This is a genomic window from Burkholderia arboris, from assembly GCF_038723655.1.
Taxonomy (GTDB): Bacteria; Pseudomonadota; Gammaproteobacteria; order Burkholderiales; family Burkholderiaceae; genus Burkholderia; species Burkholderia arboris.
In genome coordinates this window covers 2,165,748-2,220,621 of record NZ_CP109822.1, presented here as the reverse complement: position 1 = coordinate 2,220,621, position 54,874 = coordinate 2,165,748, and the positions used below count along the sequence as shown (strand labels likewise).

Sequence of the window (54,874 nt, the reverse complement as noted above, 5' to 3'; positions counted from 1 at the left end):
AGTGGATCGTGTCGCGCATGATCAGCGGCGGCTCGGCCGGGTTGATCACGATGATCGCCTTGCCCTTGCGAGCGCCGCCGACCTGTTCGATCGCGCCGGACGTCGTGCGCGTGAACTCGTCGATGTTCTTGCGCGTGCCGGGGCCGACCGAGCGCGACGACACGGTCGCGACGATCTCGCCGTACGCGACCGGCTGCACGCGCGATACCGCGTACACCATCGGGATCGTCGCCTGGCCGCCGCAGGTCACCATGTTGACGTTCATCTGCGCGCTGTCGAGATGGGCGTCGAGGTTCACCGGCGGCACGCAGTACGGCCCGATCGCGGCGGGCGTCAGGTCGATCATCTTCACGCCGAGCGCGGTGAGCTTGTCGGAGTTGTCGCGGTGCACGTACGCCGACGTCGCGTCGAAAGCGATGCGGATGTCGTCGGCGGCCACGTGCGGCAGCAGCCCGTCGACGCCCTTGTCGGTGGTCTTCAGGCCGAACTCGCGCGCGCGGGCGAGGCCGTCGGATGCCGGATCGACGCCGACCATCCACACCGGTTCGAGCACCGTCGAGCGGCGCAGCTTGTACAGCAGGTCGGTGCCGATGTTGCCGGGCCCGATCAGTGCGCATTTGATTTTCTTCATCAGGATTCTTCCTTTAGATAAAGCGGACATCGCAGCTGCCGATGCCCGAGATGTGCATCGACAGCGTGTCGCCGGCCGTGACCGGAATCAGTTTCGCGAGCGAGCCGGACAGCACGATCTCGCCGGCCAGCAGCGGCACGTCGTACGCGGCGAGCGTGTTCGCGAGCCACGCGACCGCGTCGGCGGGGTGGCCGAGCGCCGCATCCCCGCGTCCTTGCGCGACGGGCTCGCCGTTCTTGTCGATCGTCATCTCGCACGCGGCGAGATCGAGCGTGCGCGGGTCGACGCGCGCATCGCCGAGCACGTACACGCCGCACGACGCGTTGTCGGCGACGGTGTCCTCGATGCGGATCGCCCAGTCGCGGATGCGCGAATCGACGATCTCGAAGCAGGGTGCGACGGCGGCCGTCGCGGCGATCACGTCGGTGCGGTCGATGCCGGGGCCGCGCAGGTCGTGCGCGAGGATGAACGCGATCTCGCCCTCGGCGCGCGGCGCGATCAGCGAGTCGGCGGCAATCGCCTCGCCGGCCGCGTAATGCATGCCGGACAGCAGGATGCCGAAATCGGGCTGGCGCACGTTCAGCATGTCCTGCACGGCCTGGCTCGTCACGCCGATCTTCTTGCCGACGACCGCTTCGCCCTGTTCGATGCGACGCTCGATGAAGCGTTGCTGGATGCGGTAGGCGTCGTCGAGCGACAGCCGGCGCGGACGGTTCGACAGCGGCGCGACCGGTGCGCGCGCGTGCCACGCGGCGTACAGTTCGTCGCCGAGCGTCGTATGCAGGCGGGAAGACATGAAAGGGCCCTCGAATGGAAAAGGCCGCCGTCGCGGGCGGCGTCGTGCGCCGGAGCACGGGCTCCGGCGCGGGGGCGCGGGCGTGCCGCGTCAGTCGATACGTCAGTTACCCGAACTGCGGATCGCGTCGGGCGAGAAGTACGCCTCGTTGAACTGCGGGCTGTTGTCGAGCTTCGGCATCGGGCCTTCGTTCGTCAGGCGGTCGGCCATGTATGCGCCGGAGACGAGATCGTGATAGAACACGACGCCCGGGTAGAACGTCTTCGCATCGAACGCATACAGCGACGTCGCGACGTTGGTACGCCACAGCAGGCCGCGCGCATCGTAGTTGTCGGCGAGCGGCGTCATCCACGTATCCTCGTCGAGATACAGCACGCGCTTCGCGTACTGGTGGCGATAGCCGCTCTTCAGCGTCGCCTGCAGCACCCACACGCGATGCAGTTCATAGCGGATATACGCCGGGTTCTCGTGGTTCTTGCCCAGCAGGTCGCTGTACTTCACCGAACTGTCCATCGCCTTGTAGTCGTTGTACGGCACGTAGATCTCGCGCTTGCCGAGGATCTTCCAGTCGTAGCGGTCGCCGGAGCCGTTGAAGAGACGGTCGTCATCCACGGTGCGGAACCCGCCCGGGCCCATCGGCTGGTCGTAGCCGTACTCGGGCGCCTGCCGCACGCGCCGCGTGCCCGGGTTGTACATCCACGTGCGCGACGAGTTGTCCGCGCCGGCCTTGTCCCAGTTCGTGAAGGAGAGGGTGATCGAGCCGCGGTCGGACAGCGGCAGCTCCGTGGCGACGCGCGCGTAGGTCCGGTTGTTCAGGTCGCTCTTCACGTCGTACTTGCCGACATTGCGCGGCGAGTAGATGTCGTAGCGCACCTTGCCCCACGCGATGTTGCCGTCGGAGTAGACGACCGCCTGGTCATAGATCGCCTGCTCGGTGCCGATTGCCGATGACATCCGCTGGTTCCACAGCAGTTCGGCCGCGGTCTTCGGGATCGGGTACGGCGCCTGCGGCGGCGCGTTCGTGAGGCCGTTCGCGTCGGACGTCATCGTCGAATCGGGCGCGTACGTGCGGATGTCCTTGTAGACGGCGTCCGTATACCGGAAGTCGCGGTGGCTCGGATAGACGATGATCTTGAACGTCGCCGGATAGCGCTTGAACATCGCCTTCTGGCCGTCGGTCAGGTGCTCCGCGTACTGCGCCATGTTTTCCGCGGTGATCGTCGCGACCGGCTTCTCGTTCGCGTACGGATCGGGGTAGCGGCCGCCGCGCTTGTACTGCACGTCGGGCGGCGTGCCGAGCCACTTGCCCGACCAGTCGGGCACGCTGTTGTCCTTGCTCGCGGCACGCACCGCGCCCATCGGCGTCAGCGTGCCGTCGAGCGCCTTCAGGTCGTCCGGCGTGACCTTCGGGAACGATGCCGTCGCAGCGAGCGCGCACGCGGCCATCACCGACGCGCGCAGGAGGGGGAGACGAATTCTCTTCATGACAATCCTCTTGCTGAGTGACGAGCGGCCGGGCCGCTCAGAAGTGGTAGGTCGCCGTGGCCAGCACGTAGTCGCGATCCGCGAGCGGGCGCGTGACCGGGTTCGGCGATCCGAGGAACTTTGCGTAGACGAGCGACAGTTGCAGGTTGCTCAGGCGCGTGAAGGTCACGCCGGCCGTCACTCGGTGGTCGCCCTGGCCCGTCAGCGAGCCGAGCGCGCCGGCGAGCGGCGACGTGCCCGTCAGGTCGTGCGCGTAGGTCAGCGGCACGTCGAGATCCCAGCCGTTGAACACGTTCTTGTAGCTGAGCGTCCACGCGATCTCCATGGCGAGCGCGTTGCGCGAATTCGCGAGCGTCGTCGAGCCGTCGAGCTCGGAGATGCCGCCCGCATGCACGTACGTGATTTCGCCTGTCAGCGACTGCGAATTCGCGAGGAAGCTCGGCCCGATCGAGTAGATGCCGGACAGGTTGGTCTGCAGCACGTTCGCGCGCGTCGACTGCACACCCGTCGGTGTATTGACGAGCACGGCCGCGCCCTGGCGGTACGACACTTCGCCCGCGACGTTCACCGGGCCGACCTGCGTGGAGAAGCTCGCGCCGGTCAGCTTGATGTTGCTGAAGTAGGTCTGCTGGTACTGGAGCGTCGGGAAGTACGTGGTGACGACGCTCGGGTTCATGTCGTTGTAGTGCAGGTAGTACAGGCCGAGCTCGGTGTCGCCGAGCACGCGGAAGCGCGCGCCGATCCCCCACTGGTTGCTCGCGCTCGGCTTGTCGTCGGGGCCGCGCGGAATGATCATTCCGCCCGGGCCGATGATGTACTGCGCGCCGGGGCCCGTGACGTCGGAGTAGCTCCAGTACGTGCCGGGCGCGGTCAGCCGGTTCTGCTGGAACGAGAACTGGTAGTAGCCGAGCAGGCTGAAGTTCGGCGTGACCTGCCACTGCGTCGAGATCTGCGGCACCGGCAGCAGGATGTCCTTCACTTGCGCGCCCGCCATGTACGACTTGGTCGCGTCGGAGGGGCCCTGTGCGCCCGCGATGTTCGGGAAGAACAGGCTCTCGCCCCATGCGACGACCTGGTCGCCGACCTTCACGTTCAGGCTCGTCGAGCCGATATGGAACGTGTTGTACGCATACGCGGCGAGCAGCGTCGTGTGACCGCCCGACCAGTAGCGCGCATCGCTCGTGAAGTTGTTGTACTGGCCCGACTGGTTCACGGTGCCCGGCGCATCGTTGTAGTTCGGGCGGTGATAGGCCTGGTCGTAGAACGTGCTCGCGCGCACGAACACGCCCCAGTCGTCGTGCTTCAGGTTCACTTCGCCGAGCAGGCTGACCTGGTTCTCGATCAGCTTGTTCTTCGCGAAGTTGCGGTCGCCGTCGTCGCCGTTGATGTTCGCCGGCGTCAGCAGATTGCCGCTCGGTGCGCGGGTGCGCATGCCGAGGCCGTAACTGAGCGTGAACGTGTAGTCCAGCGTCGTGTCGGCGCCCAGCCCGATCGTGCTGCCTGCATGCGCGTCGGGAATGGCGCATGTCAGCAGTGCGGCGGCCAGCGTCGACAGCGTGGCGGTTGCCCGCTTGTCGGTACGGCGCGAAATCCGTTGATGCATGGTGTCTCCTCTTGGGGGTATCGACGACGGTCGTCTGTGCGTTGTCGTGAGAGGCAGAGTAGGGAGATCGCGGTAGCAGGGAATCGTCAAAATGAACTAGATGACTTCCCTAGGACTGGAAACGAATGCCCCGCACCGCTTGCATGGCGTGGTTCAGCGTGCGTCGGCCTGCGCGGCCGACAGGAACGCGGGCCGTTCGCCGCCGCCGTCGAGCCGCAGGTTCGCGCCCGACGTGTACGACGCATGGGGCGACGCGAGGAACAGGCAGGCGGATGCAACGTCGTCGGGCGTCGCGAGCCGTCCGGCGGGAATCGTCGCGCGGATCGCATCGAGCGCATCGTCGTCGCCGTAGTGGCCTTCGGTGGCCGATTCCGTCTGCACGAGGCTCGGGCTGATCGCGCAGACGCGCACGCGTGGCGCCCACTCGACCGCGAGCGAGGTGACCGCGTTGACGAGGCCCGCTTTCGCGGCGCCGTATGCGGCCGTGCCGGGCGACGGCCGCGACGCGCTGATGCTCCCGATGAACAGCATCACGCCGCCTTCGGGCTGCGGCTGCATGATCGCGTTCACGCGCTGCGCGAGCTGCAGCGGTGCGATCAGGTTCAGCCGCACGATCGATTCGGTGAAGCGCGGCGATGCATCGGCCGCGAGCGCGAACGGCGAGCCGCCCGCGTTGTTGACGAGCACGTCGAGGCCGCCGGCCGTCGCGCGGATCGTCGCGAGCATCGCGTCGACCTGCTCGATGTCGCGCAGGTCGGCCGCGACGAAGGCCGCCGTGCGGCCATTGGCCGATGGCGGCGTGTCGGGCGCGCTGCGCCCGCACACGAACACGCGTGCGCCTGCCGCGAGAAACCCCTCGGCGATACGCCGCCCGATACCCTTGGTGCCGCCCGTCACGAGCACCGTCTTGCCGCTGTAGTCGAATCCGTTCATCGTTGCCTCCGTTTCGGTGGGCCGATGATAGGAAGAAGCGCGCGCGGCTTCGTAGTCTGAAAGGATGATGCCGGCCGGGGCTGGCGGCGCAATCATCGTGGCAGGCATCCATCGAACGACGAAGGAGACAACCCGCGATGACGACCCTCACGACGCCGCCGGCCGGCATCTTCACCGACGTACCGGGCGGCATGCGCCTGCACCATTTCGAGGCGGGCGAGGGCCGGCCCGTGGTGTTCATCCACGGCAGCGGCCCGGGCGCCAGCGGCTTCAGCAACTTCAAGCACAACGTCCCGGCGTTCGCGGCGGCCGGCTATCGCGCGATCGTCGTCGACCTGCCGGGCTACGGGCAATCGTCGAAGCCGTCCGACGTCGCCTACACGCTCGATTTCTTCGTCGACGCGCTGCATGCGCAACTGGCCGCGCTCGGGATCGGACCGGCCGTGCTGCTCGGCAACTCGCTCGGCGGCGCGATCGCGCTCAAGTACGCGCTCGACTATCCGGACGAAATCGACGGGCTGATCATGATGGCGCCGGGCGGCGTCGAGGATCGCGAAACCTATTTCCGGATGGAAGGGATCCAGCGGATGGTGAAGCTGTTCACCAATCGCCAGATGAATGACGACACGATGCGCGAACTGCTGACGCTGCTCGTGCACGACCCGGCGATCGTCACCGACGCGCTCGTCGCCGAGCGGATGAAGGTGTGCGTCGAGCAGCCGACCGAAGTGCTGTCGACGATGAGCGTGCCGAACCTGACCGGTGCGCTCGGCGACCTGCGCTGCCCGATACTCGGATTCTGGGGTACGGACGATCGCTTCAATCCGGTTGGCGGCGCACTGACCTTCCTCGAACGCTGCCGCGATGCGCGCTTCGTGCTGATGAACCGGTGCGGCCACTGGGTGATGGTGGAACACGCCGATTATTTCAATCGGGAATGCCTCGATTTTCTGGCGACGCGGAATACGCGATAACGCCGGATGCCCCTCAAGGCCGCCGCACAGGCGAGCGGCCCCTCTGAACCTACGGAGACACCATGAAACTCATCGAAGAACTGTTCGACCTGCGCGGCAAGGTCGCCGCGATCACCGGCGGCGCCCGCGGCATCGGCGCGGAGACGGCGCGCACGCTGGCCGCCGCCGGCGCGAGCGTGGCCATTCTCGACGTGCTGTCGCAGCCGGCGGAAGCGCTGGTCGAGGAAATCCGCGCGCAGGGCGGCGAGGCTGCGTTCTGGTCGCTCGACGTGACGCACGAGGCCGACGTGGCGCGCGTGTTCGGCGAGATCGTCGCGCGCTTCGGGCGCCTCGACGTGCTCGTGAACAACGCGGGCATCGAAGGGCACAACGTGCCGACGCACGAGCTCACGCTCGCGCAGTGGCAGCGCGTGCTGGACGTGAACGTGAACGGCGTGTTCCTGTGCACGCGCGCGGCGATTCCGCATATCGACGCGGCCGGCGGCGGGTCGATCGTGAACCTGTCGTCGATGTACGGGATCGTCGGCGGCCCCGACGTGCCCGCGTATCACGCATCGAAGGCCGCGGTGCGGATGATGGCGAAGGTCGACGCGATGCTGTACGCGGCGAAGAACATCCGCGCGAACTCGGTGCATCCGGGCTATATCCGCACGCCGATGCTCGAGGACGCGTTCCGCCAGATGGGGCAGGACCCCGACAACGTGTTCGGTTATCTGCAGACGCATGTGCCGATGGCGAAGATCGGCAGCCCGCGCGACATCGCGGCCGGCATCCTGTATCTCGTGTCGCCGGCCGGTCGTTACGTGACGGGCGCGGAGCTCGTGATCGACGGCGGGTACACCGCGCGCTAACGCGAGTCGGTACGCGCAACGGAACAGGAGACAGGCAGTTGAAAGTGCTCGTGGCAGTGAAACGCGTGGTCGACGCGAACGTGAAAGTCGGCGTGAAATCCGACCGGACGGGCGTCGACATCGCGAACGTGAAGATGTCGATGAACCCGTTCGACGAGATCGCGGTGGAAGAGGCCGTGCGGTTGAAGGAAGCCGGTGTCGTGACCGAAGTGGTCGCCGTATCGGTCGGCGTGGCGCAGGCGCAGGAAACGCTGCGCACGGCGCTCGCGATCGGCGCGGACCGCGCGATCCTCGTCGAATCGAATGACGGGGTCGAGCCGCTCGGCGTCGCGAAGGTGCTGAAGGCGCTGGCCGACAAGGAGCAGCCGCAACTGGTGATCCTCGGCAAGCAGGCGATCGACGACGATTCGAACCAGACGGGCCAGATGCTGGCCGCGCTCGCCGGCTTGCCGCAGGCGACGTTCGCGTCGAAGGTGGCGATCGCCGACGGCCGTGCGACGGTCGCGCGCGAAATCGATGGCGGTGCGGAAACGCTGTCGCTTCAATTGCCCGCAGTCGTGACGACCGACCTGCGCCTGAACGAGCCGCGCTACGTGACGCTGCCGAACATCATGAAGGCGAAGAAGAAGCCGCTGGAAATCGTGAAGCCCGGCGACCTTGGCGTGGACGTGACGCCGCGTTTGAAGGTGCTCAACGTGAACGAGCCGCCGAAGCGCGCGGCCGGCGTGAAGGTGCCGGATGTGCACACGCTGGTCGAGAAGCTGAAGACCGAAGCCAAGGTGCTGTAACAGGGAACGCAACGAAATGACGATTCTGGTAATTGCCGAGCATGACAATGCATCGATCAGGGCCGCGACGCTGAATGCCGTGGCGGCAGCCCAGGCACTCGGCGCAGCGGGCGGCGGCGACGTGCATGTTCTGGTCGCTGGCCACGATGCGCAAGCGGCGGCAGACGCAGCGGCGAAGATCGCCGGTGTGTCGAAGGTGCTGCTGGCCGATGCGCCGCACCTGGCAGACGGTCTGGCCGAGAACGTCGAAGCGACGGTGATGAACGTCGCGAACGCGTACTCGCATGTCGTCGCGCCCGCGACCGCCTGCGGCAAGAACATCGCACCGCGTATCGCCGCGAAGCTGGATGTCGCACAGATCTCCGAGATCACGGCCGTCGTGTCGGCCGATACATTCGAACGCCCGATCTACGCGGGCAATGCGATTGCGACGGTGCAGTCGAGCGATCCGGTCAAGGTCATCACGGTGCGTGCGACGGGTTTCGATCCGGTGGCGGCCGAAGGCGGCAATGCGACGGTCGAGAAGATCGCGGCAGCGCCCGACGCAGGCCAGTCGCAGTTCGTGAGCCGTGAAGTGACGAAGCTGGACCGGCCGGAACTGACCAGTGCGAGCATCGTCGTGTCGGGCGGGCGCGGCCTCGGTAGCGGCGACAACTACACGAAGGTGCTCGAACCGCTGGCCGACAAGCTGCAGGCCGCACTCGGCGCATCGCGCGCGGCGGTCGACGCCGGCTACGTGCCGAACGACTACCAGGTCGGCCAGACCGGCAAGATCGTCGCGCCGCAACTGTACGTTGCGGTCGGCATCTCGGGCGCGATCCAGCATCTGGCAGGCATGAAGGATTCGAAGGTGATCGTCGCGATCAACAAGGATCCGGACGCGCCGATCTTCAGCGTGGCCGACTACGGCGTGGTCGGCGACCTGTTCACGCTCGTGCCGGAAGCGGTCGCGGCGCTCTGACGATGCCGCTGTTCGAATTCAACGGGATGCGGCCGCGCGTCGATCCGTCCGCGTATGTCGATCCGAGCGCGGTCGTGATCGGCGACGTGACGATCGGCGCGCGCTGCTACATCGGCCCGCATGCAAGCCTGCGCGGCGACTTCGGCGCGATCGTCGTCGAGGACGGCAGCAACGTGCAGGACGGCTGCGTGCTGCATGTCGGGATCGGCGAGACGTGCCGGCTCGGCGTGAACAGCCACATCGGCCACGGCGCGATCGTGCATGGCGCGACGCTCGAACCCGACACGATGATCGGGATGAACGCGGTGGTGATGGACGGTGCGACGATCGGCGCGACGACGATCGTCGCGGCCTGCGCGTTCGTGAAGGCCGGTTACGACGTGCCGCGCGGCGTGCTGCTCGCCGGCATGCCGGGGCGCGTCGTGCGGCGGCTGAGCGATGCGGAGATCGAAGCGAAGGCGAACGGTACGCGGATTTATCAGCAACTGGCGGCGGATTGCCTGAGGACGATCAGGTCGGTCGACGGTTGACCAAGACCGCACATCATTCGCGCGGGGCGGTCAATCGGGTCGATAACCGATCGATTGCATCGTGCATCGTCATTGGCTTAAGATCGGCGTGAGTCCATCCACGCGTTCAGCGCCCATGAAGAAGAGCATCAGCCTGCGGGTCGCCGTCATCGCGTCAGCCGTGGCCGTGTACAGCATCTACATGCACATTCAGCAACTGATCAGCGGCTGCATGTGGGTCAGGGGCTATCAGCGTTGCAGTTTCGAGAACAGCACGAACTTCGAAGGCTTGATGGATCTGGACCTGATGATCACCTGTTGCTGGGTCGCCGCGGCGGTGGTCGGCTGGATTTCCGTTGCGCAGGCCGCGAAGAAGCCGGGTTAGCCGCCGCGGAGCGAGTCGAACGCGATCGCTGTCAATCCGTGACAACGCGGATCGGCGCGGTGCAATCACGTGCTGCGCCGGCGGCGCCGTGCCACCGGAACCGTCAGAACCGCGTGCGGATCCCCGCGCCGTAGGTGCAACCGGCCGACAGGTTCGACACGCGATCGTACAGATACCCCGCATACACATCGGTGCGTTTCGACAGCGGATAGTCGTAGCTGACTGACGCCGTGCTGCGTGCCTGGTCGAGCGCACTGTTGTCGCGCGAATACGCATACGACGCCAGGATCCGGCCGATGCCGACCGGGATCGTGACGCCGCCCTGCAGCAGGTTCACGTGAAAGTTTCCGCCTGCCAGCGTGTTGCCGAGATACGTGTATTCGCCGAACAGCTTCACGACACGCAGGTCGTACGATGCGCCGATCTGTGCGGCCGTCTGGCTTCGCAAGCCCTTCAGCAGCTTGCCGAGATCGCCCGGTGCGGAACTGAAGTTCAGGTACTGGTAGACGGCGCCGATGGCCAGCGCGCCGCGCGTGAATTGCGCCTGCGCCGCGAATTTCTTCGCGCCGTTCTCGCCCGGCTGGTTGCCGGGCGCGTACATGGCCGCGCCGCTCAGCCCGCCGAAGTCAGGCGTCGAATACTGGACGGCGTTGCTCCACGACGTGCCGCCCGGTATGCCCTGGTCGGTCGGGAAGCCGGGGTAGGTGCCGAGGCTGGAATAGAGCTGCACGATCGTCGGCGAGAACGTGAACGACGCGTAGAACGGATTGAACTTCGCCGATTGCAGGTAGAGCAGGCTGCTCTGCCGCCCGAGCGCGAGCGCGCCATATGGCGAACCGATGCCGACATACGCGTTGCGGGAAAACGTCGGGTCGCCGTCGAACGAGCCGAACCGGCCATTCTGCGGGCGGAAGAAGCCTTCGATCGCGAAGACGGCCTTGTAGCCGCCGCCGAGATCCTCCTGGCCGCCGAATCCCCAGAACGACGTCGACAGCCCGCCGCCGCCCTGTTGCACGGCGCCCGGGTTGCCGGGCACGCGCTGGTAGCCGGCCCACGCGTCGACGATGCCGTACAGCTGCACGGTCGATTGCGCGTGCGCGTGTGTGCAGATCGCCAATGCGGCGACGGGGGCGGCCAGGCGAACCATCCGGTTCAGCGTGGCGATGCAAATGCGTTTGATCGGCATGATGGGTTCTCTTCACTCTTTCTGACGGCGAGCGGAAGCCGGCGCCGCGAACGAAGCGTCGGTGCCGGGATGCAAGGCGGGGAGCGGCGCGCAAGCCGCGCAGGAACCGGTGTGCGGCTGCGCCGCGGCACCGGGCGAAGCGAAGGGCGCTAGTGGGCGCGGTGCTCCAGCGAGCGGCGTTGCAGCGACGCCGTCATGCCCCTGGCCTTCCGGAACAGGAAGAAATAGAGCTTGATGTATTGCCCGACCAGGATCGCGTTCATGAACGTGCCTTCCCGGATGAATTCGGGCTTGCCGAGGAAGGCCAGACCGATCGCCGCGCTGACGAGCAGCAGTGTGCAGTCGAAGCTCGTCTTGATGTCGCCCCAGCGCCAGCCGGTGCGCTCGAAGATCGCGTTGACGAACATGTCGATCGGCATCAGCACGAGGTTCGCGCGGATCATCAGGAACAAGCCGAACGCCAGCAGCGCATCCGCGAACGCGAGCAGGCCCAGTTTCGGCAGGTAGTCCTGGAAGCCGATCGAGCGCGTCAGCATCAGGTTCAGGTCAAGGCAGCTGGCGAGCACGAAGGCCGGGATCAGCGACGCCAGGTGCCTGGCGCGGAAATCCTTGCGCAGCACCAGGAACGTGAGGAACAGCATGAACAGCTCGAGCATGAAGTTGTACGTGCCCTGGCTCAGCGGCCGGTAGACGAGCGTCATCGTCCGCGTCAGGCTGCTTTGCGGCGAGATCCCGATGCCGGCACGGATCGCGAAGCTGATGCCGAGCGTGAGGATGTAGATGCCGACGACATAGGTGATCCAGCGCCGGGTGAGGCTGCCGGTATCGATGACTTCCGCTTCCCTTGCATGGTGCGCCATGGTGGTCCCTTGGTGGTCTTCGTGTTGCCGCGCGTGTCGGGGCGCCGGGTGGCCGGCGGCGCGATGCGCTGTCGTGGGCGGGCACGCACGAAGGTAACCGGGCGAAAGTGCCGGTGCCATCCGCGCTTCCCATAGCCGGCGGGGCCCGTGGGCGCCCGCCGGTCGTCTCCTCCTGCAGGCCGGCGTCAGGCCATGAAGCCGAAGCGGTCGAGCGAGATGAACAGCGTCAGCAGCTTGTTCACCACGGGTTCGCCCTCATTGCGGTTGCCGAGCGCTTCGAGTGCCTGGTCGATCGAACGCGTCGCGCCGAGCAGGTCGGCGAGGTTCATGTTCGCCATCACGCCGTAGATGTCGAGCGGCAGCACGGCTTTCACCGCGCGGTCGTCGGTCACCACGCAGCCGCCCACGTACGAATCGACCTGCCGCAGGCAATGGCACATCTCGTCGCTGTCGCGGCCGACCGCGACGAAGTACGCCTTCGGCGCCGGCCAGAACGTCGCCACCGCGCCGCGCTCGATCGACACGCCCTTGAACAGCCCGTTGACCACGTGACGCTTGCCGTTCGCATAGCGCTGCACGACTGCGATGCGGTTGAGCGTGACGCCCGCCACCTCCGGCACGACCTTGCCGTCGCGGAACGGCACCCACACTTCCTGGAAGAACTTCTCGTGGCCGCGCCCGTACACGTCGAACAGGTAGACCTTCGCTTGCGTGCCGTCTTCGGAGACCTCGAGCGGCACGAGATCCAGTTGTGCGGGCGTCAGGTCGCCGAGGCCCGGCACCGGTTGCTTCACCATGCCCGAGTAGTCGACGTCGGCCTGCTTCAGCAGCTTGCGGTCGCGGGCGACCAGTTCACCGTCCTTGAACACGTAGCGCGGGTTGATCTGCGACAGGCTGTCGGTCAGCACGATATCGGCGAAGCGGCCCGGCGTCAGCGATCCGAAGCGGTTGTCCATCCGGAATGCGCGCGCCGTGTAGAGCGTCGCCATCTTGATCGCCTGGATCGGATCGATGCCCATCTCGGCGCACAGCGACACGATCCAGTCCATGTGGCCCTTGGTCAGCAGCCGGTCCACCGAGATGTTGTCCGCGCACAGCTGGAAGTTCTCGGATGGCCATTTCCGCTTCACGATCGCGCGCAGCATGATCTTGATCACCTCGGGGCTGCCGACGCCGAACTTGATCTGCGTCTGCAGCCCGTAGCGCACGCTTTTCTCGATGTCGTCTTCCTTCCACACGTCGTGGTTCGCGAACGCGCCGATCGCGGGCATGTAGTTCAGCATCATGTCCGACAGCGCGGTCACGCCCCAGTGCGTGTTCATGAAACCGCCTTTCGCGCGGCCCAGCGCCGATTTGCGGAAGTCGTCGTCGTTGCCCACGCTGTAGGTCAGATGCGCGAGTTCGCCGAGGCCGATCACCGGGTCCATCTTCAGCAGTGCGTCGGTCACGTCGACCGACGTCTTCTTGCCGGGCGCGAACGCGAACACGCGATACGGCAGGCGGTCGTGATCGCGGAACAACTGCTCGGTGGCCGGCACGGCCTCGGCACCGGCGGCGCTGACGAAATCGAGGCATTCGGAGAAGATCGTCGTCGTGCCGCACGGCACGATCGCCTCGGCGAACGCGGCCGGATGCGCGAGCTGCGCATCGAAGTGGATGTGCGCGTCGATCAGCCCGGGAATCGCGTAGAGGCCTTCGCCATCGAATACCTCGCGCACGCGGATCGCGGTTTCGTCGGGGTTCAGCGCGACGATGCGCTTGTCGTACACGAGGATCGAGCCCTGATAGACCGTCTCGCTGTGCACGTCGAGGATGTTCAGATTCTTCAGCAGGAGATCGGCTTCCTTCTTCCCGTTGAGAATGTCGAAAATCGCGCGCACCTGGTCGTAGTGGGCGGCCACCTGGTCGCGTTGTCCGGCGGTGCCGGCCGTTCTCTCGCTGACTGCTTGGTACATGACTTGTCTCGCTTTCATCGGTTGGTTTGAACCTGCTTTTGCGCCGCAGCAAACGCGGTCGCCGCAGCGTGCGCGTACCGGCCGGGCGGTGCCGTCGGCCCACGAACGCGACAGGACTCATGAAAACCGAATTCACCGTTTCTAAAAAGCAGCGTTTTTTGCGCGGAGCGTGCGCTTTTCGAGTACGCTTGGCCGACTCCAGGAGACCGGTGCCATGCTCCATTCACGATTGCTGCGCTACATCGACGAAGTCGCGCGGTGCGGCTCGATTCGCGCGGCCGGCGAAAAGCTTCACGTCGCGCCGTCCGCGATCAACAAGCACGTGCTGCTGCTCGAGGAGGAGATCGGCGAGCCGTTGTTCGAGCGCCTGCCGCGCGGGTTGCGGCTGACGCCGGCCGGCGAGATCCTGCTGGCCCACGTGCGCAGGACGATGTCGGAGTACCGGCAGGTCGAGGCCGAGATCCGCAATCTCAACACGCTGCAGAAGGGCGAGGCGATCGTCGCGACGGTGACCGGCCTGGCCAGCGGCATCGCGTCTACCGCGGCCGCGAATTTCTGCGCTCAGCATCCCCACGTCAGGATTTCGATTCGGGTGATGTCCGTGCGCGAGATCGCCGACGCGCTCGCCAGCGGCGAAGCCGATCTCGGCCTCGGCTTCAACCTGCCGCCGTCGCCGCAGCTCGAAAGCCTGTGGGAAATGGATACGAGCCTCGGCGCGGTGATGTCGCCGAAGCATGCGCTCGCGCGAATGGAATCGATTCCGCTCGCGTACTGCGCGTCGTATCCGCTGATCTTTGCCGATCGCGCGATGCTGATGCACGGCATCGTCGCCGATACGTTCGAGGAGGCGGGGATCGACGTCGAGCCGGCATTCCGCACCAATTCGATCGAGACGATGAAGCGGCTTGCTGCCGCGAGCGAAAGCATCGCGTTCCTGAGCAAATTCGACATCGCGGAGGAATACCGGCAGGAGAGCCTGACGTACCGGCCGATCCGCGATCGCGCGTTCAGCCGCAACGTGCTCGCGCTCGTGCGCCGCGAAAAGCACGGCCGGGGGCTGGCGAGCCTGCTGCTGGCCGAGGAGATCATGACGATCCTCGGCGAGATGAGTAGCTGAGCGGCTCGGCGCAGCGGGCTCGCGCACACCGGCAATCGTTGTGTTTTTCCCTTGCGTGCCGGGATAATGATCCGGCATCGCGCGCTGCGCGAGGGGAGACGCCCATGCAATTTCCGACGGGATCGGTGGTCGCGCTGAGTTCGGCCGCCGCGACGATGTTTTCGCTGGGCATGCTGTTTCTCGGCTACTGGGGTTGGCACGAGGCGCTGCCCTGGCGGTTCGGCGACTACGTCGTGATCTTACCCGCGCTCGCGGGCTTCGCGTGCCTCGCCAGCGTGCCGTTTCTCGCGACGTCGCCGATGAAAACGCCCGACGACGAATCGCGGATGTTCGTCGCGCGGCGCGTGTTTCTGTGTGGCGCGAGTTTGGTGTGGTGTGCGATCGTCGCGTCGCTGTTCGTGTGAGATCCGGGCGCCGGGACGATCGCCAGCGCCGCCTTGCGGGCATGCGTCGCAATGTCTTGCGTAAGGCCGGCACGCCGGGTTTTCACGCTGCCATCCGTGCTTTGATTTCCCCGATACCGTGCACTAGATTCGAAGCGTTCATGTATTGAAACGCGCGAGGTGGAGCCATGACGCCTTGGGAGATTCAGGGTACCGAAATGATCAGTTGTAATTGCTCGTACGGTTGCCCGTGCCAGTTCAATGCACTGCCGACCCACGGCAATTGCGAAGCGATGGGGGCGCTGTCGATCGACAGCGGTCACTACGGCGACGTGGTGCTCGACGGCGTCAGGATCGCGGTCGTGTTCCAGTGGCCGGGCGCCGTGCACGAAGGCCGGGGCAAGTGCCAGCCGATCGTCGACGAGCGCGCCAGTCCGGCGCAGCGCGACGCCGTGCTGAAGATCATGACCGGTCAGGATACCGATCCGTTCGCGACGATGTTCTCGGTGTATGCGTCGACGCTCGAGCATGCGTTCGATCCGATTTTCACGAAGATCGATTTCGACGTCGATGTCGATGCGCGGCGTGGACAGATTCACGTGGAAGGCGTGTTCGATGCCAGCGGCGAACCGATCCGCAACCCGGTGACGGGCGCCGAGCACCGCGTGCGGATCGACCTGCCGAACGGTTTCGAGTATGAGCTGGCCGAAATCGGTTCGGGCACGGGCCGCTCGCAAGGCAACATCGCGCTGAATCTCGACGGCACCTATGCGCAGTTCGCGCGGCTGCACCTGAACAACCACGGGCTGATCCGGCATCGCGTCGCGGCATGACCCCGTTCGACACCTGGCTCGGGCGGGAGCGCGTCATCACGCTGCTCGGCATGGCCGTGCTCGTCGGCATCTGCTGGTTCTACCTGTGGACGGGTGCGGGAACCGGCATGTCGGCGCTGGACATGACGACCGTCGCGCTCTTTCCGCATCGGCTCGCGGGCGGCATGGGCAGCATGGACCCGTCGCTGCCGACCGTGATCGTCATGTGGTGGGTGATGATGATCGCGATGATGACACCCGGCGCCGCGCCGCTCGTGATGCTGTACCGGCGTGTGCTGCGGCAGCGCGGCGGCGGGGAGGCGGGCTCGGCGTTGACGTCGGTGTCGCTGCTGGCCGGCTATCTGACGACATGGCTCGCGTTCTCGATCGGCGCGGCGTTGCTGCAGGCGATGTTGCAGCCGGCCGGGCTGATCTCCGCCATGATGCTGTGGTCGAAGAGCGCGGTCCTGTCCGCGATCGTGCTGGCGCTGGCCGGGCTCTATCAATTCTCGCCGCTGAAACGCGCGTGCCTGCGGCAATGCCGTGCGCCGGCCGCGTTCCTCGTCGCGCACTGGCGGCCGGGCGTGGCCGGCAGTTTTCTGCTCGGCGTGCGGCACGGCGTGGTTTGCGTGGGCTGCTGCTGGTTGCTGATGGCGTTGCTGTTCGTCGGTGGCGTGATGAACGTCGTGTGGATCGCCGCGTTGTCGCTGTTCGTGTTCGCGGAAAAAGTCCTGCCCGGCGGCGAACGCATCGGCCGCGTGCTGGGCGTCGTGCTGATCGCGTGGGCCGGTGTCACGTTGATCGTGTGACGCGCCGCGCCGGCGTACAGCGGAACGTGCCCGGCCCGATGGAAGGCTAGCGGTGCAGACGTGCTTTCAAGCCGTCGCCGCGCGGTGCGCGATGGTCTTCGTGGTGACACCGGTGTTCGCGGGCGGCGACATGTCCGGCACGAACATGGGCGATACGTCGATATCGGCGCCGGATGCGAAGCTGTCCAACGCCGAGGTCAAGGAGATCGACGCCGGGCGCGGGCGGGTGACGCTGAAGCACGGCACGCTCGACAACGTCGGGATGCCGCCGATGACGATGGCGTTCAAGGTCGGCGATGCGGGCATGATCCCGCCGCTGTAGGCGGGCGACAAGGTGAGGGTCCGGGTTGAAGACGTCAACGGCACGCTCACGATCGTAAAGCTCGTAAAGCTCGTAAAGCTCGTAAAGCGGCCGTGACGGGTGACGTCATGCGTCGTGATCCACGAACACCTTGTTGGCGCCCGCCTTGTACAACCGCTTGCCGAGATTCGGGTAGTCGCACACGTCGTGCTCCGGACGATCGCCGGCCACGATATAGACAAGCGGCGCGTCGCCGGTATTGCGCATCGTGTGCGCGGGGCCGCCGCGCGGAAATCCCATGAAATCTCCCGGGCCGACCGGGCAGGTCTGGCCGTCGATGGTGGCTTCGCCGCTTCCGGACAGCACGTAGACGCATTCTTCCCCGTACAGGTGCCGGTGATATTCGGTCGATTCGTGCCCCGGCATCAAGGTCATCAGATGGAAGCCCAGTTGCGTCAGCCCGGTCGCATCACCCAGAGATCGCTTCAGGCGCGCGGCATTCGCGTTCAACGGATGGACGGAATGTTCCGGTTCCATTGCGGTGATCTCGGCGGCGGTCAGGATTTCTCGCGGATTGTTCATCGTCTGTCTGGTCCGGGGATCGGGGCGCCGGTGGCGCCGATGGCGGGGATATCGGGGCAGGTATCGACGATAGCACCGTTGGGTGTGCGCGAAGGAGAGCGGCGACGTCGCGCCCGGTCATTTGTCGCGCGGTGCTACGTAACGCCGGATGCGTGTTACGCACGGTTTACCGGAACGTAAGGTGCGCGTGCGCCGATCGAGCGGGCGACGGTGCCGGGCGTCACCCGCGTGAGGCGCGGCGGGACGGCGCGATCCGATGCGATGGCCGGATCGTCAGAGATCCTGATGGCGATGGCACGGTAGATGCTTGCTGGAAGGATCGAGCAAAAAAACGGACGGGGATTTCCATGCACAATCATTTCATCAATGCAAATGTTGCGGTCGCGGCCATCGCTGCGGCGTGTGCGCTGGCGGCATGCGGCGGCGGCGACATCACGGCGCCGACGCTGCCGGGTAACAACATCGGGACGAGCACGAGCGGGACCAGTGGCACGAGCGGTAGCAGCGGCACAAGCAGTAGCGGCACGAGCGGTAGCAGTGGCACGAGCAGCAGCGGCACGAGCAGCAGCGGCACGAGCAGCAGTGGCACGAGCAGCAGCGGCACGAGCAGCAGCGGCACGAGCAGCAGCGGCACGAGCAGCAGCGGCACGAGCAGCAGCGGCACGAGCAGCAGCGGCACGAGCAGCAGCGGCACGAGCAGCAGTGGCACGAGCAGCAGTGGCACGAGCAGCAGTGGCACGAGCAGCAGTGGCACGAGCAGCAGTGGCACGAGCAGCAGTGGCACCAGCAGCAGCGGCACCAGCAGCAGCGGTTCGAGCAGCGGTACGCCGGGCACGAACGGCATCATCAGTTCCATCGGCGGCGTCGTCATGGCAGCGGGCACGACGATCAAAGGCGTGACGCCCCCCGTCGGCAAGGACGTGACGGCGGGGCTCGGCAACACGGTCATCGGCGCCGGCACGATCATTCGCGATACCTCCAATGCGGTGAGCAACGGGATCGGCCAGATCGGCATCGCGTCGAATCCGGTCGGCACGACCGTTGCCGGCCTCGGTTCCATCGTCGGTTCGACGAGTAACCCGGTCACCGGCCTGAGCCAGGCCGTGAAGGCGCTCGGCACCGGGCCGCTCGCGCCGCTGGCGCCCGTCACGGCGCCGGTCGGCGGCCTGCTCGACACGGTGGCCGGCGGTCTCCAGGCGGGTGGCGCAACACTCGGCGCGACCCTGTCGTCGGGCCCGGTGCAACAGACTACGCAGGCGATCAGCAACGCGATCACGCCACTCGTCACGACCACCGGCCAGCTTACGCAGCAGGTCGGCACGGCGACGGGCCTCGGACAGCCGGTTGCCGGCCTGCTCGGGCAAGTCGGTGCAGCGATCACGTCGGCAGGCGTCAAGGTGACGTCCGCGTCGTCGCAGCCGATCGTCGGCGCCCTCGGACAGGTCGCTTTCGCGGTCGGCAACACGGTGACCAATGCAGGCGGTCTCGTGAGTCCGAAAGGCGCGAACGGCGGCGTGCCGGTTTCCGGTCTGGTGACCAGCGTCGTCGGCGGCATACCGGCGACCGTGGTGAACGGGCCCGGGGCCGGTACGGCGTCGGGCGGCGCGGGCAATCCGCTCGCACCCGTTACGTCGCTGGTGGGCGGCCTGCTCGGTGGCGTGACCGGCGGCGTCGCCGGCAAGTAACCGGCAGGTAACCGGCAAGTAACCGGCAAGTAACCGGCAAGTAACCGGCGCGTGCCGATCGTCCCGGGCACGTCGGATGGCCGGCCGCCGGCCGGAGATCGGCCGGTCATCGCCACTCGCGACGGTCGCGACGAGGCCGGCCGTACCGTGTCGATCGACAGGTCAGGCGCGGGTGCCGTCGACCTTCGACGGCGGCCGTGCCAGCCCGCGCACCGGCACGGGCGTTGACATGACGATCGACGTGCGCGTTTCGCCGTACAGGTTGATGCGCTCGATCAGTTGTTCGAGATGGGTCATGCTGGTTGCGACGAACCGCATCACGTACGAATCCGCGCCCGTCACGTGACGGCATTCGACGACTTCGGGAATCGACTCCAGCAGCTTGAGGAATTTCGCCTTGGCCGGCTGCGGCACCGTGATGCCGATCAGCGCGCTCACCGGGTAGCCGGCCGCGGCCGGATTGATCCGGGCCGTGTAACCCTCGACGACGCCGGACGCCTCGAGGCGCTTCACGCGCTCCGTCACCGCCGGCACCGACAGGTGAACCTGACGCGCGAGTTCCGTATAGCTGATGCGGCCGTTCGCTTGCAACAGTGCCAGTACCTTCCAGTCCAGATCATCCATCGCGGCGGGATTTTTTAAGGTGGAGCCCCCATTTTTCCTTAAAAACCGCATTCAGCGATGACCGGACTTTCCCTACGATGCCTGTTCAACCCGCGGGATGTCGCAAGGAGCAGGCAATGTTGTTCATCAAGTCCGTCGTGATGGGGCTGTCGATCGCGGTGCCGGTCGGCCCGATCGGCATGCTGTGCATTCAGCGCAGCCTGAGCCGCGGCTTTCAGGCGGGGTTCGCGACGGGCATCGGCGCCGCGTGTGCCGATGCGATCTACGGGTTGCTCGGTGCGCTCGGCATCGCGGGTATCGTCACCGCATTCCCGATGCTGACCGTCGGCCTGAAAATTGGCGGCGGCGCGTTCCTCGTGTGGCTCGCGTGGACGATCGGGCGTCAGGCGCCGGCCGCGTCGGCGGTGCAACGCGACCTGCCGCGCACGACCGTCCTGCGCGATTTCCTGACGACGTTCGGCCTCACGCTGTCGAACCCGATGACGATCGTGTCGTTCATCGGGATTTTCGCGGCGCTCGGCCCGCTGCAGGCTGCGCGGGAAGGCGCGATGTGGCCGGCCGTGGCGTGGATGGTCGCCGGCGTGTTCATCGGTTCCGCCACGTGGTGGCTGTGCCTGAGCAGCGCGACTGCGGCGCTGCGCACGAAGCTGTCGTTCGCGTTCATGCACGGGTTGTCGCGCGTGTCGGCCGCCGTCATCGCGGTATTCGGCGCGATCCAGCTGGTCGCGGGTGTGCGCGGCCTGCTCGGGTCCTGACGCGGGGCGCCGTTCTAGCGAGTGCTTGCGGCAGGCAGCGCCGGCAAATGCGCATGCACGAAGCGCGCGATCTCCTGGCTCAGCTCGATGTCCTCCGGCGCACCCATGAACCCGCCGTGCGGCATCCCTTCGAACACGTGCAGCTCGGTGGGCACCTGCGCGCGCCGCAACGCGCGATGCAGGCGCACGGCGTTCGACAGGAACAGGTCGCGCGTGCCGCTCTGGATGAACGTCGGCGGGAAGCCGGCGGCGAAATCGCCGAACAGCGGCGACAGGTACGGATGCGCGAGATCGGCGCCGTTCGCGTACAACAGGTTGTTCGGCATCAGCGACGCGGGCAGCACGACATCGACGAGCCGGTTGGTCTCGAAGCTGTCGCCGGATTCGGTCAGGTCGGCTTCCGGCGACAGCAGCACCAGCGCGGCCGGCAGCGGCAAGCCTTCGTCGCGGGCGCGCAGCACCATCGCGGCTGCGAGATTGCCGCCGGCCGAGCGGCCGCCGATCACGACGTTTTCCGGCGCGTGGCGCGCCAGCACGTGCGCATAGGTCGCGATGCAATCGTCGAGTGCGGCCGGATACGGATGGCCGGGCGGCATGCGGTAGTCGACGCCGTAGCAGCGCATGCCGAGCCGGTCGGCCTGCATTTGCGCGCCGGCGCGGCACGCGGCGCCGCCGCCGACGATCAGTGCGCCGCCGTGCAGGTCGATGTAGGCGCATGCATCGGACACCGGCGCTTCGGGCGTCGCGACATGCACGTCCGCGTGGCCGGCGCGGATCGTCTCGACGCTCGAACGCAGATACCCGGCGAGCTTCTCGACGGCGGCCGCGTAGTGCTCATCGGCGGCCGCCTTCACGCGCATCCACGCGTCGCGATCGTCCAGCGCCGGCATCACGTGCAGCGCATTCAGCGGCACGCCGTCGTTGCCGACGAGTCGTTGCAACGCGCTTCGCGCTTCGTCGCTGATCGATGCCGGGAAAGGCACGACACGGCTCGCCAGTACGACGCCGTCAGGTTTGTCTTTCATCGCTTGAATTCCAGCCGGCGCGTCATGCGGCCGAAGGCCAGTGGCGCAGCATCACGTCGAGCGCATCGAGGCTGCGCGACCACGACGCATCGGAATCCGGCGCGCTGTGCGAGAAGCCGCCGGCGCCTTCGAGCGTCACGTAGCCCATGAAGAAGCCGCCGAGCAGGCGGATCGCATGGGCCTGCTCGGCATCCGGCAGGTCGTAGCTGCGCAGTACGGCCGAGGTCATCCTCACGAGCCGGCCGCCCGCGCTCCCGGCGGCGCGCTCGGCGCTCACCGGATGGCGCGCGGCCGCAAAGCGGCCGGGATGCGCGCGTGCATAGTCGCGATAGACGTTCGCGAGCGCGGCCAGCGCGTCCTTGCCGGTGCGGCCGGCCAGTGCGTCGGTCGCGCGATCGGCGAGCTCCTGCAGCGCGAACAGCGCGATCCGGCTCTTCAGGTCGTCGAAACTCGGGATATGGGAATACAGGCTGGCCAGCTTGACGTCGAAATGCCGCGCGAGCGCTGCGCCGGTGAGCTGTTCGAAGCCGGTTTCATCGGCGAGCTGCGCGCCGGCTTCGACGAGCTTGTCCACGGTAATGCCGGCACGTGCCATGGCGGATGCTATGCAGGTTAGTCAAAAACCTAATTCTATTAGGTTTTGCTGCGATGTCAATTTCCCGTGCGTGCCGGCGCCCGCGACGCAGGCGCCGAGGCGACGCGCCGTCAGAACGTGTAGCTGACCTTGCCGAACGCAGTCCGCCCGAGCGTGTTGTAGCCGTACGCGGTCATGTATTGCCGGTCGAACAGGTTCGACAGCGTGGCCGACACCGTCAGGTGCGAATTGATCCGGTACGACGCGCGCAGGTTCACGGTCAGGTACGACGGCAGGTACGTCGTGTTGACCGGATCGTCGAAGGTCGTCCCGCCGTAGTTCAGCGACGCCCCCGTGCTGAGCGCGTGCAGGTGCAGTTCGTCCCACGTGTGGTCCACGTTCAGGCTGACCGTCTGGCGCGGCCGGCGGTTGAGCCAGCTGTCATGGGTCTCGTCCTGCGGATTCAGGAGGCCGATCGCGACGCTCACCGGCGTGTAGCGGCCGATCGTCCCCTTGTACGACAGGTCGATCCCGCGGATATGCGCGCGGCCGATGTTCATCGGCGAATACGTCGCCGGGTTGTACGCGATCAGGTTGCTGACGCGCGTGTCGTAGATCGCGGCGGTGAACGTGCCGTACGACGTGTTCGCGTCGAGCGCGGCCTCGACCGACGTGCTGCGTTCCGGGCTGAGGTTCGGATTGCCGTAGCCGGGGTAGTACAGGTCGTTGAAACTCGGCAGGCGGAACGCATTGCCGTACGACACGCGCGCCGTATAGACCGGCGTGATCGCCCACGACAGCGCGGCATTGCCGGTGTTCACGCCTTGCCCGGCGATGATCTCGCGACGCCCCGCGAGGAACAGCGTCACGCTGCCGAGCGTGGCCGACTGATGCAGCGAGAACGCGGAGTCGTTGCGCGTCGGTATGCCGCCGGGCGCGTCGATCGGCAGGGACGCCTGTTCGCGCGTGAAGTCGTACCCGAGCTTGCTCTCGCCCGATAGCGGCAGGCCGAACAGGTGGAACCCGCGCTCCTGATGGGTCAGGGAGGTCGACGTGCTGATGCGCTGCGAATTGATCTGGTCGGTCGGGATGGCCGGATCGCTCGCGTAGAGGAATTGGCGATCGTTCGCATAACCGAACGACTGGTCGAACTGCGTATCGGGCGTGATGTCGAGATGGAACGCGAGACCGGTCGTCAGCTGGTGATCGAGCTGGCGGTTCGGATAGCCGCTGTTGTCGTAGGACAGGTCGGAACGGTGATACAGCGCGAACGTCGAGACCGACCAGTTGTCGCGCGCGTAACCGAGGCGCGCATCGAGATCCTGCGCGTGATACGGATTGCGGCCGTCCTCGTGATACGGCAAGACCGGCCGCGTCGAATCGATGCCGGCCGTGTTGTACGTGTGCAGGCCGAGCGAGTAGGTGAGCCCGCCGAGCGCGGCGAGCGGCCCGGTCGACGGCACTGTGCCCGACGTGCGCAACTGCGTGTCGAACGTCTTGTTCGACCCACCGCCGAACGACACGGTGGTCTGGTTCGGCTGGCTCGACGAGCGGCGCGTGAACAGCTGCACGACACCGCCCATCGCGTTGGCGCCGAACGACGCGGCGGCCGGGCCCGAGATCACTTCGACCCGTTCGAACGCTTCCGTCGGCAGGTCGGCCCACGGCGCGATGCCGGTGGTGGGCGAGCCGATGCGGATGCCGTCGATGAACACGGCGACCTGGCTCGCCGACGAGCCGCGGATGCTGACCGATGCGGACGAACCGGGGCCGCCGTTCTGCGAAACGGTCACGCCGGGCAGCGTCGCAAGCGCCTGAGTGATGCTCGGGTCGCTCGGCGAAAGCCGGTCGAGGTCGGTTCGCGTGAGGACCTGGGTCGTCGCATAGCGCCCGTCGAACGATTCGGGCAGGCGACGCGTGTCGGTCACGCTGATCGTCGGCAGGTCGACGCTTTCCGCCGGCTGGGGCGGCTGCTGGAGCGCGGTGTCGCCGGCGGCATGGGCGATCGGGGCGAGCAGCGCGGTGGCGGCGGACGTGGCGAGCAGGTGGCGAATGTTCATGAGACAGCGGGAGAAGGCGTGTTGCGCGTACGGCGGTCGCGAGCGAAGGGCGGGCAGGTTGTGCATGCCGACGGCGTGTCGGTGCGACGCTTCCGGCTGGGAAGCGGATTCGGGAACGAAGGGCATCTGACGGATCCTGAGGTCGGGTCGTCCATGCAACGGGCGACCGCCAACGGCGGTGCTTGCGCATCGGGACACCCCGCCCGGTGCGGCTGCTGGACCTCGGGTCGATGGCAGGTCTCCTGGCTCGCGGGTCGTCATCCGTGCAGGCCTTCCCGGTTTCCCAGTGGCATGCAGTGGCACGGATTCGCCGCTCACAGTTGCGGGGGCAGCCGCAGTTTCGAGGCGTTGCCCCTCCTGCGTTCCCTTTTGATCCCGTCTCCGGGAACCATCAGCGCGCAAGGGTAATGGCGTGCGCTCGGGCGCGTCAATTGCCGCGCCGCGCGGGGATGCGAAAAAACGTCATTACCCGGCAACTGCTTTCCGAATCCTTTCGCTTATGCGCCGGTGTCGTGTTTTTCGTCTGAAGAATCGGGGTGATCGGGCGCCCAGCGCTCGCGCCGGAACCGGCTCGGCGCGACGCCGGTCCAGCGCACGAACGCGCGCCGGAATGCTTCTTCGCCGCCGAAGCCGAGATACGCGGCCACGCGCGTAATCGGCCAGTCCGTCTCGTGCAGGCATCGCCGTGCCGCATCGGCCAGGCATTGTTCGCGCAGCACGTGATAGCCGCTGTCTTCCGCCGCGAGCCGCCGCCGTAACGTCGCGTCGCTGACGCCGAGCCACGCGGCCAGTTCCGCGAGCGCCGGCAGCGCCTGTTCGCGCGCGAGCGCCGCATCGAGAAAACCGCGCACCTGCTGCGCCCATGACACGACGGCCGGCGCCGCATCGATCAGACGAAACGGAAAGTCGACGAGAAACGCGTCGAGCTCGCCCGGCTGCCGGATCACGCGGCAATCGAGCCGCGTCGCGTCGAACGCGAAGCCGTAGGTTTTCCGGCCGACGTCGACCGGCGCGTTGAACAGCCCGAGCAGCGGCACCGCGTCGTCGCGGCGCGGATGGCCGAGCCACACGCCAGTGGGCCGCAGCGGTTGCCCGATCAGCCAGCCGAACAGCTGCAGATAGCAGAACAGGCCGGTCAAGTCGACGAGGCATGCGGCCGGGCTGCGCGTACGACGCAGCGAGTCCATCCGGAACGTCGCGTGGCCGTCGCGCACCGCGAGCGACAGCACGCCGGCGCGCGGCGTCAGCATCTCGCAGAAGTCGCGCGCGCAGCGGATCGCGTCGGCGAGCGTCGCACAGCTCAGCAGGCAGCGGCACATCAGGTCGACTTCCTGCTTGCGCATCGGCGGATGGCCGTTGCCGCGCGCGACCTGCGCCTCGAGCCGCACGATCGCGTCGCGGTACAGCGCGACGAAGCCGCCCGGCGTCGTCGCCGCTTGCTGCGGTTGCGCCGTGCGGTCGGCCGGCGGCGCGCCGCTGCGCGTGAGTTCGCTCAGCAGGCGCGCGTCGAGACCCGGCAGCACGCGTCCGCTCGCCGGCAATACACGCTGTTTCATGAGTCTCCCGATCTGATCGCTGCGACAGGGGCCGGTGAGCGAGCCGGTAGGGGTTCTTGAGCTGCGCCCACGCAAGAATGCTATCCACGCCGGCCGCCTTCGGCCTCGCCGGAACGGCGTAGGCCGGCCAGCCATCCCGACCCGAACGACCACGGACGATACGCGAATGATCCAGATCGTAGACGAAATCACGCTCGCGCCCGAGCGCATTCCCGACGTGCTCGCGCTGCTGCGCGACCGCTATCTGCCGGGCCATGCGGCACGCGGATTGACGGCGGCCGGCCGCTGGGTGTCGCCGCCCGTCGCGGTGCCGGGGCAGCCGAGCACGCTGTGGCTGACGTGGCAGGTCGACGATGCGTATTCCTATTACCGGATGCGCGCGATGACCGATGGCGACGTGGTGGCGTTCTGGATGGCGGTCGACGGGCTGTGCGATGCGCGCCGCCGCCATGTGATGACGGACGCGGACACGCCGCTGCCCGCGCTGACGGAGGCCGACCATGCGGCATGACACCGCGCAGGTATTCGTTTTGACGGATCACGCTGCAAAAGCGATCGAGCACGCATTGCGCGAGGCCGCGCAGGCGTTGCCGGGCGCGAAACGCGTGACGCTCGCGCGCAATCTGGAAGGCTGCTGGGGCGCGGGCGACTACACGCTCGATGTGCTGCGCGAGGAACGATCCGCCGATTCCGCAGCCGATTTCGCCGCACTGGCGCAACTGCCCGGCATTGCGCGCCTCGACGGCGCGGCGTGCCGCGCGATCGGCGGCGGCCTGCGCGAACCCGCGTTACGCGACGGCGTGTGGCGCACGCTGATGTTGCGGGTACGCCCGCAGGCAAGCGAAGCACAGGTTGCCTCGCTCGAGCACGAACTGCTGCACATGCCCGCGTTCATGCCAGGCATCCGCAACTGGCGCCTGAACCGGATCGAAACCCCCGGCGCCTGGACGCACGTGTGGCAACAGGAATTCGCGCAGGTCGACGATCTGCTCGGCGAGTACCTGCTGCATCCGTATCACTGGGGCTGGGTCGACCGCCGGTTCGATGCCGAAAGCCCCGACTGGACGGTCGATGCGATCTCGCATGCGTTCTGTCCGCTCGCGTCGAGCCTGCTGGCCGACACGGCGGCGTGAAGCGCCGCGCACACCCAACCGACAACACCACTGGAGACACGAAGATGCGAGCGCTTCTGATCGACCGCGTCGGTCATTCCGACGCCTTCCGGCTGGCCGACGTGCCGGCGCCGAAACCGGGCCCCGGCGACGTGCTGATCCGCGTCGCGTACGCGGGCGTCAATCCCGCCGACTGGAAATGCCGCGAAGGCTTTCTCGGCGCGTTCATGCAGTACACGTTCCCGTTCGTGATCGGTTTCGATGCGGCGGGAATCGTCGAAGCGGTCGGCGACGGCGTCGCCGGGTTCGAACCCGGCATGCGCGTGTTCGCGCAGACCGACGTTGGCGCGGGGCGCTGGGGTGCGTATGCGGAATACGTCGCGGTGCGCCACGACTCGGTCGTGCGCTTGCCCGACGCGGTGAGTCTTGCGGAAGCGGCCGCGACGCCGACCCCCGCGCTGGCCGCGTGGGCCGGCCTGTTCGACGACGGCGGGCTGCGTGCCGGACAAACCGTGCTGGTGCATGGCGGCGCGGGTGCGGTCGGCACGTTCGCGGTCCAGCTGGCGGCGCAGGCCGGCGCGCGGGTCGCGGCAACGTGTTCGGCGCGCAACCGCGACACGGTCGAATCGCTGGGCGCAGAGATCGCCATCGACTATCGCGCCGGGAACATCGACGCCGCCATCCGCACGTGGGCGCCCGGCGGCATCGACCTCGTGCTTGACGCGGTCGGCGGCGGCACGCTGCCCGATGCGCTCGACCTGCTCGCACCGGGCGGCACGCTCGTGAACATCATGACGCTCGCGGCCGGCGACGCCGAACGGTTGGCCGCGACCGGCGCCGAAGCCGCGCGCCGCGGGCTGCAGGTCGCGCTGACCTACAGCCGGATGCCGAGCGGCGCCACGCTCGCGTCGATCGCGGAACGGCTCGGCCGGCGCGCGTTGCGCGTGCCGCGCTTCGACAGTTTCCCGCTCGAACAGGCGGCCCGCGCACTCGATCTCGTTCAAACGGGCGAGGCGAAAACCAAGTTCGTGCTGCACGTTGCGGATATCGCGGGCTGAACAACACGCATCGAAATGACTGGAGACATCATGACCGACACCCCATCCCGGATCCTCGCGGGCAAGTGCGCGCTCGTGACGGGCGCGAGCCGCGGCATCGGCCGCGCGATCGCGCAGCGCCTCGCATCCGAAGGCGCGACCGTCGTCGTGACGGCGCGCAGCCTCACGCAATCGGCCAGCACCGCCGGCACGCTCGCCGAAACGGTTGCGCTGATCGAACAGGCCGGCGGCCGTGCGATCGCGCTTGCGGGCGACCTGTCGGACGCGGCCGAGCGCGACGCGCTCGTCGGGCGCGCGGCGCAGGCCGCCGGCGGCCTCGACATCCTCGTGAACAACGCGGGCGTGGCCGACTACGCGTGCGTCGACGCGATGCCGATGACGATGTTCGACACGACGATCGAGCACTATCTGCGCATCCCGTTCGCGCTGGCGCAGGCCGCCATCCCGTTGATGCGCGCGCGCGGCGCGGGCTGGATCGTCAACGTCGGCTCGGTGACGGCGCTGCCGCCGCTGCGGCCGTTCGACGATTTTTCGCGCGCGGGCGGCGCGACCGTCTATGCGGCGGTGAAGGCCGCGCTGTCGCGCTTCACGCAGGGGCTCGCGGCCGAACTCGAAGCCGACGGCATCGCGGTGAACCTCGTCGCGCCGAGCACCGCGATCCGCACGCCGGGCGCGGCCCGCTACATCCCCGAAGGCTATCCGACCGAGGACGTCGCGTATCTCGCCGAAACCGCCCTCGCGCTGTGCAGCCTGCCGGCGCGCGAACGCACGGGCCTCGTCACGCACAGCCTGCATTTCCCGCTCGCGCAGCAACTCGCGGTGCGTTCGCTCGACGGCCGCACATCGTTGCCGCCACCGGTGATTCCCGAGTATGCGCATCCCCTCATCGACCCCACAGGACGCTGACTGACATGACGAATTCGATTTGCTTCGACGGCGGCACCGCCGTGATCACCGGCGCGGCCAGCGGCATCGGCAGCGGGCTGGCGCGCCATGCCGCGGCGCTCGGCATGCGCGTCGTGCTGGCCGATCTCGACCCGGCGAAACTCGACGCGTTCGCCGCGACGCTCGATACCGACGTCCTGTGCGTGCCGACCGACGTGAGCCGGCCGGAAGCGGTCGACGCGCTGGCCGAAGCCGCATGGCGGCGCTTCGGCGGCGTCGACCTGCTGTTCAACAACGCGGGCGTGATGGCGACCGGCTTCAGCTGGGAAATCACGCCGGAACGCTTCGAGCGCAGCTTCGCGATCAACGTGCACGGCGTGCTGAACGGGATCCGCAGCTTCGTGCCGCGGATGCTCGAGCGCAACGTGCCGGCGCGGGTCGTGAACACCGCATCGGTCGGCGGCTTCCTGCCGAGCCCGCTGATGTCGCCGTATTCGGCAACGAAATTCGCGGTGGTCGCGCTGACGGAATCGCTGTACGGCGAACTGAAGATGCTCGGCGCGCCGGTCGGCGTGTCGCTGCTCGCGCCGGGCCCCGTGCAGTCGGGCATCTTCAACGATCCGTTCGGCGCCGCGCACGACCGGCCCGAGGTGCAGGGTTTCGTCGACACGATGCGCTCGATGCTGAACGCACACGGACTCACGCCCGACGCGTTCGCCGAGCGGGTGTTCGACGGCATCCGCGCAGGGCGCTACTGGCTGATTCCGCAACCGGAGACGATCGACGGCGCGCTGCAGCGGCGCACCGACGACATCCTCGCCGCACGCGATCCGTCGCTGCCGTCGTTCTGAACGCCGGCGGCCGGGCGCGGCAGCGGCGCCCGGCGCGCGCCGTCACATGTGCGTGCCGGCGTGCGTGCGGCCGCCCGGGTCGCCGCCGCGATCGGGCGGCGTATTGTTCTGATCGATCTTCGCGAGCACGAAGCCGGCGGGCGGCAGCGCGCCGGGCGAACGGTGCGTGACCTGCGCGACGACATCGCGCGAAGCGGTGGCGGGGGAACCGGGCGACGTCATGCCCGGTTGAGCGAGCGCCGAAAGGGATGCGGCCGCCAGGGTGGCGGCGACGATCGCGTGCGTGTTCATGGTGGCTCCTTCACGACTGACTGCGGGACAACCTAATCAGTCTAGGGCGCGAAACTTAACGCGTCGTGAAGGCGCATCGGCGCACGGATGACAGGATATTCATGTGCGCCGCCTGCGTCATGCCGGTGCCGACACCAGCGCGCAGAAGTTCTCGAGATCGACGTTGCCGCCGCTGATCACCACGCCGACGCGCTTGCCCTGCAGCGCGTCCTTCATCCGCCGCACGGCGGCGAACGACAGGCAGCCGGTCGGCTCGACGACAATCTTCATACGGGTGGCGAAGAAGCGCATGCAGTCGACCAGTTCCGCGTCGGTCGCGGTCAGGATGTCGTCGACGTCGCGGCGGATGATCGGGAACGTCAGGTTGCCGAGGTACTGCGTCTGCGCGCCGTCGGCGATCGTGCGCGGCGTGTCGATCCGGACGATCGCGCCGGAGCGGAACGACTGCTGGCCGTCGTTGCCGGCTTCGGGCTCGACGCCGTACAGCGTCGCGTGCGGCGACAGCGCGCGCGTGGACAGCGCGGTGCCCGACAGCAGCCCGCCGCCGCCGAGCGGCGCGAACACCGCGTCGAGCGGGCCGACTTCGTCGAACAGTTCCTTGGCTGCCGTGCCCTGGCCGGCGATCACATCCGCGTGGTCGTAGGGCGGGATCAGCGTGAGTCCGTGCTTTTCCGCGAGGTCGCGGCCGATCTGCTCGCGATCCTCGGTATAGCGGTCGTAGGTCACGACGTTGCCGCCATAGCCGCGCGTCGCAGTCATCTTCGCGGCCGGCGCGTCCTGCGGCATCACGATCGTCGCGGGAATGCCGAGGATGCGAGCCGACAGCGCGATCGCCTGCGCGTGATTGCCTGACGAGAACGCGACGACGCCGTGGCGGCGCTGTTCCGCGTTGAAGCGCGACAGCGCGTTGAATGCGCCGCGGAACTTGAATGCGCCCATGCGCTGCAGGTTCTCGCACTTGAAGAACACCTGCGCGCCGAGCGCTTCGTCGACCGTCCGCGACGTCATCACCGGTGTGCGGTGCGCATGGCCTTCGAGCCGGGCCGCGGCGGCGGCGACGTCGTCGTACGTGGGGAGAGTCGGAGAGTTCATGGTTGCTCGAGGTCGGAAAGGTCAGTCAACTGGAAAGCCGCGCGCCGGCATCACTTCGCATCGTTGTAGACGGTCGCGCGCGAGACGCCGAGATGCTGCGACACGATTTCCATCGCGCGGCGCACCTCGAGGAAGCCGTCGGCCTTCAGCGTCTGCATCAGCTCGCGGCGCTGGTCGGTCTTCAGCTCGCGCGGCGTCGTCGCGAGGCGCGTCGCAAACGTGTCGATACGCTGCCGGATCGCGTCCGCGCCGGCCGGGTCGAGCGTGTCGACGACCGTCTCGCCGTCGGTGCGGCAGAACTGGTTCAGCATGCCCTGGAAGCCGCGGAACAACGTGACGTCGGCATTCAGGCACAGAGCGGCCACGTAGCGCCCGGTCGAATCCTTGATGCCGATCGACGTGCTTTTCGCGGTGCGGCCGTCGGCGAAGCGGTTCGGGTAGTTCGCGAGCACCTGCGGGAAATCGTCATCGGCGATGCGGGCGAGGCCGAGCTCGGTCGCGGGATCGCCGACCGCGCGTCCGGACAGGTTGTTGTGGATCGCGAGAATCGCGTGCTCGGGCGTGCGCAGGTCGTGCACGACGACCTCGGTGAACGGCGCGAACATCTCGCCGAGCCCTTCGGCGATGTGCTGCACCTGCTCGATCAGCGACGCCTGTTCCGTCAGCGGCGGTTTGCGGTTCGTGCTCATGCGTTGTCCTGGTCCGTCGATTCCGGCCGCGTGATGTCGGCCAGCAGCGGGCGCGCGATCCGCACGTAGTCGGCCGAGTCGAGCACGACCGAGCGGTCGAGGCGGCCCGCGTTGAACGCGATCTCGGCGTTGCGCTCGACCAGCGCGGGATCGACGACGAGCGTCACGTTCGCGTCGAACGCGAACGGCGGCACGGCGCCCATCACGCAGCGCGTGACGGCGGCCGCGACATCGGGCGACGCGAGCGTCGCCTTGCGGCGGCCGACCGCATCGGCAACCTTGCGGAAGTCGATCTTCAAATGGCCCGGGATCACGGCGAGCGCGGCGGTGTCGCCGCCGTCCTTGAACGTGCAGAGCATCGCCTTCGCACCTTGTTCGGGGCGCGTGCCGCGGATTGCGGCGATCACGTCGGATTTGCCTTCCGCCGGATGTTCCAGCACGCGGAAGCGCGCACCGGACGTATTCAGCAGATCGCACAGCGTGTCGAAAACGGGAGTGTCGTTCATGTCGCTCCGGGCAGGGGGGGCGCATCGCGGCGCACGTGGCGCGAGCCTGCCGGCTCGCTGTCGATGGATTGTCCAAGTATAGACGTTTTGTCATGCGATGTGGCGAATGCAGGCGCCGCCGCGCCCGGCCTTTCTCCAACTGCGAAAGGTCTTTTCACATTGCGAAATGCGCGCGGAATTCCCGTCGCGTCTCCTTTTCGCCGCTTGAAAACTTGTTTTGCATCGCAAAATCGATCGGCTATCTCATTGAAAAACAAGGAAAATTTATATCTTATGTCTTATATAAGACTTGTCCGAAAGCGCACCGGACAGGATTAATATTGAGTCCATGCAGTTCGCTTCGTCACACGAAGCGGGCACGCTGAACCCTTTACTCAAATGCGCTTCGTTCCCAGGAGATTGACATGTCCCAGTACCAAGACGACATCAAGGCAGTGGCTGGCTTGAAGGAAAACCACGGCACCGCGTGGAATGCCATCAGCCCCGAGTACGCCGCTCGCATGCGTGCCCAGAACAAGTTCAAGACGGGCCTGGACATCGCGAAGTACACCGCGAAGATCATGCGCGCCGACATGGCCGCGTACGATGCCGACCCGGCCAAGTACACGCAGTCGCTGGGTTGCTGGCACGGCTTCATCGGCCAGCAGAAGATGATCTCCATCAAGAAGCACTTCAACAGCACCGAACGCCGTTACCTGTACCTGTCGGGCTGGATGGTCGCCGCGCTGCGCTCGGAGTTCGGCCCGCTGCCGGACCAGTCGATGCACGAAAAGACTTCGGTCAGCGCGCTGATCCGCGAGCTGTACACGTTCCTGCGCCAGGCCGACGCCCGTGAGCTGGGCGGCCTGTTCCGCGAGCTGGATGCGGCGAAGGACGCGACGGCCAAGGCTGCGATCCAGGAAAAGATCGACAACCACGTGACGCACGTCGTGCCGATCATCGCCGACATCGACGCCGGCTTCGGCAACGCGGAAGCAACCTACCTGCTGGCCAAGCAGTTCATCGAAGCGGGCGCCTGCTGCATCCAGATCGAAAACCAGGTGTCGGACGAGAAGCAGTGCGGCCATCAGGACGGCAAGGTCACGGTGCCCCATGAAGACTTCCTCGCGAAGATCCGCGCGATCCGCTACGCGTTCCTGGAGCTGGGCGTGGACGACGGCATCATCGTCGCCCGTACCGACTCGCTGGGCGCCGGCCTGACCAAGCAGATCGCCGTGACGGCCACGCCGGGCGACCTGGGCGACCAGTACAACGCGTTCCTCGATTGCGAAGAGCTGTCGGCCGACCAACTGGGTAACGGTGACGTCGTCATCAAGCGCGACGGCAAGCTGCTGCGTCCGAAGCGCCTGCCGAGCAACCTGTTCCAGTTCCGCGCCGGCACGGGCGAAGCGCGTTGCGTGCTCGACTGCATCACGTCGCTGCAGAACGGCGCCGACCTGCTGTGGATCGAAACCGAAAAACCGCATATCGCGCAGATCGGCGGCATGGTCAGCGAGATCCGCAAGGTGATCCCGAACGCGAAGCTGGTGTACAACAACAGCCCGTCGTTCAACTGGACGCTGAACTTCCGTCAGCAGGCGTACGACGCGCTGAAGGCAGAAGGCAAGGACGTGTCGGCCTACGACCGTGCGCAGCTGATGAGCGTGGAATACGACCAGACGGAACTGGCGGCACTGGCCGACGAGAAGATCCGTACGTTCCAGGCCGATGCATCGCGTGAAGCAGGCATCTTCCACCACCTGATCACGCTGCCGACGTACCACACGGCTGCACTGTCGACCGACAACCTGGCCAAGGAATACTTCGGCGACCAGGGCATGCTGGGCTACGTGGCAGGCGTGCAGCGCAAGGAAATCCGCCAGGGCATCGCCTGCGTGAAGCATCAGAACATGTCCGGTTCGGACATCGGCGACGACCACAAGGAATACTTCAGCGGCGACGCGGCGCTCAAGGCGGCGGGCAAGGACAACACGATGAACCAGTTCTGATCGTCGTCAGAACCGAAGCACAACGCCAGCCCCCCGGGGCTGGCGTTTTTTTATCCGCTCGATCCTGGCGCGTTATCCGCGCACGGCCTTCACGACGTACTGGCTCGTCGGCACCACGTCGATCTTGTCGAAATCGATGAAGCGCCCGCAGCTGTCCATCATTTCAGCCACGTTGCGCTGGAATTTCTCCTCATCGCCGACCGCATCGAAGAACGCGTGCGGATCGGTCATCGCGGCAGCCGGGAAGCATTCCTCGACGATCGCGTCGTAGCCGGGCGCCGCATGCGTGAGCGCACGCACGACGACGTTCTGCACGTACAGGAAATTGTCCTGCGTATCGATCGCGACGCGCGTGTGATGGCCGTGCCACACGTCGAGCCACGCTTCGTGCGTGAGACGCGGCGGCCGCTTCAGGAACGCGAGCTGCGAGAAGCCGGTCGTGCGTTCGCCGGGCCGCGCGGGGAAGCGCGTGTTCGGAATCGGCTGCGACTCGGTGACGAGATACGCGGCCATGTGCGGGACCGCCGCGCGCACCGCCTCGTCGAACGGCTGTCGGAACCTCGCGTTCGCGCTGTCCATCCACACCGCGACGATCCCGTCGATGCCCGGGTGCGTGTTGGTCTGCTTCAGGCCGGCGGCCGGCGCGACATCTTCATCGACGACGTTCACCTGCACGCCGTGCGCACCGAGCGACAGCAGTGTGTCGGCGAGCTGCGCGCGCACCGTGCGGTTCCACCGATCGGGCGCGGCCTGCGTATCGCGCCACAACACGTAAATGACTTTCTCCATTGCTCCGGCTCCAGAGGGAATGACGGGATCGGCGGCGTTGCCGCCGAGGTTCAGGAAGCGGTTGCCGTCGATCCGGCCGCCTGATGCGCGCCCGGCGCGAACCGGTTCGCGGTCAGCGTGAACGACGGCGGGATCGGCGACGTGACGGTTTCGAACAGCCGCTCGTGACGCGTCGCGTGAATGCGCCACACGCCGTCGCGTTTCACGTACTGGTCGTCGTAGAACGCGGTGCCGTGCAACAGGTAGTTGTCCTCGAGATTGATCGCGTGATCCTCGAGAAACCACACGCCGCACGCGTGATCGGCTGACACCAGCGTGAGTTCCGGGTGATGGCCGTGATGCATCGTCAGGAAAGTCGGCTTGCCGATCAGCTCGCGCAGGCTCGACACGAACGCGTCGCGGCCGTCGTACGCATAACGGCCGCCATACAGCCGCGCCTCGCAGTCCTCGGTCAGGCACTCCGCGAGCAGCGCCCAGTCGTGCGTGTCGACCGCGCGGAAATACCGGTACTTCAATTGTCGGATCTGCTCGTACTCGTGGAGCGTGCGGGTCGTGTCGTCCATCGCCGTGTCTCGTGGTGGTGTTGTTCGATGGTAGGAACGAAGCCGCCCGCATCACATCGTCTGTTCGGACGAAAGCGGAATGCACATGAACCGCCGGCTTAATCCGAACGGGTGATGGCCGATGCATCGCGCGGCGGTAACGTGGCATCGACGCGGCCTTCGAACCGCGCCAGCACCGAACAAGGAGACGGGATGACCCTCATCGAATCGCTGGAAACGCGCGTGCGCCGGCTCGAAGACGCCGACGCGATCCGCCGGCTGAAGGCGCGCTATTTCACGTGCTGCGACCGCAAGGATCCGCAAGGGATGCGCGATTGCTTCGTGGCCGGCCCCGTGCAGATCGACTACGGGCGGATCGGCACGTTCGACACGCGCGACGCGCTCGTCGACATGTTCGAGCAGCTCGGTTGCCATCCGCACATCGTCGAGATGCATCACGGCGTGAATCCCGACATCGCCGTGCTCGACGACACGCATGCGCGCGGCACGTGGGGCCTGCACTACCAGATGATCGACACGCACGCGCGCACGCTCACGCAGCTCGGCGCGTACTACGACGACGCGTACCGGAAGGTCGACGGCGAATGGAAGATCGCGGCCACGCGCTGCGTCGTCACGTCGACGCTGTCGGTCCGTTACGAGGGCGATGCACCCGGCGTGCTGTTCGCCGGCGCGCAGCCGCCGGCCGCCTGACGCGCACGATTGCCACGGTCGTGGCGGACATTCCACAGGAGACATCGAACATGACACAGAACCACGAGGCGCCGGTCGCCGTCGTGACGGGCGCATCGCGCGGCGCGGGCAAGGGCATCGCGCGCGCGCTCGGCGCGGCCGGCATGACCGTCTACGTGACGGGCCGTTCGCAGAACGAAGGCGATGCGCCGCTGCCCGGCACGATCCACGAAACCGCGCGCGAGATCGACGCGCTCGGCGGCCGAGGGATCGCGGTGGCCTGCGACCACGCGGACGACGCCCAGGTGAAGGCGCTGTTCGAACGCGTCGAGCGCGACTGCGGGCGGCTCGACATCCTCGTCAACAACGCGACTTACCTGCACGACCAGCTGATCCTGCCGGGCCCGTTCTGGGAGAAGTCGCTCGACCTCGTGAACATCCTCGATGTCGGGCTGCGCTCGGCGTATGTCGCGAGCTGGCATGCGGCACCGCTGATGGCGAAGCGCCGCAGCGGGCTGATCGCGTTCACGTCGTCGTTCGGCGCGAGCTGCTACATGCACGGCGCGGCGTACGGCGCGCAGAAATCCGGCGTCGACAAGTTCGCGAAGGACATGGCCGTCGACCTGAAGCCGTTCGACGTCGCGGCCGTGTCGATCTGGATGGGCCCGCTGCGCACCGAGCGCACGACGCGCGTGTGGGAAGAACACCCCGATCTGTACCAGGAGTTCTCGCTCGTCGCCGAAAGCCCGGAGTTCACGGGGCGCGTGATTCACGCGATTCACGGCGATCCGCAGCGCATGGCGCTGTCGGGGCAAGTGCTCGTCGGTGCGGAAGCCGCGCTGCAGTACGGCATTGCCGATCTCGACGGCAAGCAGCCGCCGTCGTATCGCGAACTGCTCGGCGGGCCCGTGCAGGCGCATCCGGCGATCGTCGCTTAAGGAGCGCGCATGGGCATCCTGAAGGGCAAGGTCGCGCTCGTGACGGGCGCAGGGCAGGGCGTCGGCCAGGGCGTCGCGCATGCGCTCGCGGCCGAAGGCGCGCACGTCGCGGTGGTCGGCCGCACGCGCGACAAGCTGCTTGCCACTTGCGAGGCGATCCACGCGCGCGGCGGCGTGGCGGAGCCTTTCGTGTGCGACGTGATGGACGCCGCGCAGATCGCACGGTGCGTCGATGCCGTCGCCGAACGGCTCGGCGGCGTGCAGATCCTGGTCAACAACGCGCAGGTCGTGCCGCTCGGCCGCCTGCTCGACGTGACCGACGCGGATTTCATGGCGGGGCTCGAATCGGGGCCGATCGCGACGCTGCGGATGATGCGCGCGTGCCATCCGCATCTGAAGGGCGACGGCGTAATCGTCAACTTCGCGTCGTCGGCCGCGGTGCGCTGGGATGCGTCGGGGTACGGCGCATACGCGGCAACCAAGGAAGCGATTCGTGCGTTGACGCGTGCGGCCGCATGCGAATGGGGCGTGGACGGCATCCGCGTGAACGCGGTCGCGCCGCATGCGCTGTCGCCGGGCCTGAAAGGCTGGGTCGAGGCGAATCCGCAGGAAGCCGCGGCATTCTTCCGCACGATTCCGCTGGGTCGCGTCGGCGACTGCGAGCAGGACATCGGGCGCGCGATCGTGTTTCTCGCGAGTCGCGATGCCGCCTACCTGACGGGCGCGACGTTGCCGCTCGATGGCGGGCAGGCCTACTGGGGCTGATGGCGCACAGCCGGTACCAACCAATCATGAATTCGGCAACTGCGCGCTTGCATGCGCAAGGCGGCCGGCAAACCGGAATCGAATGGAGAACGACATGGGTCGACTGGCAGGAAAGGTGGCGATCGTCACGGGTGGCGCGCGCGGCATGGGTGCGGCGACGTGCAGGCTGTTCGTCGAAGAGGGCGCGCGCGTCGTGATCGGCGACGTGCTCGACGCGGAAGGCGAAGCGCTCGCGCGCGAACTCGGCGACGCGGCGCGCTTCATGCGGCTCGACGTGGCCGACGAAGCGAGCTGGGTGCGCGTGACGGAGGCGACCGTCGAGCAGTTCGGCCGCATCGACGTGCTCGTCAACAACGCGGCCGTGCTGACGTTCGGCGGCATCACCGAGCTGTCGAAACGCGATTTCGAACGCGCGGTGTCGATCAATCTCGTCGGCACGTTCGTCGGCATCCGCACGATTGCGCCGCGCATGATTGCGCAGAAGAGCGGGTCGATCGTCAATATCTCGTCGGTGGACGGGCTGCGCGGCGTGAATGCGCTGGCGGCGTACGTGTCGAGCAAATGGGGCGTGCGCGGGCTGACCAAGGTCGCGGCGCTCGAACTGGGCCATCAGGGCGTGCGCGTGAATTCGATCCATCCGGGCGGCGTGAACACCGCGATGTCGAATCCGACCGGCGCGCCACTCGAGGAAATCAACAAGCACTACGCGAACGTGCCGCAGCAGCGCGTCGGATTGCCCGAAGAAATCGCGCGCGCGACGCTGTTCCTCGCGAGCGACGAGGCGTCGTATTGCAACGGCGCGGAACTGGCCGTCGACGGCGGGATGGCGGCGGGCGCGTATTACCCCGGATTGCCCGGCGCACCGTTTTGAGCGGGGGCGTGCATCGGGCAATCAATCCGGATGTTTGTGTACGCAACCTAATTCAGGGTTTGCCTGAGTAGCGAAAACGTGAATTCGCCCGGCGCGCATTCGCGTTTGCGTCACGCGGGGACGGCACAGCGAAATTGCCGTGCCCGCGAAACCCACGGCCGGCGGACGTTCCGGCCGTTTCGTCCCCAAAGCGCGCGCAACGGCGCCGTCGAAAAAGACCGGCTCGCAACGGGCGTGCCGGCCCGCGGTCACAGTTGTTTCTTGTTGCAACGCAACGTCCGTCCAATAACGGCGATGGTATGCTGGCCGGAATGGAGTTGTATGGCAGGTTGCTTGCATGGCGAAACTCGCGTTCGCACCCTCTAACGAGACTTCACCTTCTCTCGCACGCATCGCGGCATCGACGCGCGCTCCGCTCGCGCGTCCCGTCCTGCGCGCTGTCTCCTCCTGCGCTCCAATCGCATACCCCATCTCGCGGGCTCGCCCCGCACCCCCCATCCCCGCCCAATAATCTGGAGACATTCCCATGTCGCAAAACACTATGGCCGAAGCAACACACGGCCCGCTGATCGCTCCGCCGGCTTTCGTCAAACATCGCAAGCTGATCGACTGGGTGTCGCGCATCGCGGCACTGACGGAGCCCGAGCGCGTCGTGTGGTGTGACGGTTCGCAGGAAGAAAACGACGCGCTGTGCCAGGCGATGGTCGACCAGGGCACGCTCACGCGCCTGAACCCGGCGAAGCGCCCGAACTCGTATCTCGCGCAATCCGATCCGTCGGACGTTGCGCGCGTCGAGGATCGCACGTTCATCTGCGCCGCTTCGCGCGACGACGTCGGCCCGACCAACAACTGGATCGAGCCGGCCGAAATGCGCGAGACGCTCAACGGGCTGTTCCGCGGCTCGATGCGTGGCCGCACGCTGTACGTCGTGCCGTTCTCGATGGGCCCGCTCGGCTCGCCGATCGCGCACGTCGGCGTCGAACTGTCCGACAGCCCGTACGTGGCGGTGAACATGCGGATCATGACGCGCATGGGCCGCGACGTATACGACGTGCTCGGCGAGGACGGCGAATTCGTGCCGTGCGTGCACAGCGTCGGTCATCCGCTCGAAGCCGGCCAGCAGGACGTGCCGTGGCCGTGCAATCCGGTCAAGTACATCGTGCATTTCCCCGAAACGCGCGAGATCTGGAGCTTCGGCTCGGGCTACGGCGGCAACGCGCTGCTCGGCAAGAAGTGCTTCGCACTGCGCATCGCGTCGACGATGGGCCGCGACCAGGGCTGGCTCGCGGAACACATGCTGATCCTCGGCGTGACGTCGCCGGCCGGCAAGAAGTATCACGTCGCGGCCGCGTTCCCGTCCGCCTGCGGCAAGACCAACTTCGCGATGCTGATCCCGCCGCAGGGTTTCAACGGCTGGAAGGTCACGACGATCGGCGACGACATCGCGTGGCTGAAACCCGGTCGCGACGGCCGCCTGTATGCGATCAATCCGGAAGCCGGTTTCTTCGGCGTGGCGCCGGGCACCGGTGTGAAGACGAACCCGAACGCGATCTCGACGCTGACCGGCAACGTGATCTTCACGAACGTCGCGCTGACGGAAGACGGCGACGTGTGGTGGGAAGGGCTGACCGACGCGCCGCCCGCGAAGCTGACCGACTGGCAAGGCAACCCGTGGACGCCGGAAATCGGCAAGGAAACGGGCCGCAAGGCCGCGCATCCGAACTCGCGCTTCACCGCACCGGCCGCGCAGTGCCCGTCGATCGACGGCGACTGGGAGAATCCGGCCGGCGTGCCGATCGACGCGTTCATCTTCGGTGGCCGCCGCTCGACGACGGTGCCGCTCGTGACCGAGGCGCGCGACTGGATCGAAGGCGTGTACATGGCCGCGACGATGGGCTCGGAAACGACGGCCGCCGCGGTCGGCCAGCAGGGTATCGTGCGTCGCGATCCGTTCGCGATGCTGCCGTTCTGCGGCTACAACGTCAGCGATTATTTCGCGCACTGGCTCAAACTCGGCAAGCAGCTCGAAGCCACGGGGGCGACGTTGCCGAAGATCTACTGCGTGAACTGGTTCCGCAAGGACGCGAACGGCAAGTTCGTGTGGCCGGGCTTCGGCGAGAACATGCGCGTGCTGAAGTGGATGCTCGATCGTCTCGAAGGCACCGGCGGCGGCGGCGAGCATGCGTTCGGCGTGTCGCCTGCGTATGAAGACCTGCATTGGGATGGCCTCGATTTCACGCGCGACCAGTTCGACGCGGTGACGTCGATGAACGCCGACGAATGGCGCGAGGAGCTGAAGCTGCATGCAGCGCTGTTCGATACGCTGAAGCTGCGTTTGCCGGCTGAAATGACCGATACGATGATGAAGATCGAGCAGCGCCTCGGCGCGTAACGATCCGCGTCGGCGTATCGACGCAGCGCTCCTGACGTCCCGCCGCCGGCATGCATTGCCGGCGGCGGGACGTTTTTGCATCCGCGTTGCTTACTGCGCGCCGCAATGCGCGACGACTTCGTCGACTGCCCGCTGCACGTCGCCGCGCCGGTAGCGCAACAGCGCGAGGTCCGCCGCATCGGGCTCGTACGACACGACGTTGCCGCGCCCCGTGTAGATCGCGATATCGGGCAGCAGCGGATGCTCCTGGTCGAGCGACGGGACGTCTTGCGGGTTGCCGGCCGCGCGGAAGAACGCGGCGAAGTAGTCGGCGAAGCTCAGGTTCTCGTCGCCGACGAGGTAGGCCTTGCCCGCTTCGCCGCGCTGCAGCGCGCCCCAGATCGCTTCCGACAGCGATTGCGTCGAGATGAAGTTGCTGCCGCCGGCCGGGCCGTACACCGGCAGCCCGGCGAATTGCCCCTGCGCATAGCCCGTGTACGCGGCGAACATCTCGTTGCGCAGCCCCGGCACCGACCCGACGACGAACGGCGCATTCACGCTGCATACCGCGAACGACGGCGTCGCGAGCGCGCGCACGCGTTCGTCGGCGAGATGGCGCGAGCGCACGTACGGCACCGTGTCGACGAGCGCCGGTGCGACCTGCGGATAGAAGCTGCCGACCAGCACCGCGCGTTTCACGCCCGCGTCGCGGGCGAGCGCGAAGAAACGCGGCACGGCGTCGACATTCGCGCGTTCCCAGTGCGCGGCTTCGTCCGTGCCGGGCGGCAGGTGCCGGATGTCGTTGCCGGCCGCGAACACGACCGCGTCGAATGGCGCGAGATCGTCGCGCGTGAAGTTGCCGGCCACGTAGTCGCGCTGCAGCACGTCGAACTGCGCGAGCGCGCTGCCGGCCGCAGGCGGCTTGCGTGCGGCGAGCGTGACGTGATTGCCCTGCGCTTGCAGGTGCAGCGCGGCATGGCCGCCGATGAGGCCGGTGCCGCCGACGATCAGGATCTTCATGGTGTCTCCGGTGGCGGCGCAGACGCGCCGCGTAAATTGAACGGATGAAGTGGCGCGCGTGCGTTGCGCCGTTCAGAAATTGAAGCCGTTGCCCGTGACGACGGGCATGTTGGTCCAGAAGCCGTTGGGGTCGCGATACCAGCCGGCTGCGGCGAGGGCGCCGCCGTCGACGTGCAGTGTCGTGCCGGTGACCCAGGCGGCGAGCGGGCTCGCGAGGTACAGCGCGGCGCCCGCGATATCGCCGGCCGCGCCGAAACGTCCGAGCGGAATCCAGCGCGGGATGTGGCTGTGGTGTTCGGCCGCGACCATCGCGGTGACGGGCACCTGCGGCGTCTCGGTGGTTTCCGGCGCGATCTGGTTCACGCGGATGCCGGCCGGCCCGAGTTCGAGTGCGAGGCTTTTCGTGAAGCCGGTCAACGCGGCCTTGAACGATGCGTACACGGCGCAGTTCGGAATCGCGCGGAAGCCTTCGATCGACGACACGCCGACGATGCTGCTGCCCGCGCCGCGCTGGCGCAGCAACGGCAGCATCGCGCGCGTGACCGTGAACACCTGGCGCAGGTTCACGTCGAACAGCCGCTCGATGTCGTCGTCGGTGCAATCCTCGAATGGTTTCGCGATCTGCAGGAAATCGCCGACGTTGTTGACGAGCACGTCGAGGCCGCCGAAGCGTGCGTCGATCGTCCGCGCGAATGCATCGACCTCGTCGCGGCGCGTGACGTCCACGGTGCCGACGAGCGCATCGACGCCGGCCGCTTCGAGGGCGGCCCGCACGTCCTGCGCGCGCGCCGCGTCGATTTCGGCCACGGCCACGCGCGCGCCGGCCGCGCCGAACGCTTCCGCACAGGCGCGGCCGATGCCCGCGCCGCCGCCGGTGACCAGCACGGTCTTGCCGGTGAATGAAATCATCTGGGGACTCCTTCGAACGGGAAAGTGCCGGGGCGCGTCACAGCGACGACACCAGTTGCGCGTTGTCGATCCGCAGTTCCGCACCGTTGACGAAACGCGATTCGTCGGACGCAAGGAACAGCACGAGATTCGCGACGTCCTGCGGGTCGCACATGCGCGCCATCGGATCGCTGCCGATGCCGAGCGCGACCGGGTCAAGGTCGGGCATCAGCGCCTGCGTCATCGGCGTCCAGATCCCGTCCGGATGGATCGAGTTGCAGCGGATCCGGTAGCCGCTGCGCTTGCAGTGCACGGCGACGCTGCGCGCGAGCGCCGTCACCGCGCCTTTCGACCCGGTGTACGCGCACATCATCGGCAGCCCGCCGAGTGCGGCAACCGACGACATCATCACGATCGAGCCCGGCGTGTCGTTGCCCTTCATCGCGCCGATCGCGTACTTGCAGCCGAGGAAGTAGCCGTCGGCATTGGTGCGCATCACGCGCCGCCACGTGTCGAGGCTGGTGTCCTCGATCGAGCCGACCGGGCAGATCGCCGCGTTGTTGACGAGCACGTCGAGGCGGCCGAAGCGGTCGAGCGTCGATGCGATCGCGTGCTGCCAGCCGTCTTCGTCGGCAATGTCGTGACGTACGAACAGCGCTGCGTCGCCGATCTCGCGGGCGAGCGCACGGCCCGCGTCTTCGTCGATGTCGGTCAAGACGACGCGCGCGCCTTCGGCGGCGAGCAACAGTGCATCCGCGCGGCCGACGCCGCTTGCCGCGCCGGTGATCAGCGCGACCTTGTTTGCGACTCGATTCATGGTCGGTCGGTGTCCTTTGTGGGGGTGGGTGAGGGAAGGCGGGCGCTCATGCGGCGCCCGGTGCGCGGCCGGCCTTGATCGCATCGAGCGCGGCCGTGCCGTAGATCTGCGCGATCGTGTCGTCGACGCGCGGGTTGGTACGCAGTTCGTGGCCACCGTCGACCGCGAAGCTCTGGCCGGTCACCCAGCCCGACTCGGGGCCCGCGAGATAGCGCACCGCATGCGCGATCGCTTCGGGTTCGCCGAGCGTGCCCAGCGGAATCTGTTCGAGAAAGCTGTCGACGAGCGCCGGGTTGTCGAACATCGGCGCCGTGGCTTCGGAACGCGTGAGGCCCGGGCGTACCGCGTTCACGCGGATCTTCGCGCCGGCCAGTTCCTCGGCCGCGCCGCGCACCAGCGCTTCGAGCGCGGCCTTCGCGGTGCAGTACGCGGACAGCCAGCGGAAATTGATCTGCGCGGCTGTCGACGAGATGCAGACGATCGCGCCGCCGCCGCTGTCGGCGAGCCGCGGCGCGGCATGACGGATCGCGGCGAACGCGCTGTGCAGGTTCAGGTCGATTTCCGCGCGGAAGCTGTCGGTATCGTGCAGCAGCAGCGGCCGGAAGCCGGCGCCGCCGACGGTCGGCACGACGATGTCGAGGCGGTTGTCGAGCGCCCAGGCGCAGTCGAGCGCGGCTTGCAGGTCGCCTTCGTCGCACGCGTCGCCCGCATGGATCGCGACGCGGCTGCCGGGTGTCGCATCGGTCAGTTGCCGTTGTGCGCGTTCGAGCGCATCGCGGCGGCGACCCATCAGCACGACGGCCGCGCCGTCGGCGACGAGCGCCTGTGCACAGGCCGCGCCGATGCCGCCCGCGCCGCCCGTGACGAGCGCGGTGCGGCCGGCGAGAGGAGCAGAGGTGCGCATCGTTCAGCCCTCCAGCGGCAGGTCCTGGGACCAGTCGACGTGCAGCGTGCGCGCGGCGAAGCGCCACGAGCCGCCGTCGAACACGCAGCGGTCGCGATAGCGCAGCCCCCAGTCGAGCTTGCGCTTCACGCCGTCGCGCACGTACACGTGGCACGCGATGCCGTAGGTCTCGACATCGGCCTCGCCGCCGTCGAGCGTGACGAGCTGGTTGTGCACGTGATGCTGGGTTGCGTCGTAGCGCTCGATCACGCGCATGCCCGCGACGATCGCATCGCGGTCGTCGAAGCGGAAACCGGGGCCGGCCAGCGTGGCATCGGCGGTGAAGAGGGAAGTGAGGCGTGGCCAGTCGCGCCGGTCGACGGCTTGCGCGTAACGGCACGCCAGGTCGTACAGCGCGTGGCGGGGATTCGAATCGGTCATGCAGTGCTCCCGTGGAAAAACGGAAAGAGTCAGCCGCGCCGCGAGTGCGGACGCGACGGCATTGCGACGTCGATGCGCAGGTTCGCATCGGACCGGTCGCGACTCATCATCCATACGGAGCAGGGCGAGGGTCGGGGAAAACACCGGGGTCGACCGCCGCGCATCGTGCGATCGCGTGTTGATGGTGCGATGCGGCGAACCAGATCACGCATGCGTCTGACGATGGGTCCGCCCGGTCGAGAAAGGCGTCCGGCGTGCCGTGTTTCCTTCCTGCGCGAAATTCCGCTGACCGTCGTGGTGCAGCGCGGCATGCGATGCCGCATCCGCTCAGCGTTTGCCCCTAGTCGAAATGGACGATGGCTTGCGGCCGGGCGCTGGCTACCGTGCAGTCATCCGGCGCAGCAAGCGATGCGCGCCGGACTCGAACCGCACCAGCGGCCAACCGGAGAGGACGACGATCATGAGACTGACGACTCGCAAGCTGTGCGTACTGGCGATGGGCACGTTCGCTGCCATCGCGATGGCGCGATACGGCGCCGACGAAGTCCCGTCGCCGCCGTATGCGGCCGGCATCCTGCAATGCCGTTCGGTCGATCCGAACGGCCTGCCGACCGGGTGTGTGCCGATCGATCCGTCGCACTTCGGTTTCGCCGCGTTGCGCGGCATGTGACGCCGGCGCGGCCACGCGCCGCGCAGGAATGGCGCCGTCGCGGCGTGACGGTGCGCCGAGGCCGCGACGCAATCGTCGCGTGTCCTACCGGATCGCGCGGCCGGTTCGGCTTCACGCCGTTCGACGGCCGTTCGCTTTCCACCGCGCAAGACGCCGCACGCGGCTGCGCTCGCATCGCAGCGTGTTCGTATCGACCGCGCTGCTCCGCGTCACGCCGTGTGCCGGCGGGCTCGTGCCGCGACTGCCGCTTTCCGCAGATTCCCTTCACGCTGACGCCTTCCTCATGTCATCTGACTATTCCCTGAACCACCCCCTGAACCTGCGCGACGTGCCTCGCTGGGATGCCGAACACGATGTCGTGATCGTCGGCTTCGGCGCGGCCGGCGCGTGCGCGGCGATCGAGGCCGCGAGCGCCGGCGCCGACACGCTGATCGTCGAGCGCGCGTCGAGCTATGGCGGCACGAGCGCGCTGTCGGGCGGCGAGATCTACCTCGGCGGCAGCGGCGGCACGCCCGCACAGCGGCAGGCCGGCTTCACCGACGACACTGAGGATCTGTACCGCTACCTGATGCTCGCGGGCGGCCGCGACGCCGACGAGGCGAAGGTGCTCGTCTATGCGAACGAGAGCCTTGCGCACCACGACTGGCTCGTCGCGCAGGGCCTGACCTACAAGAACACGTTCATCGCCGAGCGGATCGTCGAACCGGAAACCGACGACTGCCTGATCTGGTCGGGCAGCGAGGAAGCCTGGCCGTTCAGCGAAGCCGCGAAGCCGTGCCCGCGCGGCCACACGCCGCAATGGCCGGGCTGGGGCGGCGGGCAGATGCTGATGCGCGTGCTGGCCGGGCGCGTCGCGGCGCTCGGCGTGGCCACGCGCTACGACACGCGCGCGATCGCGCTGATCGTCGACGACGGCGGCACGGTATGCGGCGCCGTGCTGCGCGCGTACGGCGAGACCGCGTTCGTGCGGGCGCGCCGTGCGGTGATCCTGTGCGCGGGCGGCTTCGCGATGAACCGCGACATGGTGCGCCGGCACGCGCCGCAGTTCCTGCGCTCGGACGAGCCGATCGGCAGCCCGGGCGACGACGGCTCGGGCATCCTGCTCGGCCAGAGCGCGGGCGGTGCGGCGATCCACATGGACCAGGGCTTCGTCAGCCTGCCGTTCTATGCGCCCGAAGCGCTGATCAAGGGGATCTTCGTGAACGCGCGCGGGCAGCGTTTCATCAACGAGGACGGCTATCACGGCCGCACGGGCCATCACGCGTTCCATCAGGCCGACGACCGCATCTACCTGCTCGTCGATCAGGCGACCTACGAGGCGCCGCCCGCGATCGCGCGAATCGGCATCGCGGCGGCCGGGGAAACGTGGGAGGAAGTCGAGCGCGACCTGCAGATGCCGGCCGGCACGCTGACGGCGACCGTCGACGTCTACAACCGCCATGCGGCCGAAGGCGCCGATCCGCTGTTCCACAAGGCGAAGAAATGGCTGCAGCCGCTGATCGAGCCGCCGTTCGTCGCGCTCGATTGCCGGATCGACTACGCGTTCTATCCGCACTTCACGCTCGGCGGGCTCGATACGCTGCCGACCGGGCAGGTGCTCGATGCGGCGCGCGCGCCGGTGCCGGGCCTCTACGCGGCCGGCCGGACGACGTGCGGGCTGCCGCGCTGGGGCGCCGGGTACAGCTCGGGGCTGTCGCTGGCCGACTCGACGTTCTTCGGCCGGCAGGCCGGCCGTCACGCGGCGCAGGCCGTGCGGGACGCATTGCGCAGCGCCGCGTAGCGGTGCCGTAAACGAAAGACGCCCCGGGCAATCGATCGCATTGCCCGGGGCGTCGTCGGTTCAAGCGGTCACGCAATCACCGATCGCGCGACCAACCGGCCGTCACCCGAGGTCGAGCGCGTTCGTGAGATCGCCCGGCGGGGTCGCACCGCGCGCGGCGAACGCCTGGTTGCGCACGACCACGCCGTCGAGCGGCGCGAGTCCGTGCACGCGGCTGATGAAGCGCAGGATCGAGTTCGTGTCGTACAGCGTGTGATCGACGAAACCCTTCTTCGCGAACGGCGAGATCACGATCGCCGGAATCCGCGAGCCGGGGCCCCAGCGGTCGCCGACCGGCGGCGCGACGTGATCCCACCAGCCGCCGTTCTCGTCGTGCGTCATCACGATCACGGTGTTTTCCCATTGCGGCCCGCGCCGGATATGGTCGATCACCGTCGCGATGTGACGGTCGCCCGATTCGATGTCCGCGTAGCCGGCATGCATGTTCAGGTTGCCCTGCGGCTTGTAGAACGTGACGGCCGGCAGGCGGCCCGCGTCGATGTCGGCGATGAAATGGTTGGTCGACGGCGCGTCGCCGAGCCCCGCGTCGCGCAGGTGCTGGCGGCGGGCCTCGGTGCCCGGCGCGTATTTCACGAAGTAGTTGAACGGCTGGTGGTGGTACTGGAAATCCGGCACGGTGCCCGTGTCGCGATGTTCGAGCGCGTACTGCCACGCGCCGCTGTACCACGCCCAGTCGACGTTCTTTTCCGACAGGCGGTCGCCGATCGTCGCATAGCCCTGCGGCGGCATCACGCGATGGTCGGCCGGGTCCGCATACGCCGCGTTGCCCGGATCGGGCGGCGGCACGTAGCTCGGCTGGTACGGCGGCGCCATCGTGTTCACGCCGTAGCCGTCCGGCGTCAGCGGGCCGTCGCCCGCGAACTTCGGCGGGCCTTCGAGTGCGGACGCAGGCGAATCGTCGGCGAGTTTCAGACGCGTGCCGGCCGGATCGTTGCCTTCGACCTTCGACAGCAGCTTCGCCGCATGCGGATGCTTGTGCGCGTCCGGATACAGCGGCGGCTGCGCGGAGATCAGGAACATGTGGTTCATCCACGATCCGCCGAAGGCCGCCATGAAGAAGTTGTCGCACAGCGTGTATTGCCGCGCGAGATTCCACAGCCGCAGCGAATCGGCCGAATTGCGGTAATGGCCCATCACGAGGCCGCCCGAATCGGCCCACGCGGCGAACTGGTTGTTGCGGCCGGCCGCGATCTGCATCTGGTTCTGATAGAAGCGGTGCCACAGGTCGCGCGTGATCACGCTGTTCGGCAGCGGCTTGCCTTGGGCGTCCGCGATCCGGAACGGCGCGTTCGGCAGCTTGTCGATGTCGCGCTCGGCGATCGCATAGCGCTTGCCGTCCACTTCCTGCGCCTGCGGCACGAGCCCGCCCCAGATCTTCGGCAGCACGGGCAGCGGCGTCTTGCCGTCGCGATCGAGTTGCTGCGCGTGTTCGGGCCGCACTTCGCTGAGCGGATACTGCACGCCGGGGAAATCGCCGTACAGGTTCGAGAAGCTGCGGTTTTCCGCATAGATCACGACGATGTGGCGTACGCGCTGGCGCAACGCCTCGTCGATGCGCAGGTCGGCGGCCGAACGCGGCGCGCTGCCGGCGGTGGTTTCGCAGCCGCTGAGCGCGACACCGGCGCCGAGCGCGGCGAGGCCGCCGAGTACGCGGCGGCGGTCGGGATCGGCGGGAAGGTCGTCGGGGCGATCGGGGGTGTCGGTCACGTCGTGGGCTCCTCGAATGGGCGGGTGGGCGGTATCGTTCGATGTGCGGCGGCGTTGCTCAGGCTGCCGCGATGCGTGACGGAATGCAATGCCGGGCGCGGCGCGGAAAGGCCGGCGATCGAATTGTCATAAAAATGTCACGAACGCGACTATAACGCGCCGAGTGCCGCGAATGAAAGCCGTTTGTCGGACGAATCGACTCGCGCGGCGGGCAATGCGCGACGCCTTTGCGCGAGCTAGACTGGATTCAGGGGCGGCGCGTCGCGGCGTGCCGCCCGGGCGAGGATCGCCCGGCGGCGCCGGCCGACGGTGTCGTCGCGGCGTCGTCGATGCGACGAAACAAGGCGACACAGCGAGGCGACGATGGCGCGGATGGATGCCGTTTTCGCAGGGCCGCCGATGCCGCGTGCCGGTTGCGCGCGCGTGCCCGCGTGAGCGCACGCCGCGCAGCACACGAGGCCGGCCCGATGCCATGGACAGGAAATTCGACTACCCGGGATTGCTGATCGCGGCGGGCTTCTTCGTGCTGTTCGCCGCGCAGTTGCTGATGCTGCACCCGTCGTCGGCATCGATCGCGTACAGCGATTTCCACACGCTCGTCGCCGCGCGGCTCGTCGACGATCTCGAGGTCGGCCCCGCGTCGATCTCGGGCACGCTGAAGATGCCGCAGGCCGGCACGATGCTGCCGGCATCCGAGGCCGCAGCCGTGCAGCAGGCCGGCGCGCCGTGGCGCTTCACGACCAACCGCGTGACCGACGAGCACCTGACTGACACGCTGACCGCCGCCGGCATCCGTTATCACGGCACGCCCGACACGGGCTGGATCGCCGCGCTCGCGTCGTGGCTGCTGCCGCTCGTGCTGTTCGTGTTCGTGTGGAACATGATGCTGCGCCGGCGCGGCGGGCTGCAGGACTTCACCGGGATGGGCAAGAGCCGCGCGCGCGTGTACGTGCAGCAGGAAACCGGCATCACGTTCGACGACATCGCGGGCATCGACGAAGCGAAAGCCGAACTGCAGCAGCTCGTCGCGTTCCTGCGCAATCCCGACCGTTACCAGCGCCTCGGCGGCAAGATCCCGAAGGGCGTGCTCGTCGTCGGCGCACCGGGCACCGGCAAGACGCTGCTCGCGCGTGCGGTGGCCGGCGAAGCGGCCGTGCCGTTCTTCTCGATCAGCGGCTCGGCGTTCGTCGAGATGTTCGTCGGCGTGGGGGCGGCGCGCGTGCGCGACCTGTTCGAGCAGGCGCAGCAGAAGGCGCCGTGCATCGTGTTCGTCGACGAGCTCGATGCGCTCGGCAAGGTGCGCGGCGTCGGCCCGATGTCGGGCAACGACGAACGCGAGCAGACGCTCAACCAGCTGCTCGTCGAGATGGACGGCTTCCAGGCCGGCTCCGGCGTGATCATCATGGCCGCGACGAACCGGCCGGAGATTCTCGATCCCGCGTTGCTGCGGCCGGGCCGCTTCGATCGCCACATCGCGATCGACCGGCCCGACGTGAACGGCCGCCGGCAGATTCTCGGCGTGCACGTGAAGCGCGTGAAGCTCGCAGCCGACGTGGACCTTGGCGAGCTCGCGTCGCGTACGCCGGGCTTCGTCGGCGCCGATCTGGCGAACGTCGTCAACGAGGCCGCGCTGCATGCTGCCGAACTCGGCAAGCCGGCGATCGGCATGGCCGATTTCGACGAGGCGATCGACCGCGCGCTGACGGGCCTCGAGCGCAAGAGCCGCGTGATGAACGCGCAGGAGAAGCTGACCATCGCGTATCACGAAGCCGGTCACGCGCTCGTCGCGGAAAGCCGCGCGCATTGCGACCCGGTGAAGAAGGTGTCGATCATTCCGCGCGGCGTCGCCGCGCTCGGCTATACGCAGCAGGTGCCGACCGAGGATCGCTACGTGCTGCGCCGGAGCGAACTGCTCGACCGGATCGATGCGCTGCTCGGCGGGCGCGTGGCCGAAGAGCTGGTGTTCGGCGATGTATCGACCGGCGCGCAGAACGATCTCGAACGCGCGACCGCGATGGCGCGTCACATGGTCATGCAGTACGGGATGAGCGAGAAGATCGGACTCGCGACGTTCGACGACGGCGATGCGCGCCAGGGCATGCCGGGCGCCTGGCATGCGGGCGACGGCCGCTGCAGCGAGCACACGGCACGGATGATCGACGACGAAGTGCGCACGCTGCTGACCGATGCGCATGCGCGGGTGGCCGCGACGCTCGGCGAGCGCCGCGATGCACTCGAACGCATCGCGCAACGGCTGCTGCAATGCGAGGTGCTCGAACGCGACGCGCTTCAGGCGCTGATCGACGGGCGCGTCGACGCGTCGTCGGCCCCGTCGGCGCCCCCCGACGAAGCGGGCGCACGCGGCGGCGCCATCGAAACGGAGCAGGCTTCTGCGGTCGAGCGCGATTTCGTCGCGTACGGCCGGCCGCGCGACCCCGATCGCTGAACGCGCTGCGCCGACCTGCGAGCGGCGCGCGTCGACCTGTCGATGCGCCGCGCTTTCTTTCCCTCTTTCCAGTCACGGAGTCGCCATGAGCGACGCGCACGTATCGGTGGATGTCGCGCAGCAGGCGCGTTTCCGCTTCGAAGTCAGGTTTGCCGGCACGACGCTGGCGCCGGTGCTCACCGACGAACCGCCGCCGCTCGGCGAAGGATGCGGGCCGAACCCGATCCGGTTGCTGGCCGCGGCTGTTGCGAGCTGTCTGTCGGCGAGCCTGCTGTTCGCATTCGACAAGCAGCACGTCGATCCACAGCCGATTGCCGCGCATATCGACGTCGACATGGTGCAGAACGAAGCAGGGCGGGTGCGCGTGGGGGCGATGGCCGTGCGGCTGTCGATCGGCAAGACGTGGGCCGATCTCGCGGCGGCGACGCGCGTGCTCGACCGGTTCGATGCGTATTGCGTGGTGACCGAGAGCATGCGCGCGGGCATCCCGATTTCGGTCGACGTGTGCGACATGAACGGCGCGACGCTCGAATTCGCGGCGACGGATGCGTGAGCGCGCGTCGGCGCGTCAGGATTCGGTCGCGGCCGCGACTTCGGCTGCTTCGATGAGCGCGTCGAGAAAACGCGTGCGCCACCAGTGCACGTCGGTCTTGCGCACGATCGCCATCAGCGCCGAGTGACGCTGGCGGCGTTCCTCGAGCGGCATCGTGAGCGCGCGCTGGATCGCCTGCGCGGTGCCTTGCGTGTCGTACGGATTGACGAGCAGCGCCGGCTTCAATTGCTCGGCCGCACCGGCGAAACGCGACAGCACGAGTACGCCCGGATCGGCCGCGTCCTGCGCGGCGAGGAATTCCTTCGCGACGAGGTTCATCCCGTCGCGCAGCGGCGTGACGAGCGCGACGCGGCTCGCGCGATACAGGCCCGGCAGGCGCTTGCGCGCGACGGTGCGGTGAATGTAGCGCATCGGCATCCATTCGAGCTCGCCGTAGTCGCCGTTGATCGCGCCGCACAGGCTGTCCATCTCGCGCCGCAGGTCGTCGTACGCGCCGAGATCCTCGCGGCTCGGTGCAGCGATCTGGATCAGCGTCGCGCGGTCGCGGTTCTCCGGATACTGTTCGAGCAACTGGCGGAACGCATGCACGCGCTGCGGCAACCCTTTCGTGTAATCGAGCCGGTCGACGCCGACGAGCAATTGGCGGCGCGAATATTCGTCGCGCATCCGGTCGAACATGTCGATGCCGTCACGATCGCGCGCGAGCGATTCGAATTCGTCGACGTTGATGCCGATCGGGAATGCACCGGCCGACAGCGTGCGGCCGAACGCGTGCAGCCGGCCATCCTGCAACCGCGCCGCGCCCGCTTCCGCTTCGACGTAATGCTCGAAGTGGAGCAGATCCGATTCGGTCTGGAAGCCGACGAGGTCGTACGCGAACAGCGAACGCATCAGCCATTCGTGTTCCGGGATCGCGGCCATGATCGGCGGCGGCGGCATCGGAATGTGCAGGAAGAAGCCGATCGGATTCGTGCAGCCCATCGCGCGCAGTTCGGCGGCGAGCGGAATCAGCTGGTAATCGTGAACCCAGATGGTGTCGTCGGGCCGCAGCAGCGTGCGCAGCTTGCGCGCGAACAACTGGTTCACACGCCGGTAGCCGTCGGCGAAGCGCCGGTCGAACTGTGCGAGATCGAGCCGGTAGTGAAACACCGGCCACAGCACGTTGTTCGAATAGCCGAGGTAGTACGCGTCGTAATCCTGCGGATCGAGGTCGATCGTCGCGAGCTGGATGCCGCCGACGTTCTGGATCTGCACGTCGTCGCCATGCGTAGGCTGATCGTCGCCGCCGCGTAGCTTGCCGCTCCAGCCGAACCATACGCCGCCGGTTTCCTGCAGGCTGTCCTTCACGGCAACGGCGAGGCCGCCGGCCGCGGCTTTACGGGGGTCTGCGATGCGATTGGATACGACGACGAGTCGGCTCACTAGCTCTCCTGACGATTGTTGGGGGAAAGATTCGTGCGGCCGAGGCGCGAGAAGCAGACGCCGCCATCGACGCGCGGGGCGCGATGCGATGGGGCCGCAATGCGAACGGACGGGAGTCAGGGCACGCGATTCGCCGTCCGAACGGGGGGTGCTTTTTTAAGCATACTCGTCATTCGTTCGTTTTAAAAGTCTGTATCGACGAACGTCGCGAGTGCGAATGCAGCGCGATTTCCATGACGCCGGTGTGGCAACGCACGAAATGCGGGCAGGATCGAAACTTGCGCGTCGCTGCGAACGCAGCGTGCGCGATGCAAGGCTGCGTGCGGACGCATGACGTGCGATCGTCCGCGACGACGTGCATGTGCGCACGACGGAATGGGGATCGGCGGCAATGAAAGCCGATGCCGGGCGCGCCGATGCCGATGCGCGATCTACCTGAAAGTGGGCCGCGAACGCGCGACGCGGACCGGCGCTGCGCGTCGCTGTGCGTGCGTGATCCTTCGCGCACCGGATGGCGACGATGCGCTGCCGCACCGCGTCTCGCGC

At 67.5% G+C, this 54,874-nt stretch carries 54 protein-coding genes, 1 pseudogene and 1 riboswitch (1 of these 56 running past the window's edge); of the genes and pseudogenes, 28 read left to right on the top strand and 27 right to left on the bottom strand.

Annotated features, from left to right (window positions below):
• From OHZ10_RS27260 to OHZ10_RS27240, 5 genes are all read right to left on the bottom strand, one after another.
• A protein-coding gene (locus tag OHZ10_RS27260; RefSeq protein WP_059240448.1) for an acetaldehyde dehydrogenase (acetylating) crosses the window boundary here: on the bottom strand, positions 1-631 show its 5' portion. 269 nt of this gene lie to the left of the window's left edge; 631 of the gene's 900 nt are visible here — the first part of the coding sequence; the start codon lies at positions 629-631; its stop codon lies beyond the left edge, outside the window.
• Between the two features lie 13 nt (positions 632-644).
• Positions 645-1,427, bottom strand: coding sequence for a 2-oxopent-4-enoate hydratase (dmpE, locus tag OHZ10_RS27255; RefSeq protein WP_340624903.1), 783 nt, complete (start codon positions 1,425-1,427; stop codon positions 645-647).
• Between the two features lie 102 nt (positions 1,428-1,529).
• Entirely contained in the window at positions 1,530-2,912 is a 1,383-nt protein-coding gene (locus tag OHZ10_RS27250) for a DUF1329 domain-containing protein (RefSeq protein WP_059240450.1), read from the bottom strand.
• Positions 2,913-2,949: 37 nt separating this feature from the next.
• Complete coding sequence (locus tag OHZ10_RS27245; protein WP_342704928.1) at positions 2,950-4,515, bottom strand: DUF1302 domain-containing protein; 1,566 nt, start codon at positions 4,513-4,515, stop codon at positions 2,950-2,952.
• Between the two features lie 153 nt (positions 4,516-4,668).
• Positions 4,669-5,448 carry an SDR family oxidoreductase gene (locus OHZ10_RS27240; protein WP_059240452.1) on the bottom strand — a complete coding sequence of 260 codons (780 nt, stop codon included), beginning with the start codon at positions 5,446-5,448 and terminating at the stop codon, positions 4,669-4,671.
• A 137-nt stretch (positions 5,449-5,585) separates the two neighbouring features.
• Here OHZ10_RS27240 and OHZ10_RS27235 point away from each other — a divergent pair, with 137 nt between their 5' ends.
• The 6 genes from OHZ10_RS27235 to OHZ10_RS27210 all read left to right on the top strand — a co-directional run bounded on the left by OHZ10_RS27235 (position 5,586) and on the right by OHZ10_RS27210 (position 9,916).
• On the top strand, positions 5,586-6,422 hold the full coding sequence (locus OHZ10_RS27235) for an alpha/beta fold hydrolase (protein WP_059240453.1): 837 nt from the start codon (positions 5,586-5,588) through the stop codon (positions 6,420-6,422).
• 62 nt (positions 6,423-6,484) lie between these two features.
• Positions 6,485-7,273 (top strand): SDR family NAD(P)-dependent oxidoreductase, encoded by a 789-nt coding sequence (locus OHZ10_RS27230; RefSeq protein WP_059240454.1) that lies wholly within the window; start codon positions 6,485-6,487, stop codon positions 7,271-7,273.
• A gap of 38 nt (positions 7,274-7,311) precedes the next feature.
• Positions 7,312-8,061: an electron transfer flavoprotein subunit beta/FixA family protein gene (locus tag OHZ10_RS27225; protein WP_059240455.1), complete on the top strand. Its 750-nt coding sequence runs from the start codon at positions 7,312-7,314 to the stop codon at positions 8,059-8,061.
• Positions 8,062-8,077: 16 nt separating this feature from the next.
• Positions 8,078-9,022, top strand: coding sequence for an electron transfer flavoprotein subunit alpha/FixB family protein (locus tag OHZ10_RS27220; RefSeq protein WP_342704927.1), 945 nt, complete (start codon positions 8,078-8,080; stop codon positions 9,020-9,022).
• A gap of 2 nt (positions 9,023-9,024) precedes the next feature.
• Positions 9,025-9,552, top strand: coding sequence for a transferase hexapeptide repeat family protein (locus OHZ10_RS27215; protein ID WP_342704926.1), 528 nt, complete (start codon positions 9,025-9,027; stop codon positions 9,550-9,552).
• Positions 9,553-9,667: 115 nt separating this feature from the next.
• Complete coding sequence (locus OHZ10_RS27210; protein ID WP_059240458.1) at positions 9,668-9,916, top strand: hypothetical protein; 249 nt, start codon at positions 9,668-9,670, stop codon at positions 9,914-9,916.
• Positions 9,917-10,019: 103 nt separating this feature from the next.
• On the opposite strand, the gene OHZ10_RS27205 is transcribed toward OHZ10_RS27210, so the two are convergent.
• The 3 genes from OHZ10_RS27205 to OHZ10_RS27195 form a co-directional block, all read right to left on the bottom strand.
• Complete coding sequence (locus OHZ10_RS27205) at positions 10,020-11,096, bottom strand: porin (RefSeq protein ID WP_404823569.1); 1,077 nt, start codon at positions 11,094-11,096, stop codon at positions 10,020-10,022.
• Positions 11,097-11,251: 155 nt separating this feature from the next.
• A complete protein-coding gene (locus tag OHZ10_RS27200; RefSeq protein ID WP_059240459.1) occupies positions 11,252-11,962 on the bottom strand; it encodes a YczE/YyaS/YitT family protein in 711 nt (236 codons plus the stop codon).
• Positions 11,963-12,147: 185 nt separating this feature from the next.
• Positions 12,148-13,917 carry an adenine deaminase C-terminal domain-containing protein gene (locus tag OHZ10_RS27195; RefSeq protein WP_342704925.1) on the bottom strand — a complete coding sequence of 590 codons (1,770 nt, stop codon included), beginning with the start codon at positions 13,915-13,917 and terminating at the stop codon, positions 12,148-12,150.
• Between the two features lie 214 nt (positions 13,918-14,131).
• Here OHZ10_RS27195 and OHZ10_RS27190 point away from each other — a divergent pair, with 214 nt between their 5' ends.
• From OHZ10_RS27190 to OHZ10_RS27170, 5 genes and pseudogenes are all read left to right on the top strand, one after another.
• Positions 14,132-15,034 carry a LysR family transcriptional regulator gene (locus OHZ10_RS27190; protein WP_059240461.1) on the top strand — a complete coding sequence of 301 codons (903 nt, stop codon included), beginning with the start codon at positions 14,132-14,134 and terminating at the stop codon, positions 15,032-15,034.
• Positions 15,035-15,138: 104 nt separating this feature from the next.
• Entirely contained in the window at positions 15,139-15,438 is a 300-nt protein-coding gene (locus tag OHZ10_RS27185; protein ID WP_059240462.1) for a hypothetical protein, read from the top strand.
• 167 nt (positions 15,439-15,605) lie between these two features.
• A complete protein-coding gene (locus OHZ10_RS27180; protein WP_059240463.1) occupies positions 15,606-16,250 on the top strand; it encodes a DUF1326 domain-containing protein in 645 nt (214 codons plus the stop codon).
• Entirely contained in the window at positions 16,247-17,038 is a 792-nt protein-coding gene (locus OHZ10_RS27175) for a DUF2182 domain-containing protein (protein ID WP_174991140.1), read from the top strand. The genes OHZ10_RS27180 and OHZ10_RS27175 overlap by 4 nt, the downstream gene beginning before the upstream one ends.
• A gap of 91 nt (positions 17,039-17,129) precedes the next feature.
• Positions 17,130-17,456, top strand: a pseudogene (locus OHZ10_RS27170) (copper-binding protein).
• Between the two features lie 9 nt (positions 17,457-17,465).
• Here the strand turns inward: OHZ10_RS27170 and OHZ10_RS27165 are convergent.
• The gene (locus OHZ10_RS27165; protein ID WP_059240465.1) at positions 17,466-17,921 is read right to left on the bottom strand and encodes a cupin domain-containing protein; all 456 of its coding nucleotides are present in this window, start codon (positions 17,919-17,921) and stop codon (positions 17,466-17,468) included.
• 347 nt (positions 17,922-18,268) lie between these two features.
• Here OHZ10_RS27165 and OHZ10_RS27160 point away from each other — a divergent pair, with 347 nt between their 5' ends.
• On the top strand, positions 18,269-19,606 hold the full coding sequence (locus tag OHZ10_RS27160) for a collagen-like triple helix repeat-containing protein (RefSeq protein ID WP_342704923.1): 1,338 nt from the start codon (positions 18,269-18,271) through the stop codon (positions 19,604-19,606).
• A 162-nt stretch (positions 19,607-19,768) separates the two neighbouring features.
• On the opposite strand, the gene OHZ10_RS27155 is transcribed toward OHZ10_RS27160, so the two are convergent.
• A complete protein-coding gene (locus OHZ10_RS27155; RefSeq protein WP_174991136.1) occupies positions 19,769-20,230 on the bottom strand; it encodes an Lrp/AsnC family transcriptional regulator in 462 nt (153 codons plus the stop codon).
• 116 nt (positions 20,231-20,346) lie between these two features.
• Here OHZ10_RS27155 and OHZ10_RS27150 point away from each other — a divergent pair, with 116 nt between their 5' ends.
• Entirely contained in the window at positions 20,347-20,985 is a 639-nt protein-coding gene (locus OHZ10_RS27150) for a LysE family translocator (protein ID WP_256086338.1), read from the top strand.
• A gap of 14 nt (positions 20,986-20,999) precedes the next feature.
• Here the strand turns inward: OHZ10_RS27150 and OHZ10_RS27145 are convergent, their stop codons facing one another.
• From OHZ10_RS27145 to OHZ10_RS27130, 4 genes are all read right to left on the bottom strand, one after another.
• Positions 21,000-22,010 (bottom strand): alpha/beta hydrolase, encoded by a 1,011-nt coding sequence (locus tag OHZ10_RS27145; RefSeq protein WP_256086339.1) that lies wholly within the window; start codon positions 22,008-22,010, stop codon positions 21,000-21,002.
• A gap of 22 nt (positions 22,011-22,032) precedes the next feature.
• Complete coding sequence (locus tag OHZ10_RS27140; RefSeq protein WP_059240471.1) at positions 22,033-22,605, bottom strand: TetR/AcrR family transcriptional regulator; 573 nt, start codon at positions 22,603-22,605, stop codon at positions 22,033-22,035.
• 110 nt (positions 22,606-22,715) lie between these two features.
• Positions 22,716-24,644, bottom strand: coding sequence for a TonB-dependent receptor domain-containing protein (locus OHZ10_RS27135; RefSeq protein WP_256086340.1), 1,929 nt, complete (start codon positions 24,642-24,644; stop codon positions 22,716-22,718).
• A 215-nt stretch (positions 24,645-24,859) separates the two neighbouring features.
• Positions 24,860-25,052, bottom strand: a riboswitch (cobalamin riboswitch).
• A gap of 89 nt (positions 25,053-25,141) precedes the next feature.
• Entirely contained in the window at positions 25,142-26,200 is a 1,059-nt protein-coding gene (locus OHZ10_RS27130; protein ID WP_256086341.1) for an AraC family transcriptional regulator, read from the bottom strand.
• A 166-nt stretch (positions 26,201-26,366) separates the two neighbouring features.
• Between OHZ10_RS27130 and OHZ10_RS27125 the strand changes: the two genes are divergently transcribed.
• From OHZ10_RS27125 to OHZ10_RS27105, 5 genes are read left to right on the top strand one after another with little or no spacing between them, the layout of a single operon-like run.
• Positions 26,367-26,711, top strand: coding sequence for a hypothetical protein (locus OHZ10_RS27125; protein ID WP_174992115.1), 345 nt, complete (start codon positions 26,367-26,369; stop codon positions 26,709-26,711).
• Positions 26,701-27,333, top strand: coding sequence for a Dabb family protein (locus tag OHZ10_RS27120; RefSeq protein WP_256086342.1), 633 nt, complete (start codon positions 26,701-26,703; stop codon positions 27,331-27,333). The genes OHZ10_RS27125 and OHZ10_RS27120 overlap by 11 nt, the downstream gene beginning before the upstream one ends.
• 44 nt (positions 27,334-27,377) lie before the next feature.
• A complete protein-coding gene (locus tag OHZ10_RS27115; RefSeq protein ID WP_174992117.1) occupies positions 27,378-28,370 on the top strand; it encodes an NADP-dependent oxidoreductase in 993 nt (330 codons plus the stop codon).
• Between the two features lie 30 nt (positions 28,371-28,400).
• The gene (locus OHZ10_RS27110; RefSeq protein WP_342704917.1) at positions 28,401-29,276 is read left to right on the top strand and encodes an SDR family NAD(P)-dependent oxidoreductase; all 876 of its coding nucleotides are present in this window, start codon (positions 28,401-28,403) and stop codon (positions 29,274-29,276) included.
• Positions 29,277-29,281: 5 nt separating this feature from the next.
• Entirely contained in the window at positions 29,282-30,106 is an 825-nt protein-coding gene (locus tag OHZ10_RS27105) for an SDR family NAD(P)-dependent oxidoreductase (RefSeq protein ID WP_059240478.1), read from the top strand.
• 42 nt (positions 30,107-30,148) lie between these two features.
• On the opposite strand, the gene OHZ10_RS27100 is transcribed toward OHZ10_RS27105, so the two are convergent.
• From OHZ10_RS27100 to OHZ10_RS27085, 4 genes are all read right to left on the bottom strand, one after another.
• Positions 30,149-30,397, bottom strand: a complete 249-nt coding sequence (locus tag OHZ10_RS27100; RefSeq protein ID WP_059240479.1) for a hypothetical protein — start codon at positions 30,395-30,397, stop codon at positions 30,149-30,151.
• Positions 30,398-30,514: 117 nt separating this feature from the next.
• Positions 30,515-31,489, bottom strand: a complete 975-nt coding sequence (locus OHZ10_RS27095; RefSeq protein ID WP_342704916.1) for a threo-3-hydroxy-L-aspartate ammonia-lyase — start codon at positions 31,487-31,489, stop codon at positions 30,515-30,517.
• A gap of 50 nt (positions 31,490-31,539) precedes the next feature.
• The gene (locus OHZ10_RS27090) at positions 31,540-32,178 is read right to left on the bottom strand and encodes a helix-turn-helix transcriptional regulator (RefSeq protein WP_059240481.1); all 639 of its coding nucleotides are present in this window, start codon (positions 32,176-32,178) and stop codon (positions 31,540-31,542) included.
• Positions 32,175-32,684 (bottom strand): YbaK/prolyl-tRNA synthetase associated domain-containing protein, encoded by a 510-nt coding sequence (locus OHZ10_RS27085; RefSeq protein ID WP_059240482.1) that lies wholly within the window; start codon positions 32,682-32,684, stop codon positions 32,175-32,177. Before OHZ10_RS27085 ends, OHZ10_RS27090 begins: the two co-directional genes overlap by 4 nt.
• Positions 32,685-33,088: 404 nt before the next feature.
• Between OHZ10_RS27085 and OHZ10_RS27080 the strand changes: the two genes are divergently transcribed.
• Positions 33,089-34,672: an isocitrate lyase gene (locus OHZ10_RS27080; RefSeq protein WP_059240483.1), complete on the top strand. Its 1,584-nt coding sequence runs from the start codon at positions 33,089-33,091 to the stop codon at positions 34,670-34,672.
• 72 nt (positions 34,673-34,744) lie between these two features.
• On the opposite strand, the gene OHZ10_RS27075 is transcribed toward OHZ10_RS27080, so the two are convergent.
• Together OHZ10_RS27075 and OHZ10_RS27070 are read right to left on the bottom strand one after the other, a co-directional pair.
• Positions 34,745-35,461, bottom strand: a complete 717-nt coding sequence (locus OHZ10_RS27075; protein WP_059240484.1) for an EthD domain-containing protein — start codon at positions 35,459-35,461, stop codon at positions 34,745-34,747.
• Positions 35,462-35,511: 50 nt separating this feature from the next.
• Positions 35,512-36,024, bottom strand: a complete 513-nt coding sequence (locus OHZ10_RS27070; RefSeq protein ID WP_342704915.1) for a nuclear transport factor 2 family protein — start codon at positions 36,022-36,024, stop codon at positions 35,512-35,514.
• A 192-nt stretch (positions 36,025-36,216) separates the two neighbouring features.
• On the opposite strand from OHZ10_RS27070, the gene OHZ10_RS27065 reads away from it, so the two are divergent.
• From OHZ10_RS27065 to OHZ10_RS27045, 5 genes are all read left to right on the top strand, one after another.
• Positions 36,217-36,717 (top strand): nuclear transport factor 2 family protein, encoded by a 501-nt coding sequence (locus OHZ10_RS27065; RefSeq protein WP_342704914.1) that lies wholly within the window; start codon positions 36,217-36,219, stop codon positions 36,715-36,717.
• 50 nt (positions 36,718-36,767) lie between these two features.
• On the top strand, positions 36,768-37,634 hold the full coding sequence (locus OHZ10_RS27060; protein ID WP_059240486.1) for an SDR family NAD(P)-dependent oxidoreductase: 867 nt from the start codon (positions 36,768-36,770) through the stop codon (positions 37,632-37,634).
• 9 nt (positions 37,635-37,643) lie between these two features.
• Positions 37,644-38,399, top strand: a complete 756-nt coding sequence (locus OHZ10_RS27055) for an SDR family oxidoreductase (RefSeq protein WP_342704912.1) — start codon at positions 37,644-37,646, stop codon at positions 38,397-38,399.
• A gap of 94 nt (positions 38,400-38,493) precedes the next feature.
• Positions 38,494-39,270: a glucose 1-dehydrogenase gene (locus tag OHZ10_RS27050; protein ID WP_059240986.1), complete on the top strand. Its 777-nt coding sequence runs from the start codon at positions 38,494-38,496 to the stop codon at positions 39,268-39,270.
• A gap of 526 nt (positions 39,271-39,796) precedes the next feature.
• Complete coding sequence (locus OHZ10_RS27045) at positions 39,797-41,662, top strand: phosphoenolpyruvate carboxykinase (GTP) (RefSeq protein WP_059240488.1); 1,866 nt, start codon at positions 39,797-39,799, stop codon at positions 41,660-41,662.
• A 90-nt stretch (positions 41,663-41,752) separates the two neighbouring features.
• On the opposite strand, the gene OHZ10_RS27040 is transcribed toward OHZ10_RS27045, so the two are convergent.
• From OHZ10_RS27040 to OHZ10_RS27020, 5 genes are all read right to left on the bottom strand, one after another.
• Positions 41,753-42,661: an NAD-dependent epimerase/dehydratase family protein gene (locus OHZ10_RS27040; RefSeq protein WP_059240489.1), complete on the bottom strand. Its 909-nt coding sequence runs from the start codon at positions 42,659-42,661 to the stop codon at positions 41,753-41,755.
• A 72-nt stretch (positions 42,662-42,733) separates the two neighbouring features.
• A complete protein-coding gene (locus OHZ10_RS27035; RefSeq protein WP_059240490.1) occupies positions 42,734-43,570 on the bottom strand; it encodes an SDR family NAD(P)-dependent oxidoreductase in 837 nt (278 codons plus the stop codon).
• A gap of 37 nt (positions 43,571-43,607) precedes the next feature.
• A complete protein-coding gene (locus tag OHZ10_RS27030; RefSeq protein WP_174992123.1) occupies positions 43,608-44,366 on the bottom strand; it encodes an SDR family oxidoreductase in 759 nt (252 codons plus the stop codon).
• Positions 44,367-44,412: 46 nt separating this feature from the next.
• Complete coding sequence (locus OHZ10_RS27025; protein ID WP_174992124.1) at positions 44,413-45,270, bottom strand: SDR family NAD(P)-dependent oxidoreductase; 858 nt, start codon at positions 45,268-45,270, stop codon at positions 44,413-44,415.
• Between the two features lie 3 nt (positions 45,271-45,273).
• On the bottom strand, positions 45,274-45,690 hold the full coding sequence (locus OHZ10_RS27020; protein WP_059240493.1) for a nuclear transport factor 2 family protein: 417 nt from the start codon (positions 45,688-45,690) through the stop codon (positions 45,274-45,276).
• Between the two features lie 460 nt (positions 45,691-46,150).
• Here OHZ10_RS27020 and OHZ10_RS27015 point away from each other — a divergent pair, with 460 nt between their 5' ends.
• Positions 46,151-46,360: a hypothetical protein gene (locus tag OHZ10_RS27015; protein ID WP_059240987.1), complete on the top strand. Its 210-nt coding sequence runs from the start codon at positions 46,151-46,153 to the stop codon at positions 46,358-46,360.
• 283 nt (positions 46,361-46,643) lie between these two features.
• Positions 46,644-48,140, top strand: a complete 1,497-nt coding sequence (locus OHZ10_RS27010; RefSeq protein WP_342704907.1) for an FAD-dependent oxidoreductase — start codon at positions 46,644-46,646, stop codon at positions 48,138-48,140.
• A 102-nt stretch (positions 48,141-48,242) separates the two neighbouring features.
• Here the strand turns inward: OHZ10_RS27010 and OHZ10_RS27005 are convergent, their stop codons facing one another.
• Complete coding sequence (locus OHZ10_RS27005; protein ID WP_342704906.1) at positions 48,243-49,907, bottom strand: acid phosphatase; 1,665 nt, start codon at positions 49,905-49,907, stop codon at positions 48,243-48,245.
• A gap of 472 nt (positions 49,908-50,379) precedes the next feature.
• On the opposite strand from OHZ10_RS27005, the gene ftsH reads away from it, so the two are divergent.
• Together ftsH and OHZ10_RS26995 are read left to right on the top strand one after the other, a co-directional pair.
• Entirely contained in the window at positions 50,380-52,353 is a 1,974-nt protein-coding gene (ftsH, locus tag OHZ10_RS27000; protein WP_174992126.1) for an ATP-dependent zinc metalloprotease FtsH, read from the top strand.
• An 85-nt stretch (positions 52,354-52,438) separates the two neighbouring features.
• On the top strand, positions 52,439-52,906 hold the full coding sequence (locus OHZ10_RS26995; RefSeq protein ID WP_059240497.1) for an OsmC family protein: 468 nt from the start codon (positions 52,439-52,441) through the stop codon (positions 52,904-52,906).
• A gap of 15 nt (positions 52,907-52,921) precedes the next feature.
• On the opposite strand, the gene otsA is transcribed toward OHZ10_RS26995, so the two are convergent.
• Positions 52,922-54,328 carry an alpha,alpha-trehalose-phosphate synthase (UDP-forming) gene (gene otsA / locus OHZ10_RS26990; protein ID WP_342704904.1) on the bottom strand — a complete coding sequence of 469 codons (1,407 nt, stop codon included), beginning with the start codon at positions 54,326-54,328 and terminating at the stop codon, positions 52,922-52,924.
• Positions 54,329-54,874 lie beyond the last annotated feature (546 nt).

What these genes read in the sequence shown, in the direction of transcription:
- OHZ10_RS27140 (WP_059240471.1), bottom strand. Translation starts at nt 22,605, where the DNA reads ATGGCACGTGCCGGCATTACCGTGGACAAGCTCGTCGAAGCCGGCGCG.
- OHZ10_RS27240 (WP_059240452.1), bottom strand. Translation starts at nt 5,448, where the DNA reads ATGAACGGATTCGACTACAGCGGCAAGACGGTGCTCGTGACGGGCGGC.
- OHZ10_RS27020 (WP_059240493.1), bottom strand. Translation starts at nt 45,690, where the DNA reads ATGACCGATTCGAATCCCCGCCACGCGCTGTACGACCTGGCGTGCCGT.
- OHZ10_RS27135 (WP_256086340.1), bottom strand. Translation starts at nt 24,644, where the DNA reads ATGAACATTCGCCACCTGCTCGCCACGTCCGCCGCCACCGCGCTGCTC.
- OHZ10_RS27030 (WP_174992123.1), bottom strand. Translation starts at nt 44,366, where the DNA reads ATGAATCGAGTCGCAAACAAGGTCGCGCTGATCACCGGCGCGGCAAGC.
- OHZ10_RS27100 (WP_059240479.1), bottom strand. Translation starts at nt 30,397, where the DNA reads ATGAACACGCACGCGATCGTCGCCGCCACCCTGGCGGCCGCATCCCTT.
- OHZ10_RS27090 (WP_059240481.1), bottom strand. Translation starts at nt 32,178, where the DNA reads ATGAGCACGAACCGCAAACCGCCGCTGACGGAACAGGCGTCGCTGATC.
- OHZ10_RS27165 (WP_059240465.1), bottom strand. Translation starts at nt 17,921, where the DNA reads ATGAACAATCCGCGAGAAATCCTGACCGCCGCCGAGATCACCGCAATG.
- OHZ10_RS27050 (WP_059240986.1), top strand. Translation starts at nt 38,494, where the DNA reads ATGGGTCGACTGGCAGGAAAGGTGGCGATCGTCACGGGTGGCGCGCGC.
- OHZ10_RS27250 (WP_059240450.1), bottom strand. Translation starts at nt 2,912, where the DNA reads ATGAAGAGAATTCGTCTCCCCCTCCTGCGCGCGTCGGTGATGGCCGCG.
- OHZ10_RS27040 (WP_059240489.1), bottom strand. Translation starts at nt 42,661, where the DNA reads ATGAAGATCCTGATCGTCGGCGGCACCGGCCTCATCGGCGGCCATGCC.
- OHZ10_RS27085 (WP_059240482.1), bottom strand. Translation starts at nt 32,684, where the DNA reads ATGAACGACACTCCCGTTTTCGACACGCTGTGCGATCTGCTGAATACG.
- OHZ10_RS27190 (WP_059240461.1), top strand. Translation starts at nt 14,132, where the DNA reads ATGCTCCATTCACGATTGCTGCGCTACATCGACGAAGTCGCGCGGTGC.
- OHZ10_RS27150 (WP_256086338.1), top strand. Translation starts at nt 20,347, where the DNA reads ATGTTGTTCATCAAGTCCGTCGTGATGGGGCTGTCGATCGCGGTGCCG.
- OHZ10_RS27175 (WP_174991140.1), top strand. Translation starts at nt 16,247, where the DNA reads ATGACCCCGTTCGACACCTGGCTCGGGCGGGAGCGCGTCATCACGCTG.
- OHZ10_RS27025 (WP_174992124.1), bottom strand. Translation starts at nt 45,270, where the DNA reads ATGCGCACCTCTGCTCCTCTCGCCGGCCGCACCGCGCTCGTCACGGGC.
- OHZ10_RS27075 (WP_059240484.1), bottom strand. Translation starts at nt 35,461, where the DNA reads ATGGAGAAAGTCATTTACGTGTTGTGGCGCGATACGCAGGCCGCGCCC.
- OHZ10_RS27070 (WP_342704915.1), bottom strand. Translation starts at nt 36,024, where the DNA reads ATGGACGACACGACCCGCACGCTCCACGAGTACGAGCAGATCCGACAA.
- OHZ10_RS27180 (WP_059240463.1), top strand. Translation starts at nt 15,606, where the DNA reads ATGACGCCTTGGGAGATTCAGGGTACCGAAATGATCAGTTGTAATTGC.
- OHZ10_RS27045 (WP_059240488.1), top strand. Translation starts at nt 39,797, where the DNA reads ATGTCGCAAAACACTATGGCCGAAGCAACACACGGCCCGCTGATCGCT.
- ftsH (WP_174992126.1), top strand. Translation starts at nt 50,380, where the DNA reads ATGGACAGGAAATTCGACTACCCGGGATTGCTGATCGCGGCGGGCTTC.
- dmpE (WP_340624903.1), bottom strand. Translation starts at nt 1,427, where the DNA reads ATGTCTTCCCGCCTGCATACGACGCTCGGCGACGAACTGTACGCCGCG.
- OHZ10_RS27155 (WP_174991136.1), bottom strand. Translation starts at nt 20,230, where the DNA reads ATGGATGATCTGGACTGGAAGGTACTGGCACTGTTGCAAGCGAACGGC.
- OHZ10_RS27125 (WP_174992115.1), top strand. Translation starts at nt 26,367, where the DNA reads ATGATCCAGATCGTAGACGAAATCACGCTCGCGCCCGAGCGCATTCCC.
- OHZ10_RS27015 (WP_059240987.1), top strand. Translation starts at nt 46,151, where the DNA reads ATGAGACTGACGACTCGCAAGCTGTGCGTACTGGCGATGGGCACGTTC.
- OHZ10_RS27110 (WP_342704917.1), top strand. Translation starts at nt 28,401, where the DNA reads ATGACCGACACCCCATCCCGGATCCTCGCGGGCAAGTGCGCGCTCGTG.
- OHZ10_RS27160 (WP_342704923.1), top strand. Translation starts at nt 18,269, where the DNA reads ATGCACAATCATTTCATCAATGCAAATGTTGCGGTCGCGGCCATCGCT.
- OHZ10_RS27210 (WP_059240458.1), top strand. Translation starts at nt 9,668, where the DNA reads ATGAAGAAGAGCATCAGCCTGCGGGTCGCCGTCATCGCGTCAGCCGTG.
- OHZ10_RS27095 (WP_342704916.1), bottom strand. Translation starts at nt 31,489, where the DNA reads ATGAACTCTCCGACTCTCCCCACGTACGACGACGTCGCCGCCGCCGCG.
- OHZ10_RS27055 (WP_342704912.1), top strand. Translation starts at nt 37,644, where the DNA reads ATGGGCATCCTGAAGGGCAAGGTCGCGCTCGTGACGGGCGCAGGGCAG.
- OHZ10_RS27080 (WP_059240483.1), top strand. Translation starts at nt 33,089, where the DNA reads ATGTCCCAGTACCAAGACGACATCAAGGCAGTGGCTGGCTTGAAGGAA.
- OHZ10_RS27245 (WP_342704928.1), bottom strand. Translation starts at nt 4,515, where the DNA reads ATGCATCAACGGATTTCGCGCCGTACCGACAAGCGGGCAACCGCCACG.
- OHZ10_RS27105 (WP_059240478.1), top strand. Translation starts at nt 29,282, where the DNA reads ATGACGAATTCGATTTGCTTCGACGGCGGCACCGCCGTGATCACCGGC.
- OHZ10_RS27200 (WP_059240459.1), bottom strand. Translation starts at nt 11,962, where the DNA reads ATGGCGCACCATGCAAGGGAAGCGGAAGTCATCGATACCGGCAGCCTC.
- OHZ10_RS27130 (WP_256086341.1), bottom strand. Translation starts at nt 26,200, where the DNA reads ATGAAACAGCGTGTATTGCCGGCGAGCGGACGCGTGCTGCCGGGTCTC.
- OHZ10_RS27065 (WP_342704914.1), top strand. Translation starts at nt 36,217, where the DNA reads ATGACCCTCATCGAATCGCTGGAAACGCGCGTGCGCCGGCTCGAAGAC.
- OHZ10_RS27115 (WP_174992117.1), top strand. Translation starts at nt 27,378, where the DNA reads ATGCGAGCGCTTCTGATCGACCGCGTCGGTCATTCCGACGCCTTCCGG.
- OHZ10_RS26995 (WP_059240497.1), top strand. Translation starts at nt 52,439, where the DNA reads ATGAGCGACGCGCACGTATCGGTGGATGTCGCGCAGCAGGCGCGTTTC.
- OHZ10_RS27195 (WP_342704925.1), bottom strand. Translation starts at nt 13,917, where the DNA reads ATGTACCAAGCAGTCAGCGAGAGAACGGCCGGCACCGCCGGACAACGC.
- OHZ10_RS27230 (WP_059240454.1), top strand. Translation starts at nt 6,485, where the DNA reads ATGAAACTCATCGAAGAACTGTTCGACCTGCGCGGCAAGGTCGCCGCG.
- OHZ10_RS27220 (WP_342704927.1), top strand. Translation starts at nt 8,078, where the DNA reads ATGACGATTCTGGTAATTGCCGAGCATGACAATGCATCGATCAGGGCC.
- OHZ10_RS27010 (WP_342704907.1), top strand. Translation starts at nt 46,644, where the DNA reads ATGTCATCTGACTATTCCCTGAACCACCCCCTGAACCTGCGCGACGTG.
- OHZ10_RS27035 (WP_059240490.1), bottom strand. Translation starts at nt 43,570, where the DNA reads ATGATTTCATTCACCGGCAAGACCGTGCTGGTCACCGGCGGCGGCGCG.
- OHZ10_RS27235 (WP_059240453.1), top strand. Translation starts at nt 5,586, where the DNA reads ATGACGACCCTCACGACGCCGCCGGCCGGCATCTTCACCGACGTACCG.
- OHZ10_RS27060 (WP_059240486.1), top strand. Translation starts at nt 36,768, where the DNA reads ATGACACAGAACCACGAGGCGCCGGTCGCCGTCGTGACGGGCGCATCG.
- OHZ10_RS27215 (WP_342704926.1), top strand. Translation starts at nt 9,025, where the DNA reads ATGCCGCTGTTCGAATTCAACGGGATGCGGCCGCGCGTCGATCCGTCC.
- OHZ10_RS27145 (WP_256086339.1), bottom strand. Translation starts at nt 22,010, where the DNA reads ATGAAAGACAAACCTGACGGCGTCGTACTGGCGAGCCGTGTCGTGCCT.
- OHZ10_RS27185 (WP_059240462.1), top strand. Translation starts at nt 15,139, where the DNA reads ATGCAATTTCCGACGGGATCGGTGGTCGCGCTGAGTTCGGCCGCCGCG.
- OHZ10_RS27120 (WP_256086342.1), top strand. Translation starts at nt 26,701, where the DNA reads ATGCGGCATGACACCGCGCAGGTATTCGTTTTGACGGATCACGCTGCA.